Raw genomic sequence first — 57671 nt, 5'->3', positions numbered from 1 at the left:
TCGACTTCGACGTCACCGACAGCATCGGCCGTGCATGGCAGCTCGGCACCATCCAGCTCGACTACAACGCGCCGGATCGTTTCGATCTCGCGTATACGGGTGAAGACAACGCACCGCACCGTCCGGTGGTCATTCATCGCGCGGTGAGCGGCTCGTTCGAACGCTTCATTGCCATTCTCATCGAGCATTTTGCCGGGGCGTTCCCGGTATGGCTGGCGCCTGAGCAGGTGCGCGTCATCCCCATCGCCATCGACTTCAATGCGCACGGCCAGGCGTTGGTCGACCGCATGAAGGCCCTGGGGATCCGGGCCACGCTCGACGCACGCAACGAGACGTTGAACTACCGCGTGCGTGAGGGTGAGGTGGAGAAGGTGCCATACATGTGCGTGATCGGTCGCCGCGAGTCGGAAGAGAACACGGTCGCGTTGCGCACGCGTGGCGCCGGCAAGAAGCAGGAAATTCTGAGCGCCGATGCCTTCATCGCGCGTCTGCAGGATGAAGTGCGGACGCGGGCTCTCGTGCCGGCGCCCGCCCAGACGCAGGTGGCCAGCGAGACCACGGAGAGCAACGCGTGAGCCCAGAGACGCTGCTGGATCTGTTCCTGCTTTCGCCGGTCGGCCTGGTCGAAGTGGACGAGGACGGCCGCGTGGAAGTGGCCAATCTGGCGGCGCGTCGCCTGCTCACGCCGTTCACGCCGACGGGCTCACTCGAGGACCTGTTCACGGCGCTCGGCGCCGTGGCGCCAGACCTTTCGTCGAGAGTGCGTGGTTTCGGCAGCTCCCGAGGTGTGATTCTTGAAAACCTCGAGTTGCTGGCTCCGGGCCAGTCACTAGGGGTGTTTCTCTCACTGGTCAAGGTGGCCACCGGTCGTATCGTCGCGGTGGCCACTGACGCATCCGGCCTCGCCATGGCGCGCGGTACGATGTCGCACCTCGAGCAGCGCCTGCGTGCGGTCGAAGAGTCGGTGCGCGACTATGCGTTCTACTCACTCGATCGTCAGGGTAACGTCGAGAGTTGGAGTGTCGCCGCTGAACGAGTGCACCAGTGGCCGGCCTCGGCGATCATCGGCAAGAGCATGACCACGCTGCTGCCCCCCGACAATGCGTCGGCCAGTCACCTCACCGACACGCTCGCCCTGTCGGCCCAGAATGGCTGGTGTGAAGAGGAAGGACACCGGGCGCGCCAGGATGGCACCACGTTCTGGGCCAGCACCGTCGTCACGGCGTTGCGTGGCGCCAACGGCGAGACCACCGGCTACTCGGTCATCTCGCACGACGTGTCCGAGCGTCGCAAGCTCGAAGAGCAGGTGCGCGGGGATGCGTCGAGCAACACCGACTACCTCACCGGTGTGCTGGCGCGACGGGCCTACTTCGACGTGGCGCAGTCAGAAGTGGCTCGTGCGCGTCGCTATGGGCAGCCACTCACGATGTTGCTGATCGACCCGGACCACTTCCGCGATCTCGTGGATCAGCACGGCGAAGGCTTTGCCAACGAATGGCTGCGGGCCATTGCGTGGGTGTGCCGGCAGGAATCACGCAACACCGACGTGGTGGGTCGTGTGGGCGGTGAGGCGTTTGCCGTCCTGCTGCCCAGCACCGAATTGAGCGGTGGCTTGGTGCTGGCCGAGCGCATTCGTGAGCGCATGCAGCGCCACGTGTTCGGTGGCGACTATCAGGGTGTGCGTGCCACGCTGTCCATTGGTGTGGCGGAGGTGACGGAGCCCATCACCAGTGTGGATGGGCTTCTCGCCACGGCCGGCACCGCCGTTGACCGGGCGCGTCAGGCCGGACGCAATCTCGTCGTCGGTTACGACGACTGAGTGGAGGAACGGGAGTCTTCGGGCTCCCGTTCCTGATGATCAGTTATCGAGCCGGTGGGCTCCGCCGTCCACCGGTCCAGAGCACCACGGAGCCGCAACCGTTGCGGGTCTGGAATTCGATCGGCGTGCCACCAATGCCGGTGTACACTTCGATCGCGCGCACATCGGGCTGGTTGACCACGTTGTCGATGATGCCGTCGGTGACCTGTGTGTTCACGCCATCGAGGAACACCGCAGGAACGCACTTACCGGCCCCGTTGACGCCGCGCATGGTGACCTGGTCGCGTCCGTTCATGCCTGGATTGATGGATACGCCGGGTGCCTGACGCAGCACATCGGCGATGGTGCGGGCGTTGCGCTTCTCGAGGAAGCTTTCGTCGAAGAAGTGGCCGAAGCCAAACTTGCGGCGTTGTTCGAAGCCCGCCATCTGCGAGCTCCACTTGTCGGCACGCACGCGCACCGTATCGACCGTCGGCGCGACGGCATCCAGGGAGATCTCGGTCATCGAGATGTCGTTGCCAACCACGTCCACGGCGACGCGGCGGGGCTGGAATCCAACGGCGCGCGCCTCGAGCATCCAGGTACCGCCGGGCAGGCTGTCGAGCTGAAACTGACCGCCACCGGTCGCGGCGCCTTCCGCGCCATTTCCTGGCATGGACACCCGCGCGCCGATCAGGGGGCGACCCGCGGTGTCGCGTACAATGCCGCGCAGACGGCCGTCGCCCCGCAACACGGTCGATGAACCACTTTCGCTGCGGGTCACCACGCGTTCGGCGGAGCCGATATACATGTCACGAATGAGAATGCCGCTGGTGGGCACGCGCAGTTCCACGACACCACTGGAATCCGAGCCGGCGTAGGCACGAGTGGTGAGTACGGCGTCGGGCGGCAGGCCGCAGAGCGTGAAGGCTCCCGTGGACGAGGCTTCCACGGTGCGCAGCGGACGCCGTCGTTCGAGCGCGCCCGAGTTGACGGTGGTTTCGGTGTACTGCACGCGCACGCGCGCTGGGCCCGCGAGAGACTGCCCGCGTGCCGATCGCACCATGCCCACGAACACACCCGTCGGCGCACCCGGTGCCTGATCAGTGCACTTGGTGGCCCGAAATGCATCGGGCGACGGCAGGCCGAGGGGGAGATCCACTTCTCCACCAGCGGCCACGTTCACGGGGGTGGCCATGCCATCCAACCCCAGCCGGTCGATCTGGGTGTGCACCAGACCGACGAGGTAGATCCCCACCGGCAGGGAGTCGATGGCATAGCGACCCATCGAATCGGCCTGCGTCGAACGCACCTTCAACGGGTCCTTGGCAGACACGAACTGCACCGTGGCGCCCGGCAGCGGCGCATAGGCCAGGCTGTCGAACACCATGCCACTGACGTGGGCCAGTATTGGCTGCCCTGCGGGAATGGCCGCAGCAGGATCCGCCACGACCGGCTTCGGAGGCACGACGGGCGTCGTCTTGGGCGGAATGGCCGGCTTCTTGACCTGAGCGTCGACGGACGCGGCAGGCACGAAGAGCAGGCTTGCCGCCGCAACGCAGGGCAGGAGTCGGGTCAGGATCGTCTGCATGGCACGGTTGCAAAACTCTGGACAGAAGCGCGCGCGGGACGCGCCTGGACGCCTACGAGACACCAGCGGTGCCCCATACCCGAAGTCTATGCCGCGGGTCCCGTTCCAGACACCACTTTCCGTATTCCGCCCGCATTCCGCTTTCGGCCTTTCTCGAAGGGTTCCCGAGCTGGGCAACGGTGCGACGCATCCTGCGCGTACATTGGCAATGGGTCCCAGCCCTCGATCCCGCCTCTCCTACCCAGGCGCCCTGATCCCGATGTCCCAGTTGAACCTGCCTCTCCGCCGTGTATTCGTCGGCGCCTTGCCGCTCCGGGCGGCCGCACTGCTGCTGGCGCTCCAGTTGGCTGCCCCCAACGCGGAGGCCCAGGGGGCCCCGACACGCGGGGCGCCCAACGTGGAATTCGAAATGATGACCTGGCCCGAGGTGAAGCAGGCACTCGCCGACGGCAAGACCACTGCTCTCTTCTACACGGGTGGCACCGAGCAGCGCGGTCCCCAGAACGTGAACGGGGGCCACAATCTCATGGGCCGCATCATCGTTCGGAGCATCGCGCAGGGACTTGGCAATGCGATTGCCATGCCCGTGCTGCCATACACGCCCAACAACGCCAGTGCCGCGCTGCCAGGCACCATTGGGCTTACGCCCGACCTGCTCAGTGCCATTCTCGAGCGCGTGAGCGAGCAGGCCATTGCCACCGGCTTCAAGAATGTGGTGCTCATGGGAGACCATGGCGGTGGCCAGCCCAACGTCTATGCCGACGTTGCGAAGAAGCTCACCGAGAAGTACGCCGCGCAGGGCTTCAAGGTGGTGTACTGCGACGATGTGTACGCCAAGGCGCATGACGACCTGGGGGCATGGCTCGAGAAGCAGCAACTGCCCGGTGGCGGGCATGCCAGCATCATCGATACCTCCGAAATGCTGTATCTCGGCGGCGACGCATGGGTGCGCCTCAAGGAACTGCCCAATGCCGAAGGCGACCCGATCCTGCCGCGGGGGCAGCGTCCCGATCCCAATGTGCCGCGCAAGAACAACGGCATCACCGGAGACGCCCGCAAGAGCAGCAAGGAGCTCGGCAAGAAGATCTTCGACACCAAGGTCGACTACGCTGTCCGCCAGATCCGCACGTTGCTGGCGCCATAGCGGGCCACCGCAGGAGAATGGGACCAGCGGCGCAGGGCGGTCGATGACCGCCCTGTTTCTGTAAGGCGAGTCGTGAAACGGCGTTACACCGCTGGCTGCCCATTGTCGCCGGGGACGATTGATTATTTTCCGAGGCTATCCCTGAAAGGCCATCCCGCCTTTTCGATGGGCAGCGCGCGACACGCACCTCGCGTCGCGCACCTTTTCATACAGCCTCGACATGACCGACCTTTCCCGTCAGCCCGTGATCGTCGGTGCCGCGCGCACCCCGATCGGCCGGTACCTCGGAGGCCTCGCCTCTTTGTCCGCGTCGGCCCTCGGCGCCATCGCGATCAAGGCCGCCCTGCAGCGCAGTGGTGTGAATGCCAACGACGTGCAGGAAGTGATCATGGGACACGTGCTGCAGGGTGGCACGGGTCAGGCGCCTGGGCGCCAGGCGATGCTCAAGGCCGGTGTGCCGGCGACGGCATCGGCGCTCACCGTGAACAAGGTGTGTGGCTCGGGCCTCAAGGCCGTGATGCTCGCCGCGCAGTCGATCAAGGCGGGCGACGCGCAGGTCGTGATCGCTGGTGGCCAGGAAAGCATGAGCAACGCGCCGCATTATGTGTTTGGCATGCGCGGTGGTGTGAAGATCGGCGATCAGTCGATGGTCGATGGCATGATCAAGGACGGCCTGTGGTGCGGCACCTATCAGGTGCACATGGGCACGCACGCCGAATACACGGCGAGCAAGGCGCAGGTCTCGCGCGAAGAGCAGGACGCGTTCGCGGCGGACTCGCATGCGAAGGCCGCTGCCGCGCAGGCCGCCGGCAAGTTCAAGACGGAAATCGTGCCGGTGGAAATTCCCGGCAAGAAGGGACCGACCATCGTCGATACGGACGAAGGTCCCCGCGCCGACACGACGGCCGACTCGCTGTCGAAGTTGCGTCCGGCGTTCCCGAGCAAGGGCGGCGACAACAACGCCCTCTCGGTGACGGCCGGCAACGCCTCGTCGCTGAATGACGGTGCGGCCGCTGTGGTCGTGACCAGCGAGGCCTACGCACGCGAACACAACCTCACGATCCTCGCCCGCATCACGGGCTACGCCACGGGCGCTGGTGATCCGCGCGACCTGTTCTTCGCGCCGATCACGGCCGTGAAGAACCTGATGGCCAAGCAGGGCACGACCATCAGCGACTACGATCTCATCGAAGCCAACGAAGCGTTTGCCAGCCAGGCGCTGGCCGACGGCAAGGGACTCGAGTGGGACGCGAGCCGCGTGAACGTGAACGGTGGTGCCATTGCCCTTGGCCATCCGATCGGTGCGAGCGGCACGCGCGTGCTGGTGACGCTGCTGCATGCACTGGCCGATCGCAACGCGCGCACGGGTCTCGCCACGCTGTGCCTTGGTGGTGGTGACGCGGTGGCGCTGTCGGTGGAACGCGTTTCCTGAGTTGTCATTGCTGACATCGCGCCCCGCGCGCGTCTTCCTGCGCCTCACCGCGTTTGCGGTGGGGTGGATCCTGATCCAGGGGATCGTGGAGTCGCTCGCTGGGCCGGTGTTCGCCATGATTTCACGGGCTGTTGGTGAGCCCGTGCCGATTTACCCGTATGCGATGCTGGTGGGCGTGATGGCCGGAAGCTGGGCCGGGTTTCGGGCGTTCGAGCCGTTGATGCAACGTGGCGCGCAGACACCCACGGTGAGCGAACGGCTCGCTGTGGATGGCGCACACTGGCATCTCCGGCCGCTGATGACCGGGCTGGTGCTCGGTAGCGCGGCGATTGGGATCACCGCCGCGTTGTTGTGGGGTGGTGGACTGTTGCGCTTTGAAGGCGGCGGGGCGCTGGCCGACGTGATGGTTGGGGATTCGTGGGGCAGCGTGGCGTTGCGGTTACTGGTACTGCTGGCGCCCGCTGCGCTGTGGGAAGAGCTCGCATTTCGCGGGTTCCTCTACGCGGTGGCCGAGGACGCTGCGGGCGCACAGGTCGCGCGTTGGGCCTCGAGTGTGGCGTTTGGAGCGGTGCACGTCATGAACCCCGGTGCGAGCGTGCGCACGACGTTGATCGTGATGTTGGCGGGGTGGTGTCTGGCGCGGGTGCGTGAGCACGCTGGCCTTCCGGCGGCGTGGCTGGCACATCTGGCGTGGAACTGGATCATGGCGGCGGTCCTGCATGTGGCGGTGAGCGGTCTCCCGTTCGCCACGCCTGGCTACCGCGCCGTGCTGGTAGGGCCGGAGTGGTTGTCCGGTGGCAGTTGGGGACCCGAAGGCGGCCTGGTTGCCGCGGGTGTGCTTGGGGCAGGGGCGTTGCTGGCCTGGAAGCGGTCGATGGCGGCAACGCATGAGCTGACAGAATCGAACGAACCTCATCATCTGCGATCGTAGGAGTTGAATCAGCATGTCGGAGTCGACGGGTGGAGCAGGTGCCGTGCAGCGCGCGGCAGTGATCGGTGCGGGCCAGATGGGCAACGGCATCGCCCATGTCTTTGCGACGAGTGGCCAGCAGGTCACGATGATCGATGTCAGCGCTGACGCCCTGACGCGCGGCCGCGACAACATCGCGAAGAACCTCGATCGTCAGGTGAAGAAGGGCGCGCTGGAAGCATCCGCCGCCGAGGCCGCACTGGGCCGCATCAGCACCGCCACCTCGCTCGAAGGTGTGGCCGGTGCGCAGATCGTGGTGGAAGCCGCCACGGAACGAGTGGATCTCAAGTTCCGCATCTTCGAAGATCTCGATCGCCTGGCCGATGCCGGCACCATCCTCGCAACCAACACCAGCTCGATCTCCATCACCGAAATCGCGGCGCGCACCAAGCGCCCGGAGCTGGTGATCGGTATGCACTTCATGAACCCGGTGCCGGTGATGCAGCTCGTGGAAGTGATCCGCGGTCTGGCCACCAGCGACGAGACCACCCAGCGGGTCATGGCGCTCTCCAAGGCGCTCGGCAAGACGCCGGTGGAAGTGAACGACTTCCCGGGCTTCGTGGCCAATCGCATTCTCATGCCGATGATCAACGAAGCCATCTACTGTGTGATGGAAGGCGTGGGCACGCCGGAAGCCATCGACACGGTGATGAAGCTGGGCATGAACCATCCGATGGGTCCGCTCACGCTGGCCGACTTCATCGGTCTCGACACCTGCCTGGCCATTCTCGAAGTGCTGCACGAAGGCCTGGGTGACCCGAAGTACCGCCCGTGCCCGCTGCTGCGGAAGTACGTCGCCGCCGGCTGGTATGGCCGCAAGTCGGGCCGCGGTTTCTACCAGTACTGACCGCTTCATCGCACTGAGTTCGTCCTTCGTCGAGCGCTCATCGCGATCCCGTCATACACGGCTGCATCGCGCGTTCACATCGCATCACACCGGAATCTCTCAACATGTCGCTGCTCAACTTCAACGAGACCCAGCAGGAAATCCGCCGCCTCGCGCGCGACTATGCGCAGCGCGAGCTGGTCCCCATGGCCGCCGAGCGCGATCGCGAATCGCGTTTTGATCGCAGCATGGTGCACCAGATGGCGGAGCTGGGCTTCTTCGGCATGCTGATCCCCGAGCAGTACGATGGGCTCGGGCTCGACGCGCAGAGCTATCTGCTCGCGCTCGAAGAGATCGCGGTGGGCGACTCGTCGGCGGCGGTGCTCCTCAGTGTGCACAATTCGCTGCCCACGCAGATGATCCTCAACTTCGGTACGGAGGAGCAGCGCACGCGCTACCTCCCGCCGATGGCACGCGGTGAGCTGCTGGGCGCGTTCTGCCTGTCCGAGCCGGAAGCGGGGTCGGACGCCGCGTCGTTGGCCACGCAGGCTGTGCGCGAAGGCGATGAATGGGTCTTGAATGGTACCAAGGCGTGGGTCTCGCATGGCAACGAAGCCGGCGTGCTGCTGTGTATGGCGCGCACCGACCAGCCTGGAGACCGCAAGGGCAGCAAGGGCATCTCGACGTTCATTCTGACGCCGGACCTGCCAGGCTTCCACCTCACGAAGAAGGAAAACAAGCTCGGTCTGCGCGCATCCCCGACGCTGCAGATCGTGCTCGACAACTGTCGCGTGCCTGCCGATCGCCTTGTCGGTGAGGAAGGTCGCGGGCTCGTGTACGCATTGGGTTCGCTCGACCACGGCCGCCTCGGCATCGCGTCGCAGGCCATTGGCATCGCACGCGCCGCGCTCGAAGCCAGCGCGCGCTACGTGGGTGAGCGCAAGCAGTTCGGCAAGAATATCGGCGAGTTCCAGGCCATCCAGTTCAAGCTGGCCGACATGGCGACTCGCATCACGGCTGCCCGCACGCTGTTGCATTCGGCGGCGGCCGCCAAGGAGCGCGGTGAGAAGGTCACCCGCTTCAGCAGCATGGCGAAGCTCTTCGCAACGGAGACCGCCATGTGGGTCACAACCCAGGCCGTGCAGATTTTCGGCGGCTATGGGTACGTGACCGATTATCCCGTCGAGCGCTACATGCGTGATGCCAAGGTGACGGAGATCTACGAGGGTACCTCGGAGATCCAGCGCATCGTGATCGCGCGTGAAACGCTGGCTGCTGCCATCGCCAACGACGGATCACTTCCCGACTGATCCTCCGCAGGTGGGTCTCATGCAACACTTTGAAGTCATCGCCGAGATGGGACATGAGCAGGTGGTCTTCTGCCATGACAAGGCGTCCGGCTATCGCGGTATCATCGCTATTCACGACACGACGTTGGGTCCCGCGCTGGGCGGGACCCGCTTCTGGAACTACGCCACCGACGAGGACGCGTTCATCGACGCGCTCCGCCTGTCGCGCGGCATGACGTACAAGAACGCCGTCGCCGGGCTGAACCTGGGCGGCGGCAAGTCCGTGATCATCGGCGACAACAAGACGCCGAATCGCGAGATGCTGTTCCGCGCCCATGGGCGCTTCTGCGACTCCCTCGGTGGCCGGTATGTCACGGCCGAGGATGTGGGCACGACGGTCGAGGACATGGACTTCGTGCACATGGAGACCACGCATGTCGCGGGCATCGGCTCCAAGTCGGGTGACCCGTCGAGCGTGACGGCGCATGGGGTATTCCGGGCCATCGAAGCCTCGGCCCATGCCCGCTGGGGCAGCAACTCGCTCGAAGGGCGCACGATCGCCCTGCAGGGGCTGGGGCATGTGGGCACACACCTCGCCAAGGAGCTGCATGCCTCGGGGGCGCAACTGATCGTCACCGATATCGATGCCGGCCGTGTCGCTCATGTGGTGGACGTTTGCGGGGCCCGCGCCGTGGCGCTCAACGAGATCTATGGCGTGAAGGCCGATATCTTCACGCCGTGTGCGCTGGGTGGTGTGATCAACGACGACACCATTCCGCAGTTGCAGGTCGAGATCGTGGCCGGCGCCGCCAACAACCAGCTGCTCGAGAATCGCCATGGCGATGAACTCGAGAAGCGCGGTATCCTGTATGCGCCCGACTATGTGGCCAATGCGGGTGGCGTGATCAACGTGTACAGCGAGCTGACCGGCTGGAGCCGCGAGCGGTCGCTGCGCAAGGCGGACGAGATCTACGAGACGGTGCTGAGCGTATTCCGTCTGGCAAAGGAGACGCGCATCCCGACGTACGAAGCCGCGGATCGTGTGGCAGAGCAGCGTATCAACGCCGTGCGCGGTATGATGAGGACGTGGCCGCAGTATCCCAACAAGGAAACCTGAGCCGGGAATCGACGACTATGGTGGACGTGGCACATCCGGGTGAACGCATTCCGATCGCTTCCGATCACGCCGGCTTCGAACTGAAGGAGCGCCTGCGCACCGTGCTGTCGGAGATGGGTTATTCCGTCGATGACATCGGCACGCACAGCACAGCGAGTACCGACTATCCCGACTATGCGCATCCGCTGTCGCAGCAGGTGAGCGATGGTGCGGCGCAGCGTGGCGTGCTGCTGTGCGGCACGGGGCTGGGCATGTCGTACGTGGCGAACCGGTACCCGGGTGTGCGCGCGGCCGTCTCGTGGAGCCCCGAGATCGCGGCCCTCGCCCGCAAGCACAATGACGCGAACGTGCTGGTGCTGCCGGCGCGGTTCGTGTCCGATGAAGACGCTATCGCGATCCTGCGCACATGGCTGGAGACGCCGTTTGAAGGCGGGCGTCATCAGGGACGTGTGAACAAGATCGAACAGACCAACGAACACGGGGCCGACGCCCCGGGGAGTGGTGCATGAGTGCAGGAGCCAGCGCCAACTGGTCGCAGTGGGATCGCCTGCCACCGGGTGAAGCGCTGACCGCGGCGGATCCGGAAATCGCGCACCTGATCACGGAAGAAGTCGAGCGCCAGAGTGATGGGCTCGAGCTCATTGCCAGCGAGAACTTCGTGTCGCCGGCCGTGATGGAAGCGATGGGATCGCCGCTCACCAACAAGTACGCCGAAGGCCTGCCGGGCAAGCGCTACTACGGTGGCTGCGAAGTGGTGGACAAGGTGGAGCAGCTGGCCATCGACCGCCTCAAGAAGCTCTTCGGCGCCGACCATGCCAACGTGCAGGCGCACAGTGGCGCGTCGGCCAACGCGGCGGTGTTCCTCGCGTTCCTCAAGCCGGGCGACACGTTCCTCGGCATGGATCTGTCGCAGGGCGGTCACCTCACGCATGGATCACCGGTCAACTTTTCGGGCCTGCTGTACAATGCGGTTTCGTACGGGGTGTCCGACGAAGGGCTGATCGACTACGAGCACATGCGTGCGCAGGCCCGCACGCACAAGCCGAAGATGATCATCGCCGGCTACAGTGCGTACTCGCGTGTCATCGATTGGCAGGCGTTTGCCGACATCGCAAAGGAAGTGGGCGCCATCTTCATGGTGGACATGGCGCACTTCGCGGGGCTTGCGGCCACGGGGCAGTATCCGTCACCCGTGCCGTTCGCCGATGTCGTGACCAGCACCACGCACAAGACGCTGCGTGGCCCGCGTGGCGGCATCATTCTGTGCAAGGCGGAACACGCCAAGGCCATCGACAAGGCGACGTTCCCGGGTATGCAGGGTGGCCCGTTGGAGCATGTGATTGCCGCCAAGGCCGTGGCGTTCGGTGAAGCGCTGCAGCCGGCATTCACCGATTACTGCCGTCAGGTGGTGCAGAACGCGCAGGTGCTGGCGCAGGCGCTGGTGGAGCGTGGATATCACATCGTGTCCGGCGGCACCGACAACCACCTCATGCTGGTCGATCTTCGCAGCAAGGGGCTGACGGGCAAAGTGGCCGAGAAGGCGTTGGACAACGCGGGCATCACCGTCAACAAGAACACGGTACCCCGCGAGACCCAGTCGCCGTTCGTGACCAGTGGCATCCGTATCGGCACCCCGGCGGTGACGACGCGGGGCATGGGCGCGGACGCGATGCGAGAGATTGCCACGCTCATTGATCGGGTGTTGTCGGCTCCGGAAGATGCGGAGACGATCGCCGCCGTGAAACGTGACGTGAAGGCACTGGCAGATCAGTTTCCGTTGTACCGCGCGACGTCGCGCGTCTGATATTTGGGGTGAGTTTTGGTCAGGGCGGCCATCGTCCCACGGGCGTATGGCCGTCCGCCCCTGTCATCAGTATTTTTTCTGGCTGGACCCTAATCCCCGGAGCAGGACGGCGTGACCGAGTTGGCGTTCCGTGAAGGCATCATGGATCAGATCCGTCTGCGTGAGCAGCGGTTCGACGAACGCGCGTACCTGTTCGTGCTGTCGTCCCTCGAGCATTGCCAGGGCCGACTCACGGAGCGTCGCCACATCAGCGGTCCCGAACTCGCCCATGCCTGCCGCGAACTTGCCCTGCAGCGCTTCGGTGTGATGTCCCGTCTCGTACTCGAGCACTGGGGGGTGCGCACCACCAGTGACATCGGCGACATTGTATTCACGCTGGTCGAGCTTGGATTGCTCGTCAGTCAGGCGCAGGACTCCCGTGACGACTTCCTCGGTGTGTTCGACTTCGCCGAGTCGTTCGAGCGTGAGTATCCCTGGAGCACGGCGCACGTCTGAGCGCCTCGTCACCACGTCGGCCCAGGCGGCGGCGTGTGACCGGGCGGCGATAGCGGCCGGGACACCGTCCTTCGCGCTGATGCTGCAGGCCGGAACGGCCACAGCGTCGCTGATCCTGCGAGAGTTTGGCCACTGCCTCGCTGAAGGCGTCGTGGTACTGGCTGGCACCGGTAACAATGGCGGTGATGCCTACGTGGTCGCGGCCCAACTCGCGCGTGCCGGCGTTCGGGTGCGACTCCATGCGATCGGTCTCCCACGCACCGATGACGCCCGTCGTGCATCGGCACTGGTCCACGCACGCACCGGATTCCACGTCGAAATCATCGATGATCTCGATGCGCTCGTGCATGGCCCGGAAGCGTTGATCGTGGACGGACTGCTCGGTACCGGGCAGCAGGGCGCGCTGCGCGATGTGGTGCGTGAAGCCTGTGGAATGATGCACGCCCGGCAGCGCGCGGGGGCCACGGTGTTGGCATTGGACGTGCCCACCGGTCTCGATGCGTCCACGGGCGACGTCGCCGAAGGGGCGGTACGCGCGCAATGCACGGCCTGTTACGGCACCATCAAGCGCGGGCTGCTGATGCAGCGTGGACATGCCGGTCGCATCGTGTTGCTCGATATTGGACTGGGCGCATATGCGAACGGCGTCGCGATCAACGATGACGGGACTGCGACGGCGCCATGGCGTTGGCTGGATGCCGAGTCCGTGGCATCGCGCGTACCGCCCATCGCGTGGGATGCCCACAAGGGGCGGCGTGGGCGGGTGTTGGTTGCTGGCGGCGAGATGGGCATGGCGGGTGCGGTGGTGTACGCCGCGCGTGCAGCACTGATGGCCGGCGCGGGCGTGGTGCACACGCTGGTGGACACGCAGAGCGTCACGGCCGTGCAGAGTCTGTGCGAAGCCGCGTTGGCGCACCGGTGGCCCGCGTTGGACAGCGCGGCGCATCTCACGCCGGCATCGTTTGCGCTCACGCCCGTGGGCACGATGCGTCCGGATATTGCGGTCGATGCGGTGGCCGTTGGACCCGGACTTGGACGGTCGCGCCGCGCCGGCCTGCTGTTGCAACACGTGATTGCCAGTCATCGCAGCGGGCCGATGGTGCTCGATGCCGATGCCCTGTGGCATGCGGCAGATGCGGCGCAGTCACTGGGCATCGACGCCGCCATGGTGTTGTCGCACTGGACGCGGGACAGCTTGCGCGAATCGCACCGGGACGCGGACGGCGCGGTGCCGGTGGTGTGTACGCCGCATCCTGGGGAATTCGCGCGGCTCACCGGCCAGCCCTTGCCGGCCGCGTGGCCAGCGCGTGCAGCACTGTTGCAGGAGTTCGCACAGCGGGCCGGTGTCACGGTGCTGCTCAAGGGGACACCCACGTTGGTCGCTTCGCCCATCGTGCCGCACCTGTTGGTGGTGCCCCATGGTACGGCACTGTTGGCCACTGGCGGCAGCGGTGACTGCCTCAGCGGCATCATCGCCACGCTGCTCGCGCAGGGGGTGAGTGCGCTGGATGCGGCCGTGGTCGGTGCCACCGTGCATGGCCGCGCAGCGGAGCTGGCGACGGTACGGGCGGGCGCGGTGCGGGGCACCACGCTGACGGACTTGTTCGACGCGCTGCCCGAGGTGTGGCGATCAATCGCGGCATCGTCGGAGCCAGCGCATCGCGATAGCCATGGCAGCGTGCACGGCGATTCGTCGCGGCCGCCGTTTGTGCTTGCAGAACTGCCCGCGCTTTGACGTGACATATCCGTCATCGCTCCTCGCGCAAAGGTTCTCGTGATGCCCCTCCGGCGCGGTGCGCTTTTTACCATGATGGCCGCGGCCGTCATGGGCTGCGCCGGCGCGGTCGGTTCCGGCGGGGCATCGGGCGACGCCGGGTATGGGCGTCGTGAAGAGCGGGTGCAGATCGGCAACTTCGCGTCGGTACCGGCGGTTGCGGTCTCCAGGCGTTTTGTCTTCGCGGCCGGCGCCGAGGGGGTCGCGGTCTATGACCGCACCTTCAATCGCTGGTTGCCACCGCTCGCGCGAGAGGTGGGCCTCGATGCGGCGCTGTTTGCGCAACCCATCGCGTTTCTCGTGGGCGATCCACTCGAAGACGTGCTGTGGATCGGCGTACCGGGTGCGGTGCTCACGTATCGGCCGGACACCGAGCAGCTGCAGCGCACGATGCTGGTGGGCACGCCCGATGCCATCGTCTTCGATCGCAGCGGCAACGGGGATGCGTACGTGCGCAGCGCGGGGCAGTACACCCGCATCTCGCGTGTGGGAACCACGATGCCGGTGATGTCGCTGCCACCGGCGTCAGCGTTGCTCTTTCCGCCCACACTCGCCGATCTCTATCGCCAGTTCCCGACGCTGCGAAACCAACCGCAGGTCTTCCTGCGCACACAAATGCCGCAGCGCGCCCTGCGTCCGGCCACCCTGCTGGCCGGCGCCGCGTCGCCCGATCGTGTGAGCGATGTGTGGCTGGGCACTGATAGTGAAGGGCTCTTTCGCTTTGATCCCACATTCCTGCAGGCCACGCCGCTGCCCTATGGCCTGATGGCGACTGGCGTTGGTGGGCTCGCGCTTGCCGCCGACGGCGTGTGGGTCGCCAGCCTTGGCGCGCCCGCGCTGTCGTCCGCGGGCTCGAACGTGATGGCCTTTGGGGCGCCGGGCAGCGCTCGCGGTGGTCTCAGCTTCGTGGCCAACACGCTGCAGCGCTTCCGGTGGCTCGACGGCACCATCGCGGTGCCTCTGGCGGGCGTGCGCACCTATGCACTGGCCACGCGGGGTGCGCGGGCGTGGATCGGCACGGAGCGCGGCGTGGTGCGCATGAACCTCGATGGGGCCAATGAGGTGCAGGCCTGGTCGACCCTCGACGGACTGCCCGATCAGCGCGTGTACAGCATTGCCCCGCGCGACAATGGGGCGTGGGTGGGCACACTGCGTGGGCTCCGCTTCGTGCCCGATTCCGGTCAGTCGGTTGGCAAGCGTCCCGTTTTGAGCGCACGCGGCGCGGCAGCGCTCGACAACGTCGCCGTGTATGCCCTGCAGATGGTGGGTGACACGCTGTGGGCGGGCACCGAGAGCGGACTGCTGGCCATCGCACGACCCATGGACGAGGGGACGCTGCTGCGACCGGCGGGAAACGATCCTGCGCTGCGGCGTCCCGTGCGGGCGCTGGCGTGGAGTGACTCGGTGCTGCTCGCCGTCACCGACGACGCGGTGCTGCAAATCGCGCCGCGCAGTGGGCAGGCACCAACCCGCGTCGACGCCCTGCAGGTGCCGCAGCTCGGACAGGTCATTCGCGCGGGCATCGATGATCGGGCTCTTTGGATCGCGGGCCGCGACGGGGTGTTGCTGCAGGCGCGGGCAGGAGGCGCGGTACGATGGCTGCGCACGGGTCCTGATCTCGATGGGCCGGCCCTCGACATGGTAGCCAGTCGCGACTGGTTCTGGATCGGTACGCCTCGTGGCCTCTTGCGTTTGCGGCGCACCGGTGATGGACTGCTGCCATGAATCAGAACGACGGCAATCGCGACGAGTCGACCGAACGGGCAGCGTCTTCCCGACCTCATCAGGCCATGGGGGAGGGGCGGGAGTTCGACACCATCCGCATGCTCATGGCGCGGTGGGGTGATCTCGCGGCGGACATCGGTGACGACGCCGCCGTGCTGGGCGCGGTGGCCGTGGGCACCCGCGTCGTGTCCACCGATGCGTGCGTGGAAGGCGTGCACTTTCGTCGGGAATGGCTCCGGCCATTTGACGTGGGCGTGCGCGCAGCGGCGGCGGCGCTGAGCGATCTCGCGGCCATGGGAGCGGTTGCCGAGTACGTGCTGGTGGCACTGGTGGTGCCGGAGGACTGGCGTGCCTCGCTGGCGGAGGTCGCCGACGGCATCGGTCAGCAGGTACGACGGGCCGGTGCGCACATCGTGGGGGGCAATCTCAGTCGCGGTGCGGCTTTTGGTATCACCCTCACCGTGATCGGCAACGCGACGCGGGCGGTGTCTCGGGCCGGGGCGCAGGTGGGAGATCTGGTGGTGGTCACGGGCCTGCTTGGCGGTCCCGGGGCAGCCCTTGCTGCGTGGGAATCCGGCGGAGTGCCCAGTGGCTGGGCGCGTGAACGATTCATGCATCCGTCACCCCGCCTGACCGAAGGTGCGTTGCTGGCCGCGTCGGGGGCCACGGCGATGCTCGATATCTCCGACGGACTGGCCGCAGACGCGCGGCACATCGAGGCGGCGAGTGGCGTCACGCTGGCCATCGATGTCGAGCGCTTGCCGCTCGGAGACGGCATTGGCGCCGAACAGGCGCTCCGGAGCGGGGAAGAGTACGAACTGCTGGCCACGATCGCCCCGTCTGCGTACGAGCCGTTGCGCGCGCGGTGGGCCGGGCTGACCGACCTGGCACTCACCGTGATCGGTACCGTGGAGCCCGCCGCGGGCGAGCCTGACGTCGTGCCGCTCCGGGTACGGGACATGGCACCCGGACACGATCATTTTCGCGATGATGGTTGATGTCGTGAGGCAAACGTCGTTGAAATGATCGCCGCGATGGGTGACTTTTCGGGGCCATGTTCCGGACTGCCCTGACCACGATCGCGTTGCTGCTCGGCACGCTCATATTCGGCTCGATCGTGCTGATTTCCCAACTGATCGGCGTGCCGCAGGGGCCCAACAGCATCTACGAGAAGTGCCCCCGCTGGTGGGCCTGGTGGTTGCTGAAGGCCGCTGGTGTGAAAGTCGTGCTGCACCGCGCCCCTGGCGTGCCTACTGACTTGAGCCCGCGGGTCTACATCGCCAACCACGTCAGCTGGTTCGATATCCCGTCCATGATCAACGTGCTGCCGCACTATGGGTTTGTGGCCAAACGGGAGCTGGAAAAAATTCCTCTCTTCGGGCCTGCGGCGCGTGGTGCTGGCGTGATCTACATCGATCGGGAAAATCGGAAGGCGGCGTTTGGCGCCTATGAAGATGCCGCGCGGAAGATTCGCGATGGCCGGTCGGTGCTGGTGTACCCTGAGGGCACGCGTGGCGAAGCCTATGCCCTGCGTCCGTTCAAGAAGGGGCCGTTTGTATTGGCCATCGGCTCCGGTGCGCCCATCGTGCCGGTGGTGATTCACGGTACGATCGAGGTGAATCCGCGCGGCGAGTTCCGTGCATCACCCGGCACCGTGCATGTGCACCTGCTCGACCCGATCCCCACGGACGGTCTGACCTACGATGATCGCGACGCGCTGGGCGAGCGCGTGCGTGAGCGCATGGCGGAATGCCTGCGCACCGAGTACGGGGTGAATCCCGCACTCGTCTCACGCGAAGCACGTCCCGCTGCCGCCCCGGTCGATTCGCTCCGTACCCAAAACTCCTAACTCCCAGATATCATGGCTCCCATTGTTGCCGTTTCCGCACGTGAAATTCTTGACTCCCGGGGCAACCCCACGGTCGAAGTCGATGTCATTCTCGAAACCGGTGCGGCGGGCCGCGCAGCGGTGCCAAGCGGAGCGAGCACGGGCGAGCGGGAAGCGGTCGAACTGCGTGACGGCGATCCGTCGCGCTACCTCGGCAAGGGCGTGCTCAATGCCGTGAACAATGTGAATACCGAGATCGCGGAAGCGCTCGAAGGTATGGACGCCACCGATCAGATCGCGGTGGATCGTGCGCTGATGGATCTCGACGGCACCGAGAACAAGGGTCGTCTGGGCGCGAATGCGATGCTCGGTGTGTCGATGGCCGTGGCGCGCGCGGCGGCGCTCGAGGTGGGGCTGCCGCTGTATCGCTACCTGGGTGGACCGATGGCCCGCACGCTGCCGGTGCCGATGATGAACATCCTCAACGGCGGCGCGCACGCGACCAACACGGTGGACTTTCAGGAGTTCATGATCATCCCGGTGGGCGCGGAGTCGTTCGCCGACGGACTGCGCATGGGCACGCAGGTGTTCCACCAGCTCAAGAAGGTGCTGGTGGGTCGCAAGCTGTCGACGGGCGTGGGCGATGAAGGCGGCTTTGCGCCGAACCTGGCGAGCGACGAAGAAGCGCTCAAAGTCATCATCGAAGCCATCGAAGCGGCGGGCTTCCGCCCGGGGCAGGATATCGCGCTGGCACTCGACGTGGCGGCCAGTGAGCTGTTCCAGAACGGCCAGTACCACTTCAAGAAGAGCGGCGCCGCGTCGCGTAGCCCGAAGGACATGACCGAGATGTACGCGGGCTGGCTCGAGCAGTATCCCATCGTGTCGATCGAAGACGGCATGGCCGAAAACGACTGGGATGGCTGGAAGTTGCTGACCGAAAAGTTGGGCGACCGTTGCCAGCTGGTGGGCGACGACCTGTTCTGCACGAACAGCGAGATCCTCGCCAAGGGTATCGAGAACGATGTCGCGAACGCGATTCTGATCAAGGTGAACCAGATCGGTACACTGACCGAGACGCTGGAAGCGATCGAGCTGGCGAAGTCGGCCGGCTACAACTCGATCATCTCGCATCGCAGCGGCGAAACGGAAGACACGTTCATCGCCGATCTCGCCGTGGCGACGCAGGCGGGGCAGATCAAGACGGGCGCCCCGTCGCGCAGCGATCGTGTCGCGAAGTACAACCAGCTCCTGCGCATCGAGGAGCAGTTGGAAGGCTACGCCGAGTATCCGGGTGGCGCGATCTTCGGCATCTAAGGGCAGCGCGTTCTCCGCGCTGTGGCAGACGGTCTGGGTGCGGCGCCTCGTATGGGGCGCCGGCATTCTGGCCGTGCTGGCGTTTGCGGTGGAAGGCGGCGAGTACGGTTCGTCGGATCTCTTCACGCAGCGCGACAAACGATCCGATCTGGAGAACGATCTACAGGATCTCCGTGATTCCGTCGCGGTGTTGCGCGCGGAACTCAAGGCGGTGGCGACCGACCCGGCGCGTCTCGAGCGTTTGGCGCGTGAGGAGTACGGCATGGTGCGCGGCGACAAGGAAATTCTGTATCGCTTCAACGGCGCGCGATCGGATTCCGTGCCGGCACCGCAGACAGATGAGCGTTCAGATGAGTCTGCCGGGGTTGACTCCGGGAGTTCGGTAGCTAATATCCCAAGACTGCCGCGGGGTGGAGCAGCCTGGTAGCTCGTCGGGCTCATAACCCGAAGGTCGCGGGTTCAAATCCCGCCCCCGCCATGTGTGCAAACGGCCGGTCCGAAAGGGCCGGCCGTTTGTGTCCCGGTACACCGTGTGTGCGACAGGCGCGGTGCAAGTGCTGGGGCTGGGTAGCTCAGCCGGTTAGAGCGCACGACTCATAATCGTGAGGTCGAGAGTTCGAGTCTCTCCCCAGCTATTATGTGCAGACCACCCCGACAAGCGCGATGCGTTTGTCGGGGTTTTCTGTTCATGCCATGCGGTGCGGCGAACTGACAGTCTTGTGAGATCCGCATGTCGTTGGGCGACGTAGCGGCATTGTGACGACGTGGTGCGGTGCGCCACTCAGAAACACGACAAACTCAATCGGTTGAGCCTGTCGAACATCGCATGAGTGCGCCACGCACCGTGCAACGCGCGACACGTCGCACACTGCGTTCCGCGACAAGTGTCGCGTACCTTGACAGTGCTTCCGGTGTGCAGGTGCAAACGTTCCAACGCACAGGCACAAAAAGACTTGCGCATTGTGCACTCAGTTGTCAGGTTAGCTCCGCGCGCTGACGGTTCTGGAGTCGTTCACCGCTATCCCACCCGGTCGCCGTGCTCCTGCCAATCGCAGTTCAGTCATTCTTGATCATTGATGTCGGACATGTGACCCTCGGGCTGGTGTCGTCGGCGGTGCGTGAGGTCCTGCGCGCGGTCTACATCTCACCAGTCCCATCCGGGCATGCCTTGCTGGAAGGTGTGATCAATGTCCGCGGTGAGGTCGTGCCTGTCCTCGACATCCGCGAACGCCTGCGTTTGCCAGCATCGCCGGTCAGCGTCGATCAGTTTCTCGTGCTGACGGAATCCGCGTCGCGTCGCGTGGCTCTGCGTGTGGATCAGGTAAGGGATATCATCACGCTCTCTCAAGAAGCCATCGCCGCACCAGAGCCGGAGCTCGAAGCCGATGCGGTCGCCGGCATCGCACGCACCGCCGATGGGGTCATGATCGTGTACGACCTCGACGCGTTTCTCACCGTGGAACAAGGACGGCGTCTCGACGCCGCACTCGCCGGGCTGTGAGCACCAGCGCGAGCGGCAAGGGCCACGCGACGTCGGTGGCGATGCAGCTCATCGCCCAGCTCGTGCGAGAACGCACCGGCCTGGTGTTCTCCGATGCGCGATGGTCGTTACTGGAACGCGGGGTCGGGGACACGATGGCCGCGGCTCGGCTGCCATCCGTTGCGCGGCTGTTGCAGCGCCTGGAAACGGACGCGACGTTGCTGAACGCACTCGTCGCGCGCATCACCGTCGGAGAAACGTACTTCCAGCGGGACGCCGCGCAGCTCGATCTGATTCGCGACACGCTGGTGCCGCAGCTTCGCGCGATCAGGCCAGCGGGACATCGGCTGCACCTGTGGAGTGCCGGATGTGCCACGGGTGAGGAGGCCTATACGCTGGCCATGCTCACCAGCGAGATGGGCATTCTGCCGACGCCGTCCATTCTCGGCACCGACATCTCCCGTCCGGCGCTGGCACGCGCGGTGCGCGCCCGGTACAGCCAGTGGTCGCTGCGGGGTCTGTCGGCCGAGGTCGTGGAGCAGTACTTCGCGCGCGATGGCGTGGAGTGGGTGCTGCATCCCGACATCGCCTCGGCCGTGACCTTCGCGCCACTCAATCTCGTGGCTGACGAGTACCCGCCCTTGGCCGGCGGCACCTGGGGGATGGATATCATCCTCTGCCGCAATGTGCTGATCTACTTCGATCGCGACGAAGCGCAGCAGGTCATCGCGCGGTTGCTCGATGCGTTGTCTGACGACGGCTATCTGGTGCTGGGCGTTGCCGATCCGTTGCCACCGCCGTCAACGGCCTGCGAACCGGAAGTGACATCGGCCGGTGTGGTGCTGCGCCGCCGTCCACGCAACGGTGCGTCCTCTTCAGAGTCGACGGCGTCGGCATTGTGGCGAAACTGCGAACGGGTTGTGGCGCCCCTGACGTTTACTCCCACCCCGTCACCGTCGGAAGGGTCTCGGGACGCTGCGCACGAGTGGCATCTTCCCCAGTCTGCATCACAGGCAAACGCGCAGCCGTGGGTGCCGCGCTCGATCGACGACGTGACTCGATCAAGCGACCCGCTGTCGCCCGACGCCACGTCGGCCAGCGATGTCGATGCCATGGAAGCGGCGTACCTCGCCGCGGACTACGCTACGGCCCATCTCGCGGCGCAGCGGATCGTGAAGCAGGGCCACGACGCGCGGGCGGCGGTGGTGCTGGTGCGCACGCTCGCCAATCGCGGGTTGCTCGATGACGCCGCGCGGTGGTGTGATGTCATGATCGGCGATCATCGCGAATGCACCGAGCTCTATTGCCTGCAGGCGATGTTCCTGCTCGACGCGAAACATCCGCAGGAAGCCGCGACGGCGGCGCGCGCGGCACTCTATCTCGATCGCACGCTGATCGTCGGTCACCTGCTGGTGGGTCGGGCGTTGCTTGGCATGGGTGACCATGCTCGGGCGCGTCATGCCTTTCGCCGTGCCGCGCGCTTGTTGGATGCACACCCTGCCGATGAACCGGTGCGCGCTGCCGACGGCGAGCGCCCCGAGACGTTGCAGCGTGTGGTGCGCGAACACCTGTCACTGCTGCACGAGGCCGCATGAGGACATCCGGCGACGCCGACCGGGCCATCCTGCTCGAACGGGCCGCGCAACTGGCGCAGCCTGTCGAGGTCGAGGCGGTCGCCCATGCAGAGATGCTGGTGTTCCTGCTGGCCGGTGAACGCTATGCCGTACCGGCCATGGCCCTGCGCGAGGTGGTGATGCTCACGCAGCGTGTGCCGTTTCCCGGTGCGGTCGCCCCCATTGTCGGACTGACCCTGTGGCGGGGGAGCCTGCTGCGTCTCATCGATGTGCGTGCACGCCTGGGGTTGCCCATGACAGCGCTCAACGATCTGGCACGCGTGTTGGTTATCGAGGGAGCGACCAGCACGCTGGGTTTGCTGGTGGATGATGTGCTGGAGATGCGACCGATCGATGTGCAGCAACTGGATGCGCCGGCCGTCGGTACCGTGCGACGCACGGAGCTGATTGTCGGTGTGACGCATGATGCGATTGCCGTACTGTCGGCCGAGCGCCTGCTCGACCTGGACCCCTGAGGAGGACTCCATGAAATGGACGGTGAGTCGAAGGATCGGCGTCGGATTCGCACTGGTGCTGGTGCTGATGCTGGTGGGCGGGGCACTCGCCAGCTTTGCGCTGCGGCGGAGTTCGACGGCGAGTGAGTTGGCGCTTGGCACGGTGCGCCATCGCCTGGTGCCGGCCGCACTCGCCCAGTCGGATTGGCGGCGGGCACGTGTCGACTACCTGCGACTGCTCGTGCAGTTTGACGCGGGGCTGATCACCTCCGCCGACAGTTTGGTGACAGCCGTCCGCGCGCATGCGGTGGGCCTTCGCGACTCGTCGGTGATGGAGCCGCAGGAACAGGCGCTCTGGGTCGAAGTGATTCGTGATCTCGACGAGTGGCGCGCGCGCGCGCGTGAAGTGGGAGAACTCGCGCGGACGGGCCGTCATGATGAGGCCGTGCGTCTGTTCAGCGCCACCGTGGGCCCGCAGGCTGATTCGATCGGCGCCACCATCATCACGGGGATCGGGATGGTGCAGCGGCGCACCGACCAGATTTCTGCTGACAGCATCGCGACCTCGCGGCGCATGCAGCTGCTCATCGCGATCAGCGGCCTGTTGTCGCTGGTGATCGGTGTCGTGGCGGCGATACTGCTCAACAACGCGGTGAGTGGTCCGCTGCGCGAAACGTCGGTGGTGTTGGCCTCGAGTGCGGCGGAGATCCTGGCCGCCACCACACAACAGGCCTCCGGTTCCAACGAGTCGTCGGCGGCGGTGACGGAGACCGTCAGCACCGTGGAGGAAGTCACACAGACCGCAGAGCAGGCGGCCGATCGCGCGCGCGTGGTCGCCGATTCAGTGCGGCGCACGGCGGAAATCGGCAAGTCGGGATTGCGAGCGGTGGAGGCATCCGTCGAAGGCATGGCCGCGGTGCGAGAGCAGGTGGAAGCCACCGCTACCAGCATCATCTCACTGGCCGAACAGGCGCAGGCGATCGGGGAGATCATCGCCAGCGTGAACGACATTGCCGAACAGACCAACCTGCTCGCGTTGAATGCGGCGGTTGAAGCGGCGCGCGCTGGCGAGCACGGACGCGGGTTCGCCGTGGTGGCAACCGAAGTGAAGAACCTCGCGCAGCAGTCCAAGAAGGCCACCGTACAGGTGCGCCAGATTCTTGGCGAGATTCAGCGGGCCACCAACGCCGCGGTCATGGTCACCGAACAGGGCACCAAACAAGTGGCGGTGATGGATCGACAGGTGCGCGACGCTGGCGAGACGATTCGCACCCTCGCCGACGCCGTGGCCGACGCGTCGCAGGTCGCCGCACAGATCATGGCGTCGGCCGGTCAGCAGGCCTTGGGCATGAGCCAGATCCGCGAGGCGATGGGCAACATCCATCAGGCCACGCAACAGAATCTGGCCGCCACCAAACAGGCCGAACGTGCGGCGCAGGACCTGAATCAGTTCGGTGGTCGCCTACTGGAACTGACCGGTGCGACGATGCGCCATCACACGGCGACACGCGCGTGACGGTGCCTGACGGCCTCGCTGCCCGACTGCGGGCTACCTTCATCGGTGAGCTCGAGGAGCAGGTCGTCGAGATGAATACGGCGCTGCTCGCGCTCGAGCAGCAGCCGACCGACGCGGATCAGATCCGCGCCCTGTTTCGTGTGGCACACACGGTGAAGGGCGCGGCGCGCGCTGCATCGGTGACCATGGTGGAGCATGCGTGTCATGCCCTGGAAGCCTTCCTGGCGCGTGTGCGTGATGGGTCGGCGACCCTGGGCGCGCCGCAGTTCTCGGCACTTTTTGCGGCCGCGGATGCGTTGAATGAGGCAGCGGTGCGGCTGCGCGCCGGGCGTGAACTGACGCGTGACATGTCGCTGCATGCCTGGTTCATCGGCTTCGATCCGGGTGTGGGGCATTTCACCGCACGCAGCCGGACCGCGCGCCCTCAGTCGCTGCGACCGGGGACCAGCGCGCCGGAGCCTGCCTCGGCATCGACTTCGGCATCGACTTCGGCATCGACTTCGGCATCAGCAACGCCGACCGCTCCGACGAATCCTGGAGTGCAACCTTCCCAGCTCCAGGAAGCGGCGCCCTCGAGTACACGCCCAGGGGGAGTTGAGGCGAAGACGAGCGCCGGACAGCCGGTCGCGATCGAGTCCGATTCGGCGACTCCCATGGGCGCACGTACGGAACCTGCCAAGGCGGCGACTGCAGCGAGCCCCGTTGGTGAATGGGCGCTTGCCGGCGCATCGGTTACGCCGTCTATACCGGCCACTGCGTTGCGTTCCACTGATACGCCCAGCGCGCCCGTGCCGGCGGTGCGGACGGCCGAGGCGCCCGTGCGCATCAGCGCGGACCGACTGGATCTGTTGCTGGCTACTGCTGGCCAGCTGCTGGGTGCACGGCGTGACGCCAGTGAACATGCCGAGGATCTCGAATCGCTACGCACACTGGCCGCGCGCTCTGCGGTGGAATGGAAGCATACCACGCGCCGCCTGCGACTCGCACTCGGTCAACTGGCGGACACGCCAGACGCCTTGCGCTCCATCCAGCGCACCGAGGAGCAACTGCGCGAGTTCGCCATCCGCACCGAACGACTGACCACACGCACCCAGCGTCAGCTGCGGGCGCTGGACACGCTGACCGACGATGTGCTGGATCAGGTGCGCCGACTGCGCATGCGGCCCTTCGCCGATGCCTGTGCGGCGTTGCCGCGCGTGGTGCGCGATGTGGCCGGAGACACCAAGCGCGTGCGACTGGAGATCGTTGGCGGTGGTGTGGAGGCCGATCGTGCAGTGCTCGATGGCCTGCGCGAAGCGTTGCTGCACACCGTGCGCAATGCCGTTGATCATGGCATCGAAACGGTCGTGCAACGCGAGGCGGCGGGGAAATCGCCGGAAGGGTTGATCGTTGTCGCCGCCACGTTGCGCGGCGATCGGGTCATCGTGACGGTCACCGACGATGGTGCAGGGATCGATGCCGAAGCGGTTCGTTCCCGCATGGTCAGTCGCGGCTTCATCGCCACCGACGACGAAGCCGTCGCCACCGCGCTGTTCACGGGCGATCTATCCACCCGTTCCACGGCGACGAACATTTCCGGTCGAGGTGTGGGCATGGACCTCGTGCGGGCCGCGCTGGAACGCGTGCGTGGTACGGTGTCGCTCAAGTGGACCACCGGCCGCGGCACCACCATCACGCTCGCGTGCCCGCCCACGCTGGCCAGCATTCGCGCGGTGCTGACTACCGCGGGGCATCAGGTCATTGCCATTCCCACCGCCGACATCGAGCGATTGTTGCGTGTGCCGGCCTCGGCACTGCATCGCATCGAGGGACGGCAGGTGGTGATGGTGGACGATGTGGCACTGCCGCTCGCCGTGTTGGCGCAGCTGCTGCCGCCCATTGTCGAGCAGCCCGTGGCCTCACACGCGCTCATCGCGCTCGTGCAAGTTGGGGCGCTGCGCGTGGGGCTTGTGGTGGACGCGTTGGTGTCGGAAGAGGAGATCCTGCTACAGCCATTGTCCGATGGCGAACGGCGATCGCCGTTGCTGAGTGGGGCAGCCATTCTCGGCTCGGGTACCATCGCGTTGGTGCTTGATGCCGCCGCCGCCGCCGCCGCGGCACTCGAAGTCAGCACGCGGCTGCCGGAGCAGGCCGACGCCCCAGTGGTCGATCGTCGCTACAAGGTGCTGGTGGTGGACGACTCCATCACCACTCGCGCGCTCGAGCAGGGCATTCTCGAGGCGGCGGGCTACGAAGTTCTCACCGCAGTGGACGGTGCGGACGGTTGGCGCAGCGTGCAGGAGTTTGCGCCGGATCTGGTGGTCAGCGATATCGAGATGCCGCGCATGGACGGCTTCGGTCTGTGCGAGGCCATCCGCAAGTCGAAACGCTTCCGCGACCTGCCGGTGGTGCTCGTGACGGCACTTGAATCACCCGAGCACCGCGCCCGTGGGCTCGATGTGGGTGCCGACGCCTACCTCGGCAAGTCGACGTTTGATCAGCGTGGGCTCCTCCAGGTCGTGGCGGAGCTGCTGGCATGAGCACGTCTGACGTGGTGCGCGTGTTGATCGCCGAAGACTCTGCCACGCTGCGCGACTTGCTGCGGGGCATTCTCGAGAGCGATCCGGCCATCACAGTGGTGGGTGAGGCCCGCACGGGGGCAGAAGCGGTGTCGATGGCATTGGCGCTCGATCCCGACCTCATCATGATGGATGTGCACATGCCGGTGATGGATGGCCTGGAGGCGACGCGTGAAATCATGAGTCGCCACCCAACGCCCATCATCATCGTGTCGTCCAGCAGCACGGCTGACGATGTCAGCATGTCGCTCGAAGCTGTGTTGGGTGGGGCGCTGCTGTTGGTGCGGAAGCCGGATGATCCCTCGTCCGACGACTTTGATGCTCGGCAAAGTCACCTGGTGACGATGGTGAAGGCGCTGTCACAGGTGAAGGTGGTGCGTCGTGCACCGGGATTTGCGCGGGCCAGTGGTGTGCAACGCGCCATTCCCGCGCCGCCGGATGCCGGTGTATCGCGCCGATTACCGGTACGTGGACCTCGTAGTCCCGCGCGTGTGGTGGCGATTGCCGCCAGCACGGGTGGGCCCGCCGCCATCGCGCGCATTCTGCGCGCGCTGCCGGCCGACTATCCCATCCCGATTCTCGTGGTGCAGCACATCGCACTCGGGTTCGGTTCGGGATTCGTCGACTGGTTGGGGACCGTATGTCCCCTCTCCGTGCGCGTGGCGCAGCACGGGGAACGTCCATCCGGGGGCGCGGTGTACGTGGCTCCGGACGACACGCAGTTCGGCCTGCAGGCCGATGGAACGATGTTCGTGGACACATCTCCGACGATCGGCGGATTTCGCCCGTCGGCGACCTCGCTGTTCGACTCCGCAGCACGTGCACACGGAGCCGGTGTGGTGGCTGTCATCCTCACCGGCATGGGTAGTGATGGAGTCAGTGGCCTTCGAATGGTGCGTGCGGCTCGTGGCTTCGTGATCGCGCAGGATGAAGCCACGTCGGTCGTGTATGGAATGCCACGTGAGGCAGTTGCAGCGGGCACGGTGGATGTCGTGCTCCCGCTCGATGACATTGCCTCCATGCTCATGACGTTGAAGGAACCCCGCCCGCAATGAGTCACCACATCCTCGCTGTCGAAGACAGCCCCACCCAAGCGGAGATTCTCCGGCACCTGCTGGAGTCCGCAGGGCACGATGTCACCGTGGCCGTGAGCGGTGAAGCCGCCCTCGAGCTGCTCGCCTCCACCCAACGCCGGTTCGATGTCGTGGTCAGCGACATCGTGATGCCTGGAGCGGTGGACGGATACGAGCTGTGTCGCCGGATCAAGGCGAGTCCGCACTACCGCACGCCGGTGGTGCTGCTCACCAGCCTCTCGGATCCCATGGACATCATCAAGGGGCTCGAGTGCGGGGCTGACAACTTCTTCACCAAGCCCTATGACGGTGCGCACTTGCTGGAGCGCATCATGTGGCTGCTGGACACGCGACGCGCACGTCGACGCGGCGCGGTACATGTGGGGCTGCAGGTGTACTTCATGGGCCGGGAGTTCACGATCAGCTCTGAGCGCGAGCAGATCCTGGACCTGCTCATCTCGACGTTCGAAGACGCGGTGCGGCAGAATCACAGCCTGCGGCAGCGCGAAGCGGAGCTCGAGAGTGCCCGTGCGGAACTGGCGCGCTACGCCGGTGTGCTCGAGACCGATATCGAGCGCTTCTTCGAGCTGTCCACCGACTTGATCTGCCTCGCGGGCACGGACGGCTACTTCTCGCGTCTCAATCCGGCGTGGGAGCATTTGCTCGGCTGGTCCGATGCAGAACTCAAGGCGCGGCCGTACATCGACTTCGTACACCCCGATGATCGTGATGCCGGCCAGGCGTCGTTGTTCCAGCCGGGTGAAGGGCGCGGTACCATGCAGTTCGAGAACCGGTATCGCTGCCGCGACGGCAGCTATCGGTGGCTCGAATGGCGCGCCATTCCGTCGCCCGATGACGATGTGGTCTTTGCCATCGCGCGTGACGTCACGCAGCGCCGTGAGGCCGAGCGCATTTTGCGTGTGCGTTTCCAGCAGCAGGCTGCTGTGGCGGCACTCGGGCAGGCGGCTGTGGAGATGTCCGACCTCGAAGCCTTGTTCGACGCAGCCGTGTTCATGGTCGCGGAAACGCTCGATGTGCCGATGGCTCAGGTGCTCGAGCTCACGGGCAACGGCAAGCGCATCGAGGCGCGCGCGAGCGTGGGCTATCCACGTGACGCGAAGGCGATCGCGATGAGCACGGGACCACATTCACTGGCCGGCTACACACTGCAGCAGAACGCGCCGACGATTCTTGTGAACGCCACTACGGAAACGCGTTTCGAAATCGGCGCCGATGCGGAAGCGAACAAGCTGCTTTCCGCTGCCGCCGTGATCGTCCCGCTGCACGGCCGGCCATACGGCGTACTCGAAGTGGGGGCCACTGACAGCCGTGCGTTTGGGCAGGACGATATTCACTTCCTGCAGTCGGTCGCGCACATCCTTGGCTCGGCCATCGACCGACGCCGGGCTGATCATGCGTTGCAGCAAAGTCAGCGCATGGAGTCGGTGGGCCGCCTGGCTGGTGGTATCGCACACGATTTCAACAACCTGCTCACCGTCATTCTCGCTCACAATCAGTTTGTGGCGGCGGCATTGCCCGACGACGACACGCTCAAGCACGATCTGGCGCAGGTCGACAGTGCGGCCACGCGCGCGGCGAGTCTCACACGTCAGCTGCTCGCATTCAGCCGACGGCAGGTGCTGGCGCCGAAGGTGCTGAGTCTCAACGACACCGTGGTGGACATCGAGCGCATGTTGCGGCGCGTCCTGGGTGATGATGTGTCACTGCAGGTGCTGCTGGACGAGACACTGCATCCTGTGCTCGCCGACCCGGGGCAGATCGAGCAGGTGGTGATGAACCTCGCCGTGAACGCCCGCGACGCGATGGCCACCGGTGGCACCCTGTCGATCAAGACGAGCAACGAAGACATCGACGCGATCTTTGCTGCGCAGCACGAGGGCGCGTCGCTCGGGCCTCACGCTGTGATCTCGGTGTCGGATACCGGTAGTGGCATGGATCGGGAAACGCAGGCGCGGATCTTCGAACCATTCTTCACCACGAAGGGGCCGGATCGCGGTACGGGACTCGGTCTGGCCACGGTGTACGGTATCGTGACGCAGAGTCGTGGCACGATCGGCGTGTACAGCGAGCTCGGACGCGGTTCCACGTTCAAGGTGTATCTGCCGCGGGCGCAGCATGCCGAAGTGGTGCAGACACCGGTGGCGGGTCGGGTCATCGCACCGACCGGCGGGGCGGAGACCATTCTGCTGGCCGAAGATGAAGACGGCGTGCGGCACATCGCCGCACGACTGTTGCGCAGCTTCGGCTACACGGTGCTCGAAGCCAGCAACGGTGAGCAGGCGTTGGCCATCGGCACGGCCCATGTAGGACACATCGACCTGCTGGTGAGTGACGTGACGATGCCGCGCATGGGTGGTGGCGCGTTGGCCCGTGAGCTCACCGCGATTCGACCCGAGCTCAAGGTGTTGCACCTGTCCGGCCATGTGGACCCCGGCGTGATTGAGTCGGGGCTGTTCACCGGCAATGCGGCATTCCTGCAGAAGCCGTTCTCGGCGGAGACCCTGTCGCGGAAAGTGCGCGAAGTTCTCGACGCGCCGCAGTAGTCGAGTACACAAACACCAACGCCCCGCCGCGTCTCCGGAAACCGGGCGCGGCGGGGCGTTTGCATGGTGCCGAACTGACGGGACGCGGCTACTGGATGCGCTGTAGTGCGAGCTTCACCGCCGCGTAGGCGTCGACAATGCCACCGGTGGCGGACAAGGCGTCGAACGCCACCCGCTGGCCTTCACCACCCGGCTTGTCGACCTGCTGGCCGGGAAACTTTCGCACCGATTGCAGCAGGATTTCCTTGACCTGCGTGGCGGTGAGATTGGGGAAGTAGGCCATCAGCAACGCGGCCACGCCGGACACCACCGGTGCGGCCATGCTGGTGCCGCTCTCGCGCTTCACGCCACCACCCGGTACGGTGGAGAGAATGTCCTCACCGGGGGCGAACAGATCGACGCGGGCCTTGCCGTAGTTGGAGAAGCCGGCTGCCAGCTTGTCCTTGCCCTTCCATGAACTTGCGCCCACTTCGATCCACGTCTCCACTCGCGCGCCGTCCACGGTGACACTCGTGGGGAACGAGGGGCTCACATCGTTGTTCTCTGCATCGTTGCCTGCCGCGTGCACGAGCAGCACGCCCTTGCTGGCTGCGTAGCGCATGGCGCTGTCGACCGTGGCCTTTTGCGGCGACCACGCCTTGCCGAAGCTCATGTTGATGATCTGGGCGCCGTTGTCCACGGCATAACGCACGGCGCGGGCGATGTCCGGATCGCGCTCGTCGCCATCGGGTACTGCGCGCACACCCATCAGGCGCACATTGGGCGCGATGCCTTGCACTGGATTGCCCGCGCCACGCACCGCGCCGATGATGCCGGCGACATGTGAGCCGTGCTTCGCGTCAGGACCCATGATGTCGCGCGCACCGGCGCTGGGTGCGGTGGCGTGCGGTGCAAACAGGGTGTCGAGCCCGTAGCGCGCCTGCGACTCGTAGGCCTCCTTGGCCTCCGCGATGGCGGCCGCGTCAAGCCCGTTTTCGGCGAGCTGCAGCCAGATGCCCCGCGCCTGCTCCTGCATGGCGTTGGTGGGCTTGAACGTCTCGACGCGTGCGCGCGTGATTTCACCGGGGATGGCCTGACGAAGGATGTCGTTCACCTGCGACAGCGTGCGCTCGATGTTGCGGATCTGGCCGAGTGTGCCGGTGACCTTCTCGACCTGTTCGCGATAGGCGGTGCGCACGGAATCACAACGAGGCTGCGCCGGCTTGGGGATGCCTGCACCCGCGGCCTGGCCACCACACGCGGCATAGAGGCGTGTGACTTCGAAGGTGTCGTGATGCACTGATTCGCCGTTCGTCATGACGGAGAAATTCCAGCCGAACACGTCGTCGACAAATCCGTTGTTGTCGTCATCCCGGCCATTGCCAGCCACCTCTTTGGGATTCTTCCAGAGGGACGGAGCGAGGTAGCGATGCACGGTGTCCACGCCACCATCGATCACCGCCACCACGACACTGCGCTGCGGCGCACGGCCGGCCAGCAGTTCACGCAGGGCGCGTTCGGATCCCACGCCGATCACACCGTCCGTTTCCGCATCGAGGCGATGCCAGTCCGCGCGGGCACTATCGGGCGCGGCGGCCGGCGGCGGAGCGGGCGTGACGGTCATCGGCGGCTGCACCACCGGCTGGGTGGGCTGTCCACTTGGAGCGGGCTGCTGAGCCGGAGGCGCACCAGCCCGCGCGCAGGCACCAAGAGTCGCGCTCAGAATGAGCGAGAGAGCGATCGCACGGGACATCGAAGTGGGGTCAGGGAAGCATTGCGGCTACCATGCGTACACCGCACGATAGCCGTTGGTTTGTCCCTCCGCGAACTTCGCGACCCCGCCCGCCTAGCCTTCGGGGGGCACGCAGGAGAGGGAGTCCCGCGGTACGCCGGCCCCGCGGCGCCATGGTGGCATCGAGCGCTGTCCCACGGGGTCGATATCTGGCGGGGGAGCGGTGAAGCCGTACATCAGCACTTGCTGCAACTCGGCGGCGTGCTGGGCTCTGGGGCCGCGTCCCTTGATCCAGTTCACCGCGCACACGTTGTCGATGAGTGCAACGCCCGGCGCAATCTCGAGGAACTGCGTGGTGACCTGCACGGTGCGGATGCTGCGCAGCTCCCGGGGCAGCCGGTCCGGGCGACTCATCTCGAGCTCCATGCGACGCAATTGCGATGTCGCGCTGTCCAGAAAGAACGCGCCATGCACATCGGGAGACGACAGGCGGTCGGCCGCCCGGACATCGAGTCGGTACCAGGTTTCTCCCTCATGCGTCGACGTGCCGGCGTAGTGAAAACAGTGATTGCGCACAAACACCGCGTCCGCGAGGTCGAGCAAAGTGGGTAGGTGCATCGAGTAGTCGTTGCGACCTCCCGTTCGATCGCGGCGGACAACATTGCCGGGCTTGTATTCCACGGCCGATGCACCGGGCACACGAATGCTGTCCACACGGAGGATGGTCATGCCACGGTCCATCAACTGCCCAAAGGCGCGGGTTTGCACATAGGCAAACGGATATTGCTGTACGAGCAAGCGATATCGATCGGCGTTCTCACGGAGCAAGTTGGCGAGCTGTGCGACCTCGGGAAATCGTGTGCTGTCCGGGAGCCCGGGGCGCTTGCATGGTTCGACCGGACGCACCAGCATCGAGGACAAGCGCACCGGCACTTGCACCAGTCGCACATCCAGCGTCGTGGTCTGGGCGGCGCTGATGTTCACCGTGCGACGTTCAGGGACAAATCCGAGTCGCCGGATGAGGACTTCGTGTGAGCCAGCGGGCACCGCACCGAGAATGAACGTGCCGTTCGCTCCCGAAAAACGTTCGATGCCCAGGGCAGGGATGGAGATGACCGCGTAGGGCAGCGCCACATCGGTGGGTGCGGCGCGCACGATGCCCTGAAGTGCACCCTGTGGGGTGGCCACCGCTGGTGCCTGCGATGCCAATGCGCGGGGAAACGCGATGGCGATGGTCCACAGCCCCAACGCACACAACGTCAGGTTGGCAACCCGAAGAACTCGTGGCCAAAACCGGCCAACGTGGCGAGCACGTCGGACCGACATTGAAGTGATCGAGAACGTCATGGCCTGATAGCTACTGTTTTTCCAGTAGACGCGCCAGTCTGGAGCGTCATCTCACGATTCTGGGACGGAATACATCCATGATCTTGCGAAGTCACTCATTGAGCAGCAGAGATAGGGAACGCCATGCGGAAAGCCGGGGCAGGCGGTGACGGAATTGTCACGACCGGTGTTGTTGTCGCAGACTGCGACTTGGAGGATGTATGCACAAGCGTCGCGTGAGACTGACCCTGTTCGAGTCGACGCGTCGTGTCATGCCCTGGCTGCTGGTGCAATGGCAGCTGATGGGAATGGGTTCGATGGCCACGGCGGTTGGCGCTGTCGCGGCGTTCAGCACCGTGCCCATCCAGCTGCCGCCACCCGCGGCGGACGCCCTCGTGCGCTTTATCGCACCGCCCAAGCAGTCCGCACCTGCGCCCTCCACTGAACGCCTGAGCTTTATCGGGCTGGGTGTGCCGTCCGAACAATCCTCGGGTGATTTTCAGGTGCCCGAGCCCGACGGCACCGTCCCTGTGGCCGCCAAGCAGGGCGGTGACAACGGCTTCGACGAGACGCCGACCCCTGAAGTGGTTTCCGAACGCCTGCTTACAGAAATCGATGTCGATTCTGCCGCGGCGCTCGATCCGACGGCGGTCGGACCGGATTATCCGGTGAAGATGCTCGAGAAGAACATCGAGGGCCTCGTGCTGGCGCAGTTCGTGGTAGACAGCCTCGGGCACGCCGACATCGCCACGTTCAAGCTGCTCGAGCCCGCCGATCCCGAGTTCGTGGTGGCGGTCAAGGCCGCGTTGCCGCGCATGAAGTATCGCCCGGCTTCCCTGAACGGTCGCCCGGTGCCGCAGCTCGTGCAGCAACCCTTCGGATTCCGTATTCGCCCTCCCGGCGCAGGCTGATCGCCGATGGTGTGAGGTGTCGGTCGCCGATGGTGGCCGACGTCTCACGCGAACGTGTACAGCGAGAGATATTGGGAGCGCATGGCGTTCCCGTCCGTACTCTCTCCGTTGGAGCTTTCGCGTGGATACCCCTCTCGATGTGTTGGCGCAGGCCGAGGCAGAACTTGCGGCCATGGACTATGACGAGACGGCGACCGGTCTGGATCGCCGCCAGTTCATGTTTCGCACGCTGGTCGCCGCGGCGGCGAGTGCGTTCGGTGCGCCGGCCGTTGCGGGCGCACAGGGGCTGCGTGCTCCGCTCGCAGACATCGGTGGATTGTGGACCGAGTTCCAGCCACCCGCGCAGCAGCCCGCCGTCCCGCTTGGCAATGGCGAAGCGCCGGCGCTGCAGTTCATGCCCTACCCGGAAGGCACTGGCGCGCTGATGGAGAAGCTGGTGCGCCAGCGTGGCGCGTCGGTCTTCAATCGCGCGACGTTCGCGGTGGAGAAATGGAGCGGTACGGTTCCCACCGATCCCGAGGCGCTCGCCTTCCTGCCCGCCCATCGCATCTCGGCGCTGATCAAGGCCCGTCGCATCACCTCGCGCCAGATCACGGATATCTATCTCGAGCGCCTCAAGCGTCTCAATCCGCAGCTCAATTGCGTGGTGACGCTGATGGAGACATCGGCGCGGGCTGAGGCGGACGCGATGGACGCGGAGCTCAAGGCCGGCAAGGATCGTGGTCCGCTGCATGGTGTGCCGTACGGCATCAAGGATCTGTTCGCGACGAAGGGTGTGCCCACGTCGTGGGGTTCGCCGGACTTCAAGGACCAGGTGTTCGACTACGACGCTGAGATCGTGACGCGGCTGCGCAACGCCGGTGCGGTGTTGCTCGCAAAGCTGTCGACGGGTCTCTATGCGCAGAACGATTGGTGGTATGGTGGTCGCACCAACAATCCGTGGAACCTCAACATCGGCGCGAGCGGTTCATCGGCGGGACCTGGTTCGGCGACCGCCGGTGGGTGCGTCGCATTTGCCATCGGCACTGAGACGCAGGGCTCCATTGTCTCACCGTCCATCCGCAATGGCATCAGCGCGCTGCGCCCGACGTATGGTCGTGTGACGCGGCACGGCGGCATGGTGCTTTCGTGGTCGCAGGATCGGGTCGGCCCCATGTGCCGCACGGCGGAAGACTGCGCGATGGTGTTCAACGTGCTGCACGGTGTCGATCCAAAGGATTCGTCCACCGTCACCACGCCGTTCAACTTCGATCGCAACATCAAGCTCGCGTCGCTGCGCATCGGTGTGGACGCAGGGGCGCCCAAGGAACTGGTCGACCAGCTCAAGGCCCTTGGCATGGCGCCGCGTGAGATTACGGCTCGCCCGACGGTCGGCGGAATGCAGGGTGGTGGCCTCAACGTGGAGTACGCGGCCGCCTTCGATTTCTTCGTGCAGAAGAAGGCCAAGGAGTTTGGTCTCGACCTGAACAAGTTGCCCGAGCGCACCGGCAACAACGGACCATTCGGCAATACGCCACCGGCGCGTCCGGCCGGCATTGCTGCCGACGCGACCAATCCCATGGCCGGTGCCGACTGGAATCCCCGCTTCGTGGGCGGTCGTCAGACGCTGGGCTGGGAGTTCGTGCAGAACCAGCGCCGTCGCCTGCTGCTGGTGCAGGCGTGGGGCAACTTCATGAAGGATCTGGACGGCTTCATTGGCGCGCCACAGGCCGACGTCGCGCCGAACGCGCAGACGGGCCATCCGTGCGCGGTGCTGCCGTACAAGTTCGATGTGCCGAGCTTTGGGGGCGGCGGACCGGGTGCTGCAGCAAATGCCAACACGCCGGCGCCCACGTACAAGGCCCAGCCGATCTGCGCCGTGATCACCGGCAATCTCTACAACGACGACATCATCCTGTCGGTGGCGCACCAGTTCCAGAAGGCGACGGACTTCCATACGCGTCGTCCGACGATCGGTTGAGTATGCACGACTCCTACGCTCCCGTCGGCGTGCAGCCTGCCCACCGGGAGCGGGTGGTGCAGTTGCTGTCGGTGGCGTTCGCGAATGATCGCATCTCGATGGACCAACTCGACGAGCGACTCGCCGCGGTGTATCGCGCGCAGTCGCTCGGGGAGCTGGAGTTGTTGCTGGTGGATCCCATGAATCCCGCCGGCTCACTCGCGATGGAGTCCACCGTCACCCGCATCGCGTCTCCCGCCGTCGTGCCCGAGCGCGGCGTGGCGGCAGCCATCATGGGCGGCTTTCAGCGAGAGGGACCGTGGATCGTGCCACGTCACCTCAAAGTGACCGCCATCATGGGCGGTGGCGAGCTCGACTTGCGTGAGGCGCGCCTCGGACCCGGTGTGACGGAAATCGAAGTCTTCACGCTCTGGGGCGGAGTGGAGATCATCGTCCCGGACGGGGTGCGCGTAGACATCGTGGGTATGGCGTTCATGGGCGGCTTCACCATCCGTGGTGGAAGCGCCACCGATGATCCTCATGCTCCGGTGCTGCGGGTCAGTGGCCTTGCCGTGATGGGCGGGGTGGATGTGCGTCGCAAGGATCGCGGTCGTCAGGGTGAGAAGCGCTACAAACAAGCGCTCGACCGGGCGAAGAAGGTGCGCGATCGCGACGGCTACTGACGCCAGCATTGCCCTCCCTCCTCCTCTCCCTCCCGAATGTCCTTTCCTCAGCTTCCCAGCCGGCACGCGACGTCCGGCCCTGAACGTGCGCCTCATCGCGCCTTCTACTACGCGATGGGACTCACGGCGGAAGAGATCGCCCGTCCCATTGTGGGTGTGGTGTCGAGCTGGAACGAAGCGGCGCCGTGCAACATTGCGCTCAAGCGCCAGGCCGAAGTGGCCAAGCGTGGTGTGATCGCCGGTGGTGGTACGCCACGTGAGTTCACCACCATCACGGTGACCGACGGCATCGCGATGGGACATGCCGGTATGAAGGCCTCGCTGGTGAGCCGCGAGACCATCGCCGACTCCGTGGAGCTCACCGTGCGCGGTCACTGCTATGACGCGCTCGTTGGCATCGCGGGCTGCGACAAGTCACTGCCGGGCCTCATGCTGGCCATGGTGCGTCTCGATGTGCCGTCAGTGTTCCTGTTCGGCGGTTCCATCATGCCGGGGCGCTACAAGGATCGCGATGTGACCGTGCTCGATGTCTTCGAAGCGGTGGGATCCTACGCCGCCGGTGGCATCACGCTCGATGAGCTCACCGCACTCGAGAAGGTCGCGTGCCCCGGCGCCGGCGCCTGTGGTGGTCAGTACACGGCCAACAGCATGGCGTATGTGTCAGAGGCCATTGGCCTGGCGCTTCCGGGCTCGGCGAGCCCACCGGCCACGTACGAGTCGCGCGATGCCTTCGCCGAACGGGCGGGGCAGGTCGTGATGGATCTGGTGCGCAGCGGCCTGCGTCCTCGGCAGATCGTCACGCGCAAGTCCCTCGAGAACGCCGCTGCTGTGGTGGCGGCGACGGGTGGCTCCACCAACGCCACGTTGCACCTGCCGGCACTGGCGCACGAAGCGGGCATTTCGTTCGATCTGTTCGATGTGGCCGAAGTGTTCAAGCGCACGCCACTCATCGCCGACCTCAAGCCGGGTGGCAAGTATCTCGCCAAGGATGTGCACGACATCGGCGGCGTGAGCATCGTGCTCAAGTCGCTGCTCGACGGCGGCTTCCTGCACGGCGACTGCATCACGGTGACGGGCAAGACGCTGGCCGAGAATCTGGCGGATGTGGTGATCCCGCAGAACCAGAAGGTGGTGATGCCGGTGTCGCAGGCGATCTCGCCGACTGGTGGCCTCGTGGGGCTGCGCGGCAATCTCGCGCCCGATGGTGCCGTGGTGAAGGTGGCGGGGCTCAAGCATCTCACGCACAGCGGCCCGGCACGCGTGTTCGACAGCGAAGACGATTGTTTTGCCGCCGTGATGGAGCGCCGCTACACAGCAGGCGATGTGCTCGTGATCCGCTACGAAGGACCGGTCGGTGGGCCGGGGATGCGCGAGATGTTGTCCACCACATCGGCGATCTACGGACAGGGGCTCGGCGAATCCGTCGCACTCATCACCGATGGCCGGTTCTCCGGTGCAACCCGTGGCATGTGCATTGGCCACGTCGGTCCGGAGGCGGCGGTGGGTGGCACGATCGGATTGCTGCGCGATGGTGACATCATCGACATCGATGCCAGTGCGGGCACATTGTCGGTGCGGCTCACGGATGAAGAACTGGCGGCGCGTCGTGCTGAGTGGACGCCGCGCAAGACGGACTTCCAGAGCGGTGCGATCTGGCGCTATGCGCAGACGGTGGGGCCGGCGCGCTATGGTGCCGTGGTGCATCCGGGTGGGCAGGCGGAGACCCACGTGTACGCGGACGCCTGACGCTCACGTCCCAATGGTGGCCGAGCGGTAGCTATCGTGGTGTCCGCTCGGCCAATGCCTTCCGCATTTGCAACACGAAGCGCGCTTTCTGCGTTTCGTCGAACCAGGGCACGCGGTTGGCGTTGCTGATCGCGCTCTCGATGGCCCTGCGCGCCTCGGCCTGATTGCCGGCCGCGTCGTAGGCATCGATCAACAGCGTGTAGCCGTGCATGACTTCGGGGAATCGGTTGTTGTACCCACGGGCGCTGGCGACGGCGCGTTCACCGTTGCGGTTCCCCAGCCACGCGCGCACCGCCAGCGCCTGTTCGTCAGGAGTGGTTCCCAGGCTTGTGCCACGCGGCACCTGAAAGGCTCGGTCGCGCGTCGCCACTCCATGTTCGAGCACCGCGTCGGCGTCGCCGACACGCTTGGCGAGGCTGTCCGCAAAGGGGGCAGGCAGTCGCCACAGGCTGTCGCTGAACACCGCGCGCAATCCCATCGGAATGGTGATCAAGGGAGCGCCGGTGTGGTCGAGGCCGGGCGCATCCACGCGTGTGATGCGCCACGTCGCGGGGCGCACCGGCGCGAGAGCGGCGAGCAATCGATCGGCGTTGGCCAGTGATCGCGTCTCCAGTGTGCCGGCAGATACCACGAGCCATCGCGGCGCCGTTGATGTCTCGCGGCGCGCGCACTGGACGGTCGCGTCGAGCAGCGAATCGGGCAGTGACGGGCTGATGGCGATCACTGCGGGGAATGCCGCGCCGGCCCGGCACATGGCACCGAGGGCGAAGCGCCCGCCGAGTGAGTGGCCGATGAGCGTCCGGAACGGGGCCGTGCGGAAATCCTTGTCCACCTTCGGCAGTAGCTCGTCGGTGAGGAAGCGCAGGAAGGCGTCCTCTCGCCGAACCAGGTCGTCGGACCGATCACCCTGCTCGACGGCCACCACAATCTGAGATGGCATGGCAATGGGATGCTGCGCGCCCGTGAGTTCGTAGCCCGCGGAGGCCACGGTGATGTCGTTGAACGCCTTGACCTGCCCGTCGAGCAGTACCACCACGGGATAGCGTCGCTTGGCCATGCCGTAGCCCTCGGGGAGGTGCAGGTGCACCACCCGTGTCTCGCCCAGCGCGGCGGAGGGCACCCGTATCACCCGCGAATCCTGTGCGCGAGGCGTGGCTGTGGGCACCGCGAGTGTCAGGCCCAGGGCGGCGGCACGGACCAATGGAGAGCGGGACAGTCGAAGCATGCGGCGGCGGGCTGGAAGGCTGGGAGCGCGTCGCCTGAAATGTGATGCCGGGGGACGAGCCGCGGGATGCCGAGACCGGTCGCCCAAGTCCGGTCCAACGCGAAACGGGGGCTGCCGCGTTTCCCACTGGGACCATGAGCATCCCCTCGGCGCCAGCGCGGAAACTGTTCCCGACTGGCGCAGCCACGCCATCGCATCCATGATGTGCCGTGTTATCACCCCGGAGGATCCCATTCGGGATCCCGGACCGGAATCCCGTACCGGAGGCGACCAGATGACCCGTTCCCCCGTGTCCCGTGAAGCAACCTGGGGCACTCTCATGTGTGTGGCCGCATTGGCCAGCGCGACGACGGCGTCGGCGCAGGGGAAGCGTCCGATGTCCTGGGTCGACGCGCAGTACATGCGCAACGCCGGCGGCGCGGAGGTTTCGCCCGACGGCAAGCAGGTGCTGTACACGCTGACCACGCCTGACTGGAAGGAAGCCACGAGCCAGAGCGACATCTTCGTGGTGGATGTCGATCGTGGGCTGGCCAGCACCAAGCAACTGACGTTCACGACGGCGAAGAACGAAGCGCAGCCGCGCTGGGCACCAACCGGCGGCTGGTTCGTGTTTCTCTCCAATCGCGAAGCCCCGGCCGCGCAGGGCGGACAGCAGCAGCTGTTCCTGATGCGGGCCGATGGTGGCGAAGCGCGTCGTATCACGGCCGCCACGGCTGGTGTGTCGACGTTCGAGTTCACGCGTGACGGGCAGTGGCTGATCTATCGCAGTGGCCGCAGCAACGAGGAACAGCTGTATGCGTTGCCGGTGGCGTCGCTGGCCAAGGGGACGCCGCTCGACTCTCTCACCCCGACGCAGCTGACCAAGCATGCCACGGGTGTGGGCACGTGGCGTCTGTCGCCGGATTCGCGTCGCATCTACTTCACCACCGCCGACAGCGTCGATGCCGATGAGAAGGCGCGTCGCGACAAGAAGTTCACGGTGGACGTGCGTAATGCCGAAGTGCCGGTGGCCGCGCTGTGGGCGTTCGACATCGCCTCGCGCTCCGAGACGCGCCTGACCAAGGATGCGACGCAGGCCGTGTCCGGCTTCACGATCTCGCCTGACGGACGCTGGATCGGCTTCAACGCGACGCCGAACGACCGCTACAAGCGCAATGTCACCGAAGAAGGCATCTACGCTGATGTGTACCTGCTGGACACACAGGACAACAGCGTCGAGCGCCTGACGAAGAACGAGGAGACCTCGGAGAGCGCCCTCAGCTTCTCGCCGGATTCCAAGACGATCGCGTTCTCGGCGTCGGACGACATGACGCGCTTCAACATGAAGAACCGCCGCGTGTACCTGCGCGACGTGAGCGCGAAGGGCCAGGCCTTCCGCAAGATCGGCGACTACGACGGCGATCATTCGGTGAACTTCTGGTCGCCCGATGGCCGCACGATCTATTTCAGCACGGGCGCCAAGGCCACGACGCAGCTGTTCTCGCTCGATGTGGCGTCGGGCAAGACCACGCAGCTCACCAACGTGGACGGCGTGCTCAGCGTGTCGTTCGAGGAAGACAGCAAGCGCTACCTGATCAACTATCAGGACCCGACCACGCCGCCGGCCGTGTTCACGGTGTCGTCGCTGGATGCGGTGAAGAACCGCTCGTCGTGGGTGCAGCTCACCGACGCCAATCCGTGGGTGCGCGAGCAGTTGTCGCTGGGCGAAACCAGCGAGTACACCTGGACGTCGAAGGACGGCAAGAAGGTGGGCGGCGTGCTCATCAAGCCGGTCGGCTACCAGCCTGGCAAGAAGTACCCCCTGCTGGTCGCCATTCACGGCGGGCCGGCGGCGGCCGACCTGCTCAGCTTCAATGGCGGCTACGGCGCGCAGACGTATGCCGGCAAGGGGTGGGTGGTGCTCATGCCCAACTACCGTGGCTCGACCAACTATGGTGAAGCACACAAGGTCGGCATCGTCGGCAACTACTTCCCGCCGGGCTACAACGACATCATGACGGGTGTCGATGCGCTCATCGGGCAGGGTCTGGTGGACAGCACCAAGATGGGTGTGCTGGGCTGGAGCGCGGGTGGCCACTGGAGCAACTGGATCGTCACGCACACCAATCGCTTCAAGGCGATCTCGAGCGGCGCGGGCACGTCCAACTGGATTTCGATGTACGCGCAGAGTGACATGCAGCGCAATCGGCAGCATTATTTGGGTGACAAGTTGCCGTACGACGACTTCGAGGCGTACTGGCGGCAGTCCCCGATCCGCTACATCCGGGCGGCCAAGACGCCCACGATGATTCACGTGGTGGAAGGGGACCCGCGCGTGCCGAGTCCGCAGAGTGTCGAGCTGCACATGGGGCTCAAGCGGGTCGGTGTACCCACGGAGTTGTTCATGTATCCGGGCTCCTCGCACGGCATTCCCGATGCGCGGAACCGATTGCTGAAGAGCACTGCGGAGATGGCATGGATGGACTACTACGTGCTGGGCTCGGGCAAGAAGTTCTCCTGGCGCGATGTGCTCCAGACGCTGGAAGACCCGAAGGCCGAGAAGAAGGTCGAGATCAAGGGGCCCTGAACGGGCTTCATCGCAGACCAGTTCACCGGGTACGCGCCTCGCAGCGCGTGCCCGGTGGTAGGGCCGGTGTCCTGTACTGGCCCGCTTTGGTTAGACCAATGTTGAAGGTGTGGACTGATTGCCATCACGACGAGAGCGCAATGAACCCCCTGAACGTGAATCGCACGAAGGACGTGGGCTTTCCTCTCCAGCGTATTGCGTGGCTGATGATGACGTTGGCCATGGTTGTGGCGCCGTCGGTGGCGTGGGCGCAGCGCATCACCGGGCTCATCACGCGCGACGCGACGAACACGCCGGTGGCAGGGGCGGTTGCGTTGCTGTTGGATGCCTCGCGCGACTCGGTCCTCGCGCGCGGCGTGACATCCATGGCGGGTCGGTTCGTACTCACCGCACCAGCAGCGGGCTCCTATCGCATCCGGGTGTTGCGCATCGGGCACAGTCCGGTGGTGCAGGGGCCATGGACGGTGAACGCGGGTGGCACAACCGACGTGCGCATTGCAGTGGGAGAAATGCCGGTGCAACTCGCGCGTTTCGATGTGCGCGCTGAATCGCGATGCCAGAACAATCCAGGTCCTGAGACGCTGGCTGGCCAGCTCCTCGCGGAGACGCGCACGGCCTTCCTCGCCAGTATCTCCGCGTTGCCCGACGGCGAACCACGCGCGTCATATCGTCAGTACGTGCGCCCCGAAAACCTCAAGGGTGAACCGATCGGTGCCGAAGAAGGCAGCACCATCACGCGAGCGAGCGCGCGTCCCTTCATGAGTCTGTCGCCCGACTCGCTCGCGCAGGTGGGTTACATCTCCATCGATGGCGACAGTGTGATCTATCGGGCGCCGGATGCCGAGGTGTTGTTGTCGCCGCGCTTCCTCGAAACGCACTGTTTTCAGGTGGTGGAAGGTGTTGGCGGAAACACGGGCGCGATGGGCATCGCGTTCAAGCCAACGGCCCGCAAGCGGGGAGTGGTCGATATCCGGGGCACGATCTGGATGCGCCCCGACTCCGCGGTCCCACGTGTGGTCGAGTTTCAGTACGATCCCGTCAGCCGTGACGAAGCGGATGCCCGGATTGGGGGCATGGTGGAGTTTGCCACGACTTCGTTCGGCACGTGGTTCGTGCGCTCGTACGCACTGCGCATGCCGCGACTGGTGCTGCATCGCATCAATGCCGTACTCGGCCGCCGTCCGGTGGCTGGTCGGGTCAATCAGCAACTGGACGGCATCGTGGTGAGCGGTGGTGACGTCCTGGATGTCCGGGTGGGGCGGCAGACTCTGTTTCTCGACAGTGCCGCGCTACGGTTTGCCGACTCCGAGACGGAAGTAAACGCGGCACGTCGATCAGCCATTCGATCATTCGACGCAGGAAGCGGCGTCTCCGTCCCGGACTCCGTCGCCAGGGCGATGGCGCGACTGACCGTGCGGGTGCGTTCGGCCAACGACAGCACGACCCGCAATGCGGAGGTCGTGGTGTTGGCACGAGGCACCGAGACGGTTCGCCGCACCGACGCGTTTGGCGCGGCGCGCTTTGAGGCGCTGCCCCCGGACACTATCGAGCTGCAGATCCGCCAGGTGGGCTTTGAGGCGGAAACACACGTGCTGCTGCTCGCACCGGGAGACAACGAGGCCTCTCTGCAGATGCGGGCCACGGGTACGGTGCTGGACAAGGTGCACACGGTGGCGGCGGCGCCCCTTACGGCGCGCGAAGCCGAGATCGACAAGCGAATCCGCGACGGCGTGCCCAATGATTTCATACGGCGCGAGTACATCGACAAGGTCAATCCGATCGGGCTGCTGCAGATGATCCAGCGCATGAACGGCGTGTCGATCGGCACTACGGTAGAAGGCACACGCGTGCCGATTTCGAACCGTGGCAGTCGTCCAAGTCTCTTGACGCCGGTCAGGCAGTGCGTGCTGCGGGTGATGGTGGACAACATCCTGCTGCCCGAGAAGACGGATCTCGACGCCATTCCCCCCGTCGATGTCTGGGCCATCGAGTTGTTCCATCCGGGACGCCTTCCACCGCAGTTTTCCGGTATGCGCAATGATCTCTGGTGTGGACTGATTGCCGTATGGACCCGGACGAGTTGAGATCTGAGCCCATGGTGTTTCTGCGCAGAGTCCTGACGCGAGTCCTTCGTCGTCACTGCTTGCGAGGCATGATGCTGGTCGGAGCGTTCATGCCTGTCGCCGTGGCGCTGCAGGCCCAGCCCATCAGCGGTGTGGTAGTGCGGGAATCCACCGGCACGCCCGTCGCGGGCGCCGTGGTCCTGCTGCTGGGCGCTGCACGGGACACGACACTGGCACGCGGTACAACCACTGCCGGCGGACGTTTTCAACTCGGCGCACCGGCGCCGGGGGCATATCGGATTCGTGTGTTGCGGCTGGGACAACGACCGTTCACGACGGCGGTGTTGCGCATCGAAGCCGCCAGGACGAACGAGCGGGTGGTCCTTCCTGAGCAGCCCTTACAACTGGTCCGGTTTGATGTGACGGGTAGCAGCAGGGGATGCCTCCGTGATCCCGCCGCAGGAACCGCAGTGGGGCAGTTGCTCGCGGAGGCACGCACGGCGTTCCTGGCCAGCGTCTCTGTTTCTCCCGACGGTGCACCGCGCGCGACCTATCGCAAATTCCGCTGGGCCGAGAACCGTAGCGGTGACCGGTTGGTGGCGGAGCAGTCGGCCGTGGCGGTGCTGGCTTCATCACGGCCATTCGTCAGCCTGCCCGCAGACTCGCTGGCCCGCACCGGCTACGTGATGGTTGAGCCGGACAGCGTCGCGTATCACGCACCAGACGCCGACGTGCTGCTCTCGGAATCGTTCGCGAAAACACATTGCTTTCTGGTCGTGCAGGGGGATTCTTCGCATGCCGGCGCGCTCGGCATCGAGTTTCGGCCGGTGACTCGCCGCGACAATCGCCGGGACATCACTGGCGTTATCTGGATGCGCCCGGCATCGACCGTCGTGCACGAGGTCCGCTATCAGTACGATCCGCCAACGGCTGAAGATCGCGTTGGCCGTATCGGCGGGCGCGTCACGTTCGATACCACCAGTTCCGGCATCTGGTTTGTGCGGCATTGGGAGATTCGCATGCCGGTCGTGTCTGCGGTCGCCCGCACGGATCTCATGCGGTCACTGAATCCGATGCAGATCATACGGCGGCTGGAGCAAGTCCAGGTGAGCGGCGGCGCTGTGATGGACGTGCGCTTGGGAGCGGCGCTCCAGTTCGTCGATAGTGTGGAGATCGAACGTGCCACGCGAGTCTCTCGCTTGCAGGCAGAAGCACAGCGAGTGGAGCGCGAGGCCAATGCGCGTCTGGCCGATGTCGGGTTCATTGGCGATCTGTGTGGTGAATTGCGTGCACCCGATCGCGGGGCGGTCACAGGGCAGGTGCTTTCGCCGAGTGGTGCGCCCATGGCTAATGTGCCCGTACGCGCGAGTTGGCGTGTAGCCCAGGCGATCGGCACCGATCGCCTGGGCTATCGTGATGACACGGCCGAAGCGCTGACCATGGCCACAGGTCGGTTCGTCCTGTGCCCCATACCAACGGAAATTCCCGTTCGGGTCGCGGTGGTCGCCGACCGGCGCGAATTGGGAATGAAGACCGCAGTCATCACCGCCCCGGAGTTTTTTGCTCGCGTGCCACTCTCGGTCGCACTGAGTCAGATGGCCACTGTGGCGGCCGCGTCACGGGTGGATCCGTTTCAGCGGGCAGACCAGCTGGCAGATGCGGTTGCCGCGAGCGCCAGCCGGCCGTCGGATCGTGCGCACGCGGAGGTGGACAAGCGGATCGAGCGCGGCGTGCCCAATGCGGCGCTGCGACGGGCCGACCTGCTGCGGGATCGTTTCTCACTGATCAGCGATGCCATGCGGAGCCTTCAAGGCATCGAAATCGTCGCAGCAGGGGGCGGGGCACAGGCGGTATCCCGACGCGCGTCGGGAAGAGCCGCCACCGCCGGATCCGGGTGTACGTTGCGCGTGCTGGTCGATGGGGTCCTGCGCCCGGAGGGTACAAGCGTGGATGTGGCGCCACCCAGTGACATCCACGCCGTCGAAGTCTATGTCGGGTCTTCGCGCATTCCGCCACAGTTCGGCGGATTCCGGGACGAACTGGCCTGCGGCCTGGTGGCCGTCTGGACGGTCTCGCGCTGAGCCACCGCGCTCAGTGCGTCTCTCCCTTCGTTCGCCTCAGCCTGCCAGCAGTCCCGGCATGGGGGACGGTGCACTCAGGGCGTCCTGAACTGCCTGTACGACCGCATCGGGCAGGGGTTCGGCACTTGCCCGGCGGGCGGCCTCAATCACCATGGTGAGCGCGCGCGCCTGCGCTGCGTAGGCGGCAAGCAGGGCACCGCCGGCGCCGGGCGTCGCAACGATGTCGCGAGCCAACTCCTCGAGCTGGCGCACCAAGGCGGCCGAGCCGGCACCCATACCAGGCGCGGTGGCCAGGCTTCCTGCTGCACTGCGCTCGGCACGGCTCGCCGGGGCCTTCTCCTCGGACGGGCCAAAGCCCGGGAATCCCGAAGGGGCCAGCGCTTCCTGCACCCTGCTGTTGCTTGCGGCCAATACGGCCAACCGACGACGGGCCACCTGCGACGACTCGAATCCCACGCCTGAATCTCCGGGAAGGGACATCTGCCGGAGCCGCTTGTGGGCTGCCCTCTTGACAGAAGTCGACCTGTTACATAAATGCGACAGTGATCTGGATGCGGTGCGCGAGCGCTAACCGCAAGCTGTGGTGCTGCTTACTGCGTCTTCCCCTCGTCGGGGTGGCCGCGCTGGTGGCGCGGCAGTGCGGGGAGCGCGGCGGTCTGCGTCTCGATGCTCAGCACACATTCCTGCGGGACCCCGTTCGAGCCCTCCACCGGAGATGGCTGGATGCACGTCCTCACCCCGGCAACCGATCGAGACCTTGCGGCGAGGGAGCTGGCCGAACTGGCCAGAACCACCCTCGACGAGCATTGGGCCGTCGCTGCGATTCCCGCCGAGCGACGCGCGCTGCTGCTCGAGCGTGCCGACGCTGCTGCCCTGCTTCCCGGCGATGGCCTTGGCGAGCCGATCTCGGACGGTCTGGCGCTGCTTGGCACCGCCTACGAACTTGCCGCCCTGAGTCAACTCGAGGCCGCCCTGCAGCCGGTTCCCAGTGCCGGCCGAGACCTCGCCCAGGCGGTCCTGACCCTCGGCGCGGCGCGGGCCTTCCGTTGCTCCGCGGCGCTCCGTCCGCCCATCGACGAGGGTGAGTCGGCGGTGACCTGGGCGCTGCGTCTCGGTGCCCTGGCGCTGATCTCCCGCCAGACGGAGAGCTATGTACGCTGGTGGGATGCTCGCCACCACGTCAGCGAGGTGGTCAAGCGCACCGCCAGCCGCCTGGAGAACGAGCCGTGGGAGCCGTACGCTCGTGGGACGCTTTGGATGGCCTGGCTGGGCCTTCTGGGGGCCCCTGTGGCTGCTATCCCCGAACACGCGGCCGATGAGCTGCCCATGCTCACCGCCACCCGCAGCCGTCTCGCGGCTTTCCGGGAGCGGCGCGCCCAACATGACGTGCCCGGCGAGGGCCCCGTACTCAACGCGGCGGCCCTCCGAGCGCGCATGGTCGAGTTCGCGATCCGTCACCTGGCGGATGCTACGGAGCTGCTGACCGTGGCCGTCCTCAGACGGACGCTCCCCGACGTGTCGGCCGAGTTCAAGCTCCATATGAGCGCGGCGCGCTCCGCCATGGCTGGCGATCATGGACAGGATATGCTGCTGGCGTGGCTGCAGGCTGCCGGCGTTACGCTGGCAGGCGGCGTGACCGCGCAGCTCGAACTCCCAGGATTCTAGTCCGGCCCGATCCCTCGGCGTTCCGATTGGAGCGCCATACCCGATAGGTCCGACGGCCGGTGCTCCCGACCGGGAATGCGACACGCCCGCCACCAAGTGGAATGATGTCAGCCAAGAGCGCCCCAAGCGTCCGACGAGCCTCCTCGTCCGCCTGCGGGTCACGCAGCCCCATGGCCGCGTCGTCCTCGATGCGGTACCACTGCACGCCGGCCTCGCCCTCGGCACGGACCACGTACTGGTCGTCGGCCGTCCAGAATGCGCTCAGTCGGCTTGCCGTCCAATCCATGTGGAGAGCAAGACTTGTGACGGGAGCGGATTCCATCGTGCCGATTGGAGCATCACAGGCAACCACGTGCATGGCAAAATTCCGTGAGGTGTCAGGAATGTGAGCCATTGATTCCGGAAGGCGTTTAGCGAATCAATGGGCGGGGATGTTATGACGATCCATCTGCCCGCGCAATACGCCGGTCTGAGCTAAGTTATTGACATCATTGTAGATATCTGTTGAAAGACATGTGGATAACCTGCTAACTGCGGGTCTTTACACGTTCTTCATCCATCGAGGGTGTGGATAAGTGGTTCTGTGATGGCAGGCATAAGGCAGTGGGACCCCCCTGTGTTTCCCACATAAGGCACTATCACAAAAATGCTCATTCCTTGTTTGAAAACACTATGTAAGGCATTTCGTATAGCGGGCTGATCCGTGACACTGAATGCCTTCAAAAATACTCCGCTCGGCCCATGGCGGACTCGGTGATTCGGGCACACTATCCCGCATTCACGAGCAATCATACGAGGGAGAACGACGTGTCCATGGAACCACGGATCGGCCTTCTGGTGGGGCGGGAATGGTCATTTCCCCCGGCCTTTCTCGAGGCGGTGGCCAAGCGCCAGTCGGGTGTGACGGCGGAGTACGTCAAGCTGGACGCCACGCGCATGGCTGAGCCCGTGCCGTACTCGCTGATTATCGATCGGATCTCGCACGAGGTGGGCTTTTACCGCACCTACCTGAAGCATGCGACCCGGATGGGGACCACGGTGGTGAACAACCCCTTCATGTGGTCGGCCGACGACAAGTTCTACGACGCGACGCTGGCCATCCAGCACGGGGTCGCGCACCCCAAGACCATGATCCTGCCGAACCGGGACTACATCCCGGGGATCTCGCATTCCGAGTCGTTGCGCAACCTCGCCTATCCGCTGGACTGGAAGGGGGTGGCGGAGTACATCGGTTTCCCTTGCATCCTCAAGGACGCGCACGGGGGCGGTTGGCGGGATGTCTATGTGTGCGACACCATGGAAGACCTGCTTCGGCACTACAACGAGAGCGGGCTGCTCACGATGGTGGTGCAGGAGTTCATCCGTTGGGACGCCTACGTACGCTGCATGGTCCTGGGCCGGGAGGAGGTGTTGCCCATGCCGTACGATCCCCGGCAGCGCCGCTATATCCCCGATCCTGGATATCTCGGGGCAGAGCTGGAGGCGCGCTGCGTGCGGGATGCACTCACGCTATGCCGAGCTCTGGGGTACGACATGAACACGGTGGAGTTCGCCGTGAAGGATGGCATTCCCTATGCCATCGACTTCATGAACCCGGCGCCGGACATGGACATCAACTCGCTGACGCCCAGCTACTTCGAATGGGTGGTGGAGCACATGGCCGACCTCGCCATCAAGCTCGCAACGGCGCCGCGAGCCGCCGTGGGCGCCGGCCCGATCATCACCTCGCCGCCAACTGGCGCCCCGGGCCGGAAGTAGGCGATGGCGCAGGCGACCACACCGCATTTCGAGCCATATCACAATCTTTTGGCTGACGACGCACTGGCGCAGGAATCGGCCGAGGTGCTCGATCAGCAGCTGCGTCAGCAGGGATTGTTCTTCGGTGATCGACCCTTGTGCAGCGTCTTACGACCGCGATTCCTGAGCCTCGGGGAGTATCGGTTGATTTCGCGCGCCTGCTGCCTGGTTGGCAGTGCGTTAGACAAGGTGCGTGTCGCGGCGATGGCCGATGCGAACCTGCGATCACAATTCGGACTGACTGCGTGGGAGGAGCAACTTATCCACGCGGACCCAGGTTTCCCTGCGGCGAGTCCGACATCGCGTCTGGACGCGTTCTTTGCTCCGGGTGAAGACGGTCTCAAGTTCACCGAGTACAACGCGGAGACACCGGCCGGTGCCGCCTACAACGACGCGCTGTCCAAGGCGTTTCTCGCGATGCCGGTGATGCAGGCGTTCAATCGTTCCCATGTGGCGCTGCCGATTCCGGCCGCGGCTGGCGTGGTCGATGCGTTGCTGCAGGCGTACCACGCCTGGCGGGGCCGACGCGAGAAACCTTCGGTGGTGATTCTGGATTGGAAGGAGGTCCCGACCTACAGCGAGTTCGTGCTGTTCGAGCGGGAATTCCATGCCCGGGGCATCGACGCTTTCATTGGCGATCCGCGGGACGCCGAGTACGCCAACGGGCGGCTCACCGTGGCGGGGCGACCGGTCACGATGATCTACAAGCGGGTGTTGATCGACGAACTGGTGAACCGGGAAGGGCTGGAGTCACCGGTGGTCCGAGCCGTGAGAGACGGTGCGGTGTGTCTGGTCAATCCATTCCGGTGTAAGCTTTTACATAAGAAGGCTTCACTTGCCGTGTTAAGTGACGAACGGCAGGCGGGATTGTTCACGGCCGAGGAGAGTGAGGCGGTTCGCAACCACGTTCCGTGGACCCGAGTCATGGAAGAGCGTCGCACCGAGCACTCGTCGGGAGGCGTGGATCTGGTGCCGTTTGTCGCCGCCAACCGCGAACGGCTCGTACTCAAGCCGAACGACGAATACGGTGGGAAGGGGATCGTTCTGGGGTGGACGGTGGATGATACGGCCTGGCAAGCGGCCATCCGGACGGCCCTTGCAGAGCCGTATATCGTGCAGGAGCGGGTGGAGGTGCCGAGTGAACCATGGCCGTCTTTGGTGGACGGATCGGTGCATATCGGCGACCGGATGTTGGACACGGCGCCGTTCCTGTCCAACGGCACGGTCGTGGCTGGCTGCCTCACCCGCATCGCGACGGACCCGCTCCTCAACGTGACGGCAGGCGGCGGTTCGAACGTACCGACCTTTCTTGTCGAGGCTCGTTGATGTCCCAGTTGTCCCGCACCTACCGCCCAACCATCGGGCTGACCACGCAGACGTTGCACTCCATCGACGGCATTCCGCCGGCGTTGCCGTCCTCGTGGGTGATGAATCAACGCTATTTCGTGGCTGCCACCATGGCGGGCGCGGTACCGTGGATGATCCCCCTGTTCGATGACGACCTGGAGACCCTGCGGGAGATCTATGATCGTCTCGACGGTCTGTTGATCCCGGGCGGTGTGGATATCAATCCCGCGGAGTATGGCGAATCGGTGCGCCCCGAGTGTGGAAATCTCGACCCGGCTCGTGACCGCGTCGAGCTGCAGCTGGTGCGTTGGGCGATCGAAGAAGGCAAGCCTGTCCTGGGTTTGTGCCGTGGCCTGCAGATCATCAACGTCGCGCAGGGCGGAACGATGTGGCAGGATCTCGCCTCACAAAATCCATCCTTCCACAAGCACGACTTTTTTCCCACGGCCGGCTATGAGCGCGACCACTTCGCGCATGACGTGGATATCGTGCCCGAAACGCGCTTGTCACAACTGCTCGAATCCACACGCTGCCCGGTGAACAGCATGCATCATCAGGGCGTGAAGGAACTGGGGCGCGATCTGGTGGTGTCGGCGCGAGCTGATGACGGACTGACGGAAGCGATCGAGGGCGTGGGTGACAGTTTCCTCGTTGGCGTACAGTGGCATCCTGAAGTATTCGAGATGGCGGACCCTCACACCCGGCATCTCTTTGCGGGCTTCATCCGGGCTGCCGTGGACTGGTCAACCGCCAACAACACGTCCCGATCGGGCGTGGGGGGATGAATGCGTACGCCAAGCCTGACGGTCGGAATCGAGGAAGAGTACCAGATCATCGACCCGGTCACGCGTGACCTGACACCGGGATTCGATGCGCTGGTGACGTCGAACGACGCGCAGTTGGCGGACGTGAAGGCGGAGCTGCACCAGTGTCAGGTGGAAATCGGCACCAAGGTGTGCTCGTCCATCGGCGAGTTGCGCACGGAGCTGGTGAAGCTGCGCGGGTTGGTGATCAAGGCGGCCGCGCAGCACGGGCTGACCATCGCATCAGCGGGCACGCATCCGTTCTCCAATTGGATGAACCAGGAGATGACGCCCAAGGAGCGATACCTGGGCGTGAAGGCGGAGCTGCAGGATCTGGCCCACCGCCTGCTGATCTTCGGCACGCATGTGCATGTGGGCATTGAGGATCCGGAATTCCGCATCGATTGCCTGAATGCGGCGCGGTACATCCTGCCTCACATTCTGTGCCTGTCCACATCGTCGCCGTTCTGGTTTGGACGCAACACGGGGCTGCACTCCTATCGCAGCATCGTGTTCAAGAACTTTCCCCGAACCGGCGTGCCGCGCATCCTCAATGGATGGGGCGACTACGCCGATCTGGTGGACACGCTGCAGAAGACGCGCAGCATCCCCGACGGTTCGAAGGTGTGGTGGGACGTGCGGCCGCATCATCACTATCCCACGCTCGAATTCCGTGTGTGCGATGTGAACACGCGCGTGGACGAGGCGGTGTGCATCGCGGCCATCCTGCAGGCAGTGGTGGCGAAGATGTGGAAGCTGCGCCGCGACAACATGACCTTCCGCGTGTACGCCTCCGATCTCATTGAAGAGAACAAGTGGCGGGCGGTGCGCTGGGGGCTCGGTGGCAAGCTGATCGACTTCGGCAAGAAGGAAGAGTTGCCGGCGTCGGTGCTCATCCGCGAACTGATCGAGTGGTTCCTGGATGACGTGCTGGACGAGCTGGGCACCCGCAAGGAAGTGGAGTACGCTTACCGCATCCTGGAAGAAGGCTCGAGTGCCCAGCGGCAGTTGGCCACCTACGCGCGCACCGGTGACCTGCGCGCGGTGGTCGACCAGCTCATCCGCGAGACGGCCGAAGGCGTGTGTGAACCCACGTTGGGGCCGCCGCTTGAAAACTTCGCGACCCCGATTGGGGCCACACCGTCATCGCTGGTGCCCCCGTCGTCGGCAGCGCGAGGGCAGGCGGTTCCCTGATCGTTCGGGGTGGCGCTGAAATGATCCTGTGTGCAGTACGGGGGTGACGGGCATGGGGGGCAATGGTGCGAGTTTGAAGCACGCCCCCAGGAGAATTCCATGCCGGCCTTTGTGCACGCCAGACTCAGTGAATCGGTCATCCGATGTGTCTATGAAGTCCGGCGTCAGCTGCGGCCCGGCCTCGCCGAGGTGCTGTACCGCCGCGCGCTGATCGTGGAGCTCGAAGCGCAGCGTCTGCCGGTGAGAACCGAGGTGCCATACGCCGTGCACTATCGCGGCGCCGTGATCGGCAGCTATCGGGCGGACGTGGTGGTCGACGACCGCATCATTGTCGAAGTGAAACACGTGGATCGGCTGGTGCAGGCGCACCGCGATCAACTGCACAATTACCTGCGGATTGCCGAACTTCGGGTGGGCCTGCTCGTGAACTTCGGCGTGCGCAGCGAGGTGCGGCGTGTCGAAAACTGGCAGTTTGCCGATTCTGTGCCGGAGGCTCGGCCGGATGAACGGGAGTGGTAAGGGGCTGGAAGGGAATGGTAGGGAATGGTAGGGAACTGGAAGGGTTACCTGCTGGGCGCCGCTGCGCGGCGCGAAAACCGCATGAATGGAAGGGAACACGGCAGGAGAACCGCGTTCATACCTCAAGTAGATGAGCGGTTGGAAACCAGCCAAAGAAATCAATAAAGGATTTGATTTTTTAGCTGTTTGCCTTTCGATCCCTTGAATTCCTGCTGTTTTCCGCCGCGCAGCGGCAAGCAGGTAACCCTTCAAATCCCTTCGTCAGTTCCCTTCGTCAGTTCCCTTCATCCCCCAGCAGACCGCTATCGTCGAGCAGATGAACCTGAAGCAGCGCCAGTGCCGCCTGCTCGGGTAAATCGTGCACATGGAGCGAGGTCCAGACACCTGGTTCGGAGCCAGCGAGTCCGACGCGCACTTCTGTCGTCGCGCCGGAGCCATGCACAGTTCCGACGATGGCTGCCGTCTTGTGGGTGCGACGGTGCGTCACCGTCGCTTCCCAGCGAGCGTCGGGCAGGGGGTTCACACGAATATCGAATGCGCCGATGCGTGATGCCGGGTGTCCCGACGCAGCGAGCGCGATGCCACTGGCCGCCGCCCGGAGTTCTGGCGCCACATGCGGCAACACATCACGCACGAAGACATCGGCGGCGGAGATGGCGCCCGGCGATCCATTGGTGGCGCGCGAAAGCCACTGCAACAGGTCCGGGGTGATGCGCGCCGCAGCGCCTGTCAGCTCCACGCAACGGGCCACATAGCCGAGCACCTGCCGCACTTCGATGCGATCCACTTCGTCGAAGAACCATGCGCATGACGTGAACGTGCGCAGCGAGGCCCGTGAGAGTTCGAGCAGTTCGGCGGCGCGCTGACGCTGCGCTTCGACCAGGTGCGCGCGTGCATGCTGATCCACGAACTGCCGCAACGGTTCACCATCAAACGCCACAACGGCACCATACTCGTCACGCACCGCCCACGGGTCACCAGCGAAGAGCTCCGCGCCCTCGCGCTCGAACACCTCATGACACCGGGCCGCCAGTTGCTCCATCGCCTGGCGCAACGGCCCTCGCCACTGTTGCGCAGGCGGCTTGCCGCCATCGATGCGACAGCCGCAATTGCTGCGCCACCGCTCCACGCCATGCGCACAACTCCACGCGGACGGCGATACCAGCGACACCTCAGCCGTCGGTGCGTGCTGCGCCACCAACCCGCCGAGGTTCGTGAGCTGTGATGTTGTGCGCCGAGCCACCAGCGACAACGCTTCTGCCAACGTGGAATCACCGCCATGGTGGTGGTGACCGAATGTCTCGCCATCCGTCGCGAGCGTGGTGCAGCGCGGGGAAGACAATTCCTGATCGCGATACGGCGCGAGGCGCCCGGCAAGTGCACCCGAGTCGCGCAGTAGTCCGCCGAAAGCGACATCGCCTGCCAATGCGCCATCGTACGGCACGATGATCAGCTCTCGCCCTGATGCACCGCGCCACCGCACCGGCATGCCGCTGCCGTCATGTCCCTGCACCTGATACGGCGCCAGCACGGTGTAGCGAATGCCTTCGGCCGCCGCGGCATCGAGGGTGTCTTCATCCACCGCACACTCGGGGAACCAGAAGCCCTCCGGCGCGCGCCCAAACCGACGCGTGAAGTCGCGGATGCCCCAGCGAATCTCCGTGATCCGGTCACGCGGTGAAGCCAATGGCAGGATGACGTGGTGATACGGCGCTGCGATAGCATTGCCATGTCCCCAGCGTGCGACACTCATCGCATCGCCGGATTGCATCGCCTGCAACACCTGTGGAGCCTCGGTGTCGAGCCACTCGCACAGCGTCGCCCCGACATCGAACGAACACCATGCGTACAGGTTCACGAGCCGAGCCAACCCCGCCTTTGCGTCCGGATCAGACGGGGAGGGTACGGCATCACGTGATGTCAGCCGATACGCGGCGGCGGACGCTAGACGTGCATAACACTCGCGCGTGATGCGGGTATTCCAGTCATGATCCGGCGCCGCTGATCGCTCGGCCTCCACCACCTCGAACCACGCATCCTCACGTGGCGGCTGGTACAGGTGCTGGTGGATGATGACGGAGTGCGTGCTCATGGCTGAATGCGCATGTGTCAGCTTCGCTGCTGCACACGTTCAGTGGCACGCCGATACACATCGGCGTAGCGCTCCGCCGAGCGTTCCCAGCCGAAGTCGCGCTGCATGGCGGCCCGCATACGCGCCGCCCACGCTGCCGAGTCGGAGAAACGTGCCAGCGCACGTGAGATGCTCTGGTCGAAACTCGCCGGCGAGAACTCGTCGAACAGAAAGCCCGTGACGTCGTCTTCGATGGTATCGGCGATGCCACCCACACGGCGACCCACCGGGAGCGCGCCGTAGCGCTGTGCCCGCAACTGCGTGAGGCCACAGGGCTCGTATTGCGACGGCATCAGAAAGATGTCGACGCCGGCCATGAGGCGGTGTTCCATGCGATCCGTGAAGTCGAGCTGCACACCCACATGCCTCGGCCGCGCCTGGGCAAGCGCCAACAGTGCCTGCTCATAGCGCGACTCTCCAGCGCCCAGAAACACGAACTGCGCGTCGAGTGACCAGACACGATGCGAATTCAGCAGCAGGTCGAGGCCTTTCTGTGCCACCAGGCGACCCGTGAAACCGAACAGCGGCATCTTGCGGCGCTGCGGCAATCCGAACGATCGCTGCAGCGCCGCCTTGCAACGCGCCTTGTTGGCCGGATCGGCGATGCTGAAGCGCGCCGTGATCTGGTCGTCCTCAGACGGATCCCACACCGACTGATCGATGCCGTTGGTGATGCCGGTGAAGCGCGAACCCAGCCACTGAAACACTTCGTGCAGCCCAAAGCCGCCGCCGGCCGTGCGCAGTTCCTGCGCATGCGTGGGACTGACCGTCACCACCTGGTCAGCGAAGGTGAGACCGCCCTTGAGCAGGTTCACCCGGCCGTACCACTCGAGATGTCGGAAATCGTACACCTCGGGCGGAATACCACATTCGTTCAGGATGGAAGACGGGAAGTGTCCCTGATATCCCGCGTTGTGCACCGACAATACCGTCGGCGTGTCGGCAAAACGCTCGCGCAGTTGTTCGTAGCTGCGCATGTACATGAGCGCGAGTGACGTGTGCCAGTCGTGCGCGTGCACCAGCACCGGCCCTGTGATCAGGCGCGGAATGGCATCGAGCACCGCACGCGAGAACAACGCAAATCGCCGAGCGTTGTCGGTATAGTCACGCCCACCCTCGCCGTACAACCCGCCTCGCGCAAAGGCGCTGGGGATGTCCACGAAGACGACTTTCGGCCCCTTGGGCGGATGCACTTCACGGAAGAAGCGCACTTCTTCGCTGCGAAACCCCAGGTCCACCGCGATGGGTCGTCCAAGCGGAGCGAGGTCCGGCGCATGATCGCGTACCGTGCGATACAGCGGCACGAACACCACGACATTCGCCCCGCCACGCACCTGAAAATTGGCCAGGCCCATGACCGCCTCGGCCAGTCCGCCCGTGCGGGCGAACGGGCTGTACTCGGCCGTCAGGTGCACGATGGTGCGTGTCGTGCCGTCGCTGAGGCCGAGTGCGGATGGTGACGCGTGGAGTGCCGACGTCGGCATGCTCATCGAGTCGTGGTGGAAGTGGAGAAAGGCACGGCCTTACGCCGTTGGCGGATCGTCGGGCAGGGCGTCGCCAAGAATGGACGGCGCGTAGTAGCCACGGGCGTACTCTTC

At 65.2% G+C, this 57671-nt stretch carries 44 protein-coding genes and 2 tRNA genes (1 of these 46 running past the window's edge); 39 read left to right on the top strand and 7 right to left on the bottom strand.

The annotated features are described in order from the left end of the window. Positions 1-575, top strand: partial view of a threonine--tRNA ligase gene (thrS, locus tag VGE27_RS09075; protein ID WP_331049330.1) — the end only. The gene continues 1435 nt to the left of window position 1, outside the view; 575 of the gene's 2010 nt are visible here — the last part of the coding sequence; its start codon lies off the left edge, out of view; the stop codon is at positions 573-575. Further along, positions 572-1819 carry a diguanylate cyclase gene (locus VGE27_RS09070; RefSeq protein ID WP_331049329.1) on the top strand — a complete coding sequence of 416 codons (1248 nt, stop codon included), beginning with the start codon at positions 572-574 and terminating at the stop codon, positions 1817-1819. The genes thrS and VGE27_RS09070 overlap by 4 nt, the downstream gene beginning before the upstream one ends. 43 nt (positions 1820-1862) lie before the next feature. Here VGE27_RS09070 and VGE27_RS09065 read toward each other — a convergent pair whose 3' ends face one another. Further along, complete coding sequence (locus VGE27_RS09065; RefSeq protein WP_331049328.1) at positions 1863-3389, bottom strand: carboxypeptidase regulatory-like domain-containing protein; 1527 nt, start codon at positions 3387-3389, stop codon at positions 1863-1865. 259 nt (positions 3390-3648) lie between these two features. Here VGE27_RS09065 and VGE27_RS09060 point away from each other — a divergent pair, with 259 nt between their 5' ends. The 24 genes from VGE27_RS09060 to VGE27_RS08945 all read left to right on the top strand — a co-directional run bounded on the left by VGE27_RS09060 (position 3649) and on the right by VGE27_RS08945 (position 30366). After that, positions 3649-4533, top strand: coding sequence for a creatininase family protein (locus VGE27_RS09060; RefSeq protein ID WP_331049327.1), 885 nt, complete (start codon positions 3649-3651; stop codon positions 4531-4533). 220 nt (positions 4534-4753) lie between these two features. After that, entirely contained in the window at positions 4754-5965 is a 1212-nt protein-coding gene (locus VGE27_RS09055) for an acetyl-CoA C-acetyltransferase (RefSeq protein ID WP_331049326.1), read from the top strand. Between the two features lie 7 nt (positions 5966-5972). Continuing rightward, complete coding sequence (locus tag VGE27_RS09050) at positions 5973-6896, top strand: CPBP family intramembrane glutamic endopeptidase (RefSeq protein ID WP_331049325.1); 924 nt, start codon at positions 5973-5975, stop codon at positions 6894-6896. Between the two features lie 13 nt (positions 6897-6909). After that, positions 6910-7782 carry a 3-hydroxybutyryl-CoA dehydrogenase gene (locus tag VGE27_RS09045; RefSeq protein WP_331049324.1) on the top strand — a complete coding sequence of 291 codons (873 nt, stop codon included), beginning with the start codon at positions 6910-6912 and terminating at the stop codon, positions 7780-7782. A gap of 104 nt (positions 7783-7886) precedes the next feature. Beyond that, complete coding sequence (locus tag VGE27_RS09040; protein WP_331049323.1) at positions 7887-9071, top strand: acyl-CoA dehydrogenase; 1185 nt, start codon at positions 7887-7889, stop codon at positions 9069-9071. A gap of 19 nt (positions 9072-9090) precedes the next feature. Continuing rightward, on the top strand, positions 9091-10167 hold the full coding sequence (locus VGE27_RS09035; protein WP_331049322.1) for a Glu/Leu/Phe/Val dehydrogenase dimerization domain-containing protein: 1077 nt from the start codon (positions 9091-9093) through the stop codon (positions 10165-10167). A 17-nt stretch (positions 10168-10184) separates the two neighbouring features. After that, positions 10185-10676 (top strand): ribose 5-phosphate isomerase B, encoded by a 492-nt coding sequence (gene rpiB / locus VGE27_RS09030; RefSeq protein WP_345788000.1) that lies wholly within the window; start codon positions 10185-10187, stop codon positions 10674-10676. A 38-nt stretch (positions 10677-10714) separates the two neighbouring features. After that, on the top strand, positions 10715-11971 hold the full coding sequence (gene glyA / locus VGE27_RS09025; protein WP_414653551.1) for a serine hydroxymethyltransferase: 1257 nt from the start codon (positions 10715-10717) through the stop codon (positions 11969-11971). Positions 11972-12082: 111 nt separating this feature from the next. Further along, positions 12083-12466 (top strand): Minf_1886 family protein, encoded by a 384-nt coding sequence (locus VGE27_RS09020; protein ID WP_331049319.1) that lies wholly within the window; start codon positions 12083-12085, stop codon positions 12464-12466. Continuing rightward, positions 12435-14201, top strand: coding sequence for an NAD(P)H-hydrate dehydratase (locus VGE27_RS09015; RefSeq protein WP_331049318.1), 1767 nt, complete (start codon positions 12435-12437; stop codon positions 14199-14201). Before VGE27_RS09020 ends, VGE27_RS09015 begins: the two co-directional genes overlap by 32 nt. A 72-nt stretch (positions 14202-14273) precedes the next feature. Beyond that, positions 14274-15965: a hypothetical protein gene (locus tag VGE27_RS09010; RefSeq protein ID WP_331049317.1), complete on the top strand. Its 1692-nt coding sequence runs from the start codon at positions 14274-14276 to the stop codon at positions 15963-15965. Next, on the top strand, positions 15962-16963 hold the full coding sequence (gene thiL, locus VGE27_RS09005; RefSeq protein WP_331049316.1) for a thiamine-phosphate kinase: 1002 nt from the start codon (positions 15962-15964) through the stop codon (positions 16961-16963). Before VGE27_RS09010 ends, thiL begins: the two co-directional genes overlap by 4 nt. Before the next feature lie 56 nt (positions 16964-17019). Continuing rightward, on the top strand, positions 17020-17814 hold the full coding sequence (locus VGE27_RS09000; RefSeq protein ID WP_331049315.1) for a lysophospholipid acyltransferase family protein: 795 nt from the start codon (positions 17020-17022) through the stop codon (positions 17812-17814). Between the two features lie 12 nt (positions 17815-17826). Continuing rightward, positions 17827-19107: a phosphopyruvate hydratase gene (gene eno, locus VGE27_RS08995; RefSeq protein WP_331049314.1), complete on the top strand. Its 1281-nt coding sequence runs from the start codon at positions 17827-17829 to the stop codon at positions 19105-19107. Further along, positions 19085-19534, top strand: a complete 450-nt coding sequence (locus VGE27_RS08990; RefSeq protein WP_331049313.1) for a septum formation initiator family protein — start codon at positions 19085-19087, stop codon at positions 19532-19534. Before eno ends, VGE27_RS08990 begins: the two co-directional genes overlap by 23 nt. Beyond that, positions 19512-19585 (top strand) — tRNA-Met (locus VGE27_RS08985). Before VGE27_RS08990 ends, VGE27_RS08985 begins: the two co-directional genes overlap by 23 nt. An 83-nt stretch (positions 19586-19668) precedes the next feature. Further along, positions 19669-19742, top strand: a tRNA-Met gene (locus VGE27_RS08980). A 401-nt stretch (positions 19743-20143) separates the two neighbouring features. Continuing rightward, complete coding sequence (locus VGE27_RS08975) at positions 20144-20608, top strand: chemotaxis protein CheW (protein WP_331049312.1); 465 nt, start codon at positions 20144-20146, stop codon at positions 20606-20608. Beyond that, on the top strand, positions 20605-22182 hold the full coding sequence (locus tag VGE27_RS08970; RefSeq protein ID WP_331049311.1) for a protein-glutamate O-methyltransferase CheR: 1578 nt from the start codon (positions 20605-20607) through the stop codon (positions 22180-22182). Before VGE27_RS08975 ends, VGE27_RS08970 begins: the two co-directional genes overlap by 4 nt. Next, complete coding sequence (locus VGE27_RS08965) at positions 22179-22676, top strand: chemotaxis protein CheW (RefSeq protein WP_331049310.1); 498 nt, start codon at positions 22179-22181, stop codon at positions 22674-22676. The genes VGE27_RS08970 and VGE27_RS08965 overlap by 4 nt, the downstream gene beginning before the upstream one ends. 10 nt (positions 22677-22686) lie before the next feature. Then, positions 22687-24171, top strand: coding sequence for a methyl-accepting chemotaxis protein (locus VGE27_RS08960; RefSeq protein ID WP_331049309.1), 1485 nt, complete (start codon positions 22687-22689; stop codon positions 24169-24171). A 2-nt stretch (positions 24172-24173) separates the two neighbouring features. After that, entirely contained in the window at positions 24174-26690 is a 2517-nt protein-coding gene (locus VGE27_RS08955; protein ID WP_331049308.1) for a hybrid sensor histidine kinase/response regulator, read from the top strand. Continuing rightward, positions 26687-27784, top strand: coding sequence for a chemotaxis-specific protein-glutamate methyltransferase CheB (gene cheB / locus VGE27_RS08950; RefSeq protein WP_331049307.1), 1098 nt, complete (start codon positions 26687-26689; stop codon positions 27782-27784). Before VGE27_RS08955 ends, cheB begins: the two co-directional genes overlap by 4 nt. Further along, positions 27781-30366, top strand: coding sequence for a response regulator (locus VGE27_RS08945; protein WP_331049306.1), 2586 nt, complete (start codon positions 27781-27783; stop codon positions 30364-30366). Before cheB ends, VGE27_RS08945 begins: the two co-directional genes overlap by 4 nt. 88 nt (positions 30367-30454) lie before the next feature. Here VGE27_RS08945 and VGE27_RS08940 read toward each other — a convergent pair whose 3' ends face one another. Both VGE27_RS08940 and VGE27_RS08935 read right to left on the bottom strand, forming a co-directional pair. Continuing rightward, on the bottom strand, positions 30455-32098 hold the full coding sequence (locus VGE27_RS08940; protein ID WP_331049305.1) for a S8 family serine peptidase: 1644 nt from the start codon (positions 32096-32098) through the stop codon (positions 30455-30457). Between the two features lie 93 nt (positions 32099-32191). Beyond that, positions 32192-33325: a carboxypeptidase-like regulatory domain-containing protein gene (locus tag VGE27_RS08935; protein WP_331049304.1), complete on the bottom strand. Its 1134-nt coding sequence runs from the start codon at positions 33323-33325 to the stop codon at positions 32192-32194. Between the two features lie 299 nt (positions 33326-33624). Between VGE27_RS08935 and VGE27_RS08930 the strand changes: the two genes are divergently transcribed. The 4 genes from VGE27_RS08930 to ilvD all read left to right on the top strand — a co-directional run bounded on the left by VGE27_RS08930 (position 33625) and on the right by ilvD (position 38682). Continuing rightward, complete coding sequence (locus VGE27_RS08930) at positions 33625-34314, top strand: energy transducer TonB (RefSeq protein WP_331049303.1); 690 nt, start codon at positions 33625-33627, stop codon at positions 34312-34314. Between the two features lie 121 nt (positions 34315-34435). After that, the gene (locus VGE27_RS08925) at positions 34436-36274 is read left to right on the top strand and encodes an amidase (protein WP_331049302.1); all 1839 of its coding nucleotides are present in this window, start codon (positions 34436-34438) and stop codon (positions 36272-36274) included. Between the two features lie 2 nt (positions 36275-36276). Then, a complete protein-coding gene (locus VGE27_RS08920) occupies positions 36277-36936 on the top strand; it encodes a DUF1707 SHOCT-like domain-containing protein (RefSeq protein WP_331049301.1) in 660 nt (219 codons plus the stop codon). 36 nt (positions 36937-36972) lie between these two features. Continuing rightward, the gene (ilvD, locus tag VGE27_RS08915; RefSeq protein ID WP_331049300.1) at positions 36973-38682 is read left to right on the top strand and encodes a dihydroxy-acid dehydratase; all 1710 of its coding nucleotides are present in this window, start codon (positions 36973-36975) and stop codon (positions 38680-38682) included. A 31-nt stretch (positions 38683-38713) separates the two neighbouring features. Here the strand turns inward: ilvD and VGE27_RS08910 are convergent, their stop codons facing one another. Then, positions 38714-39907, bottom strand: a complete 1194-nt coding sequence (locus VGE27_RS08910) for an alpha/beta hydrolase (protein ID WP_331049299.1) — start codon at positions 39905-39907, stop codon at positions 38714-38716. Between the two features lie 274 nt (positions 39908-40181). Here VGE27_RS08910 and VGE27_RS08905 point away from each other — a divergent pair, with 274 nt between their 5' ends. The 3 genes from VGE27_RS08905 (at position 40182) to VGE27_RS08895 (ending at position 46617) form a co-directional block, all read left to right on the top strand. Beyond that, entirely contained in the window at positions 40182-42473 is a 2292-nt protein-coding gene (locus VGE27_RS08905) for a S9 family peptidase (protein ID WP_331049298.1), read from the top strand. 140 nt (positions 42474-42613) lie between these two features. Beyond that, a complete protein-coding gene (locus VGE27_RS08900) occupies positions 42614-44557 on the top strand; it encodes a carboxypeptidase-like regulatory domain-containing protein (protein ID WP_331049297.1) in 1944 nt (647 codons plus the stop codon). 68 nt (positions 44558-44625) lie between these two features. Further along, a complete protein-coding gene (locus VGE27_RS08895; protein ID WP_331049296.1) occupies positions 44626-46617 on the top strand; it encodes a carboxypeptidase-like regulatory domain-containing protein in 1992 nt (663 codons plus the stop codon). Between the two features lie 36 nt (positions 46618-46653). Here VGE27_RS08895 and VGE27_RS08890 read toward each other — a convergent pair whose 3' ends face one another. Then, complete coding sequence (locus VGE27_RS08890; protein WP_331049295.1) at positions 46654-47073, bottom strand: hypothetical protein; 420 nt, start codon at positions 47071-47073, stop codon at positions 46654-46656. Positions 47074-47340: 267 nt separating this feature from the next. Here VGE27_RS08890 and VGE27_RS08885 point away from each other — a divergent pair, with 267 nt between their 5' ends. The 6 genes from VGE27_RS08885 to VGE27_RS08860 all read left to right on the top strand — a co-directional run bounded on the left by VGE27_RS08885 (position 47341) and on the right by VGE27_RS08860 (position 53942). Continuing rightward, entirely contained in the window at positions 47341-48282 is a 942-nt protein-coding gene (locus VGE27_RS08885) for a hypothetical protein (RefSeq protein WP_331049294.1), read from the top strand. An 813-nt stretch (positions 48283-49095) separates the two neighbouring features. Continuing rightward, positions 49096-50040 carry a hypothetical protein gene (locus tag VGE27_RS08880; protein WP_331049339.1) on the top strand — a complete coding sequence of 315 codons (945 nt, stop codon included), beginning with the start codon at positions 49096-49098 and terminating at the stop codon, positions 50038-50040. Between the two features lie 3 nt (positions 50041-50043). After that, entirely contained in the window at positions 50044-51405 is a 1362-nt protein-coding gene (locus tag VGE27_RS08875; RefSeq protein WP_331049293.1) for a circularly permuted type 2 ATP-grasp protein, read from the top strand. Beyond that, positions 51405-52211, top strand: coding sequence for a gamma-glutamyl-gamma-aminobutyrate hydrolase family protein (locus tag VGE27_RS08870; RefSeq protein ID WP_331049292.1), 807 nt, complete (start codon positions 51405-51407; stop codon positions 52209-52211). Before VGE27_RS08875 ends, VGE27_RS08870 begins: the two co-directional genes overlap by 1 nt. Beyond that, positions 52212-53423, top strand: coding sequence for a carboxylate-amine ligase (locus VGE27_RS08865; RefSeq protein ID WP_331049291.1), 1212 nt, complete (start codon positions 52212-52214; stop codon positions 53421-53423). A 99-nt stretch (positions 53424-53522) separates the two neighbouring features. Beyond that, positions 53523-53942 carry a GxxExxY protein gene (locus tag VGE27_RS08860; protein ID WP_331049290.1) on the top strand — a complete coding sequence of 140 codons (420 nt, stop codon included), beginning with the start codon at positions 53523-53525 and terminating at the stop codon, positions 53940-53942. Positions 53943-54216: 274 nt separating this feature from the next. Here VGE27_RS08860 and VGE27_RS08855 read toward each other — a convergent pair whose 3' ends face one another. Next, a complete protein-coding gene (locus VGE27_RS08855) occupies positions 54217-56034 on the bottom strand; it encodes a DUF3536 domain-containing protein (protein WP_331049289.1) in 1818 nt (605 codons plus the stop codon). Between the two features lie 17 nt (positions 56035-56051). Continuing rightward, entirely contained in the window at positions 56052-57563 is a 1512-nt protein-coding gene (locus VGE27_RS08850) for a glycogen/starch synthase (RefSeq protein ID WP_331049288.1), read from the bottom strand. Between the last annotated feature and the right edge of the window lie 108 nt (positions 57564-57671).

The organism is Gemmatimonas sp. (genome assembly GCF_036405635.1).
GTDB lineage: Bacteria > Gemmatimonadota > Gemmatimonadetes > Gemmatimonadales > Gemmatimonadaceae > Gemmatimonas.
Note: the sequence above shows the minus strand (reverse complement) of the source record. Positions and strands in the feature narration are given on the sequence as shown.

Bases quoted from the DNA above. Each gene is read 5' to 3' on its own strand.
- VGE27_RS09065 (WP_331049328.1), bottom strand. From the start codon at position 3,389: ATGCAGACGATCCTGACCCGACTCCTGCCCTGCGTTGCGGCGGCAAGC.
- VGE27_RS09060 (WP_331049327.1), top strand. From the start codon at position 3,649: ATGTCCCAGTTGAACCTGCCTCTCCGCCGTGTATTCGTCGGCGCCTTG.
- VGE27_RS09055 (WP_331049326.1), top strand. From the start codon at position 4,754: ATGACCGACCTTTCCCGTCAGCCCGTGATCGTCGGTGCCGCGCGCACC.
- VGE27_RS09045 (WP_331049324.1), top strand. From the start codon at position 6,910: ATGTCGGAGTCGACGGGTGGAGCAGGTGCCGTGCAGCGCGCGGCAGTG.
- VGE27_RS09040 (WP_331049323.1), top strand. From the start codon at position 7,887: ATGTCGCTGCTCAACTTCAACGAGACCCAGCAGGAAATCCGCCGCCTC.
- VGE27_RS09035 (WP_331049322.1), top strand. From the start codon at position 9,091: ATGCAACACTTTGAAGTCATCGCCGAGATGGGACATGAGCAGGTGGTC.
- rpiB (WP_345788000.1), top strand. From the start codon at position 10,185: ATGGTGGACGTGGCACATCCGGGTGAACGCATTCCGATCGCTTCCGAT.
- VGE27_RS09010 (WP_331049317.1), top strand. From the start codon at position 14,274: ATGATGGCCGCGGCCGTCATGGGCTGCGCCGGCGCGGTCGGTTCCGGC.
- thiL (WP_331049316.1), top strand. From the start codon at position 15,962: ATGAATCAGAACGACGGCAATCGCGACGAGTCGACCGAACGGGCAGCG.
- VGE27_RS09000 (WP_331049315.1), top strand. From the start codon at position 17,020: ATGTTCCGGACTGCCCTGACCACGATCGCGTTGCTGCTCGGCACGCTC.
- eno (WP_331049314.1), top strand. From the start codon at position 17,827: ATGGCTCCCATTGTTGCCGTTTCCGCACGTGAAATTCTTGACTCCCGG.
- VGE27_RS08965 (WP_331049310.1), top strand. From the start codon at position 22,179: ATGAGGACATCCGGCGACGCCGACCGGGCCATCCTGCTCGAACGGGCC.
- VGE27_RS08960 (WP_331049309.1), top strand. From the start codon at position 22,687: ATGAAATGGACGGTGAGTCGAAGGATCGGCGTCGGATTCGCACTGGTG.
- cheB (WP_331049307.1), top strand. From the start codon at position 26,687: ATGAGCACGTCTGACGTGGTGCGCGTGTTGATCGCCGAAGACTCTGCC.
- VGE27_RS08945 (WP_331049306.1), top strand. From the start codon at position 27,781: ATGAGTCACCACATCCTCGCTGTCGAAGACAGCCCCACCCAAGCGGAG.
- VGE27_RS08940 (WP_331049305.1), bottom strand. From the start codon at position 32,098: ATGTCCCGTGCGATCGCTCTCTCGCTCATTCTGAGCGCGACTCTTGGT.
- VGE27_RS08930 (WP_331049303.1), top strand. From the start codon at position 33,625: ATGCACAAGCGTCGCGTGAGACTGACCCTGTTCGAGTCGACGCGTCGT.
- VGE27_RS08920 (WP_331049301.1), top strand. From the start codon at position 36,277: ATGCACGACTCCTACGCTCCCGTCGGCGTGCAGCCTGCCCACCGGGAG.
- ilvD (WP_331049300.1), top strand. From the start codon at position 36,973: ATGTCCTTTCCTCAGCTTCCCAGCCGGCACGCGACGTCCGGCCCTGAA.
- VGE27_RS08910 (WP_331049299.1), bottom strand. From the start codon at position 39,907: ATGCTTCGACTGTCCCGCTCTCCATTGGTCCGTGCCGCCGCCCTGGGC.
- VGE27_RS08905 (WP_331049298.1), top strand. From the start codon at position 40,182: ATGACCCGTTCCCCCGTGTCCCGTGAAGCAACCTGGGGCACTCTCATG.
- VGE27_RS08900 (WP_331049297.1), top strand. From the start codon at position 42,614: ATGAACCCCCTGAACGTGAATCGCACGAAGGACGTGGGCTTTCCTCTC.
- VGE27_RS08895 (WP_331049296.1), top strand. From the start codon at position 44,626: ATGATGCTGGTCGGAGCGTTCATGCCTGTCGCCGTGGCGCTGCAGGCC.
- VGE27_RS08885 (WP_331049294.1), top strand. From the start codon at position 47,341: ATGCACGTCCTCACCCCGGCAACCGATCGAGACCTTGCGGCGAGGGAG.
- VGE27_RS08880 (WP_331049339.1), top strand. From the start codon at position 49,096: ATGGAACCACGGATCGGCCTTCTGGTGGGGCGGGAATGGTCATTTCCC.
- VGE27_RS08875 (WP_331049293.1), top strand. From the start codon at position 50,044: ATGGCGCAGGCGACCACACCGCATTTCGAGCCATATCACAATCTTTTG.
- VGE27_RS08870 (WP_331049292.1), top strand. From the start codon at position 51,405: ATGTCCCAGTTGTCCCGCACCTACCGCCCAACCATCGGGCTGACCACG.
- VGE27_RS08865 (WP_331049291.1), top strand. From the start codon at position 52,212: ATGCGTACGCCAAGCCTGACGGTCGGAATCGAGGAAGAGTACCAGATC.
- VGE27_RS08860 (WP_331049290.1), top strand. From the start codon at position 53,523: ATGCCGGCCTTTGTGCACGCCAGACTCAGTGAATCGGTCATCCGATGT.
- VGE27_RS08855 (WP_331049289.1), bottom strand. From the start codon at position 56,034: ATGAGCACGCACTCCGTCATCATCCACCAGCACCTGTACCAGCCGCCA.
- VGE27_RS08850 (WP_331049288.1), bottom strand. From the start codon at position 57,563: ATGAGCATGCCGACGTCGGCACTCCACGCGTCACCATCCGCACTCGGC.